Origin of the sequence: Fibrobacter sp. (assembly GCA_024398965.1) — a bacterium.
Classification (GTDB): domain Bacteria; phylum Fibrobacterota; class Fibrobacteria; order Fibrobacterales; family Fibrobacteraceae; genus Fibrobacter.
On the sequence record JAKSIF010000011.1, the window covers coordinates 1 to 57,251 of the forward strand.

At 50.9% G+C, this 57,251-nt stretch carries 58 protein-coding genes (1 of these 58 running past the window's edge); 24 read left to right on the plus strand and 34 right to left on the minus strand.

Going from position 1 to position 57,251, the window contains the following annotated elements:
• The coding region (locus MJZ26_06300; protein MCQ2105384.1) for a hypothetical protein at positions 1-1,735 on the plus strand (1,735 nt) is incomplete at its 5' end.
• A 179-nt stretch (positions 1,736-1,914) separates the two neighbouring features.
• Here MJZ26_06300 and MJZ26_06305 read toward each other — a convergent pair.
• Complete coding sequence (locus MJZ26_06305) at positions 1,915-2,601, minus strand: hypothetical protein (GenBank protein ID MCQ2105385.1); 687 nt, start codon at positions 2,599-2,601, stop codon at positions 1,915-1,917.
• A 364-nt stretch (positions 2,602-2,965) separates the two neighbouring features.
• On the opposite strand from MJZ26_06305, the gene MJZ26_06310 reads away from it, so the two are divergent.
• The 5 genes from MJZ26_06310 to MJZ26_06330 all read left to right on the plus strand — a co-directional run bounded on the left by MJZ26_06310 (position 2,966) and on the right by MJZ26_06330 (position 5,266).
• Positions 2,966-3,646, plus strand: a complete 681-nt coding sequence (locus tag MJZ26_06310) for a PDDEXK nuclease domain-containing protein (protein ID MCQ2105386.1) — start codon at positions 2,966-2,968, stop codon at positions 3,644-3,646.
• 101 nt (positions 3,647-3,747) lie between these two features.
• Positions 3,748-3,936, plus strand: coding sequence for a hypothetical protein (locus MJZ26_06315; GenBank protein MCQ2105387.1), 189 nt, complete (start codon positions 3,748-3,750; stop codon positions 3,934-3,936).
• A 373-nt stretch (positions 3,937-4,309) separates the two neighbouring features.
• On the plus strand, positions 4,310-4,696 hold the full coding sequence (locus tag MJZ26_06320) for a type II toxin-antitoxin system RelE/ParE family toxin (protein MCQ2105388.1): 387 nt from the start codon (positions 4,310-4,312) through the stop codon (positions 4,694-4,696).
• Complete coding sequence (locus tag MJZ26_06325) at positions 4,683-4,982, plus strand: helix-turn-helix transcriptional regulator (protein MCQ2105389.1); 300 nt, start codon at positions 4,683-4,685, stop codon at positions 4,980-4,982. The genes MJZ26_06320 and MJZ26_06325 overlap by 14 nt, the downstream gene beginning before the upstream one ends.
• The gene (locus MJZ26_06330) at positions 4,979-5,266 is read left to right on the plus strand and encodes a hypothetical protein (GenBank protein ID MCQ2105390.1); all 288 of its coding nucleotides are present in this window, start codon (positions 4,979-4,981) and stop codon (positions 5,264-5,266) included. Before MJZ26_06325 ends, MJZ26_06330 begins: the two co-directional genes overlap by 4 nt.
• A 14-nt stretch (positions 5,267-5,280) precedes the next feature.
• On the opposite strand, the gene MJZ26_06335 is transcribed toward MJZ26_06330, so the two are convergent.
• From MJZ26_06335 to MJZ26_06375, 9 genes are all read right to left on the minus strand, one after another.
• Positions 5,281-5,460, minus strand: coding sequence for a hypothetical protein (locus tag MJZ26_06335; GenBank protein ID MCQ2105391.1), 180 nt, complete (start codon positions 5,458-5,460; stop codon positions 5,281-5,283).
• Between the two features lie 419 nt (positions 5,461-5,879).
• A complete protein-coding gene (carB, locus tag MJZ26_06340; GenBank protein ID MCQ2105392.1) occupies positions 5,880-9,098 on the minus strand; it encodes a carbamoyl-phosphate synthase large subunit in 3,219 nt (1,072 codons plus the stop codon).
• 18 nt (positions 9,099-9,116) lie between these two features.
• Positions 9,117-9,365 carry a hypothetical protein gene (locus MJZ26_06345; protein ID MCQ2105393.1) on the minus strand — a complete coding sequence of 83 codons (249 nt, stop codon included), beginning with the start codon at positions 9,363-9,365 and terminating at the stop codon, positions 9,117-9,119.
• Between the two features lie 111 nt (positions 9,366-9,476).
• Positions 9,477-9,644, minus strand: coding sequence for a hypothetical protein (locus tag MJZ26_06350; GenBank protein ID MCQ2105394.1), 168 nt, complete (start codon positions 9,642-9,644; stop codon positions 9,477-9,479).
• A gap of 155 nt (positions 9,645-9,799) precedes the next feature.
• Entirely contained in the window at positions 9,800-10,108 is a 309-nt protein-coding gene (locus MJZ26_06355; protein ID MCQ2105395.1) for an HU family DNA-binding protein, read from the minus strand.
• A 107-nt stretch (positions 10,109-10,215) separates the two neighbouring features.
• Complete coding sequence (locus tag MJZ26_06360) at positions 10,216-11,343, minus strand: AI-2E family transporter (GenBank protein ID MCQ2105396.1); 1,128 nt, start codon at positions 11,341-11,343, stop codon at positions 10,216-10,218.
• Positions 11,340-12,266, minus strand: a complete 927-nt coding sequence (locus MJZ26_06365) for a helix-turn-helix domain-containing protein (protein MCQ2105397.1) — start codon at positions 12,264-12,266, stop codon at positions 11,340-11,342. Before MJZ26_06365 ends, MJZ26_06360 begins: the two co-directional genes overlap by 4 nt.
• Positions 12,267-13,004: a hypothetical protein gene (locus MJZ26_06370; protein MCQ2105398.1), complete on the minus strand. Its 738-nt coding sequence runs from the start codon at positions 13,002-13,004 to the stop codon at positions 12,267-12,269.
• On the minus strand, positions 12,997-13,401 hold the full coding sequence (locus tag MJZ26_06375; GenBank protein MCQ2105399.1) for a hypothetical protein: 405 nt from the start codon (positions 13,399-13,401) through the stop codon (positions 12,997-12,999). Before MJZ26_06375 ends, MJZ26_06370 begins: the two co-directional genes overlap by 8 nt.
• Before the next feature lie 152 nt (positions 13,402-13,553).
• Here MJZ26_06375 and MJZ26_06380 point away from each other — a divergent pair, with 152 nt between their 5' ends.
• Entirely contained in the window at positions 13,554-14,378 is an 825-nt protein-coding gene (locus MJZ26_06380; GenBank protein MCQ2105400.1) for a tetratricopeptide repeat protein, read from the plus strand.
• 15 nt (positions 14,379-14,393) lie between these two features.
• Here MJZ26_06380 and MJZ26_06385 read toward each other — a convergent pair whose 3' ends face one another.
• Positions 14,394-15,050: a hypothetical protein gene (locus tag MJZ26_06385; GenBank protein MCQ2105401.1), complete on the minus strand. Its 657-nt coding sequence runs from the start codon at positions 15,048-15,050 to the stop codon at positions 14,394-14,396.
• 52 nt (positions 15,051-15,102) lie between these two features.
• Here MJZ26_06385 and dusA point away from each other — a divergent pair, with 52 nt between their 5' ends.
• A complete protein-coding gene (dusA, locus tag MJZ26_06390; protein MCQ2105402.1) occupies positions 15,103-16,125 on the plus strand; it encodes a tRNA dihydrouridine(20/20a) synthase DusA in 1,023 nt (340 codons plus the stop codon).
• A gap of 42 nt (positions 16,126-16,167) precedes the next feature.
• On the opposite strand, the gene MJZ26_06395 is transcribed toward dusA, so the two are convergent.
• Positions 16,168-17,127, minus strand: coding sequence for an Rpn family recombination-promoting nuclease/putative transposase (locus MJZ26_06395; GenBank protein MCQ2105403.1), 960 nt, complete (start codon positions 17,125-17,127; stop codon positions 16,168-16,170).
• A gap of 723 nt (positions 17,128-17,850) precedes the next feature.
• Here MJZ26_06395 and argF point away from each other — a divergent pair.
• From argF to MJZ26_06465, 14 genes are all read left to right on the plus strand, one after another.
• Positions 17,851-18,804 (plus strand): ornithine carbamoyltransferase, encoded by a 954-nt coding sequence (gene argF, locus MJZ26_06400; GenBank protein MCQ2105404.1) that lies wholly within the window; start codon positions 17,851-17,853, stop codon positions 18,802-18,804.
• A 610-nt stretch (positions 18,805-19,414) separates the two neighbouring features.
• A complete protein-coding gene (locus tag MJZ26_06405; GenBank protein MCQ2105405.1) occupies positions 19,415-20,116 on the plus strand; it encodes a type 1 glutamine amidotransferase in 702 nt (233 codons plus the stop codon).
• Positions 20,117-20,137: 21 nt separating this feature from the next.
• Complete coding sequence (locus MJZ26_06410; GenBank protein MCQ2105406.1) at positions 20,138-20,656, plus strand: PaaI family thioesterase; 519 nt, start codon at positions 20,138-20,140, stop codon at positions 20,654-20,656.
• A 177-nt stretch (positions 20,657-20,833) separates the two neighbouring features.
• Positions 20,834-21,811 (plus strand): biotin synthase BioB, encoded by a 978-nt coding sequence (gene bioB / locus MJZ26_06415; GenBank protein ID MCQ2105407.1) that lies wholly within the window; start codon positions 20,834-20,836, stop codon positions 21,809-21,811.
• 30 nt (positions 21,812-21,841) lie between these two features.
• Complete coding sequence (gene bioA / locus MJZ26_06420) at positions 21,842-23,203, plus strand: adenosylmethionine--8-amino-7-oxononanoate transaminase (protein MCQ2105408.1); 1,362 nt, start codon at positions 21,842-21,844, stop codon at positions 23,201-23,203.
• Positions 23,204-23,243: 40 nt separating this feature from the next.
• A complete protein-coding gene (locus MJZ26_06425) occupies positions 23,244-23,603 on the plus strand; it encodes a histidine triad nucleotide-binding protein (GenBank protein MCQ2105409.1) in 360 nt (119 codons plus the stop codon).
• Between the two features lie 18 nt (positions 23,604-23,621).
• Positions 23,622-24,395, plus strand: a complete 774-nt coding sequence (recO, locus tag MJZ26_06430) for a DNA repair protein RecO (GenBank protein MCQ2105410.1) — start codon at positions 23,622-23,624, stop codon at positions 24,393-24,395.
• A complete protein-coding gene (gene panB / locus MJZ26_06435; protein MCQ2105411.1) occupies positions 24,374-25,117 on the plus strand; it encodes a 3-methyl-2-oxobutanoate hydroxymethyltransferase in 744 nt (247 codons plus the stop codon). Before recO ends, panB begins: the two co-directional genes overlap by 22 nt.
• Before the next feature lie 108 nt (positions 25,118-25,225).
• Positions 25,226-25,978 carry a PorT family protein gene (locus MJZ26_06440; protein ID MCQ2105412.1) on the plus strand — a complete coding sequence of 251 codons (753 nt, stop codon included), beginning with the start codon at positions 25,226-25,228 and terminating at the stop codon, positions 25,976-25,978.
• A gap of 200 nt (positions 25,979-26,178) precedes the next feature.
• Positions 26,179-26,583 carry a hypothetical protein gene (locus MJZ26_06445; GenBank protein ID MCQ2105413.1) on the plus strand — a complete coding sequence of 135 codons (405 nt, stop codon included), beginning with the start codon at positions 26,179-26,181 and terminating at the stop codon, positions 26,581-26,583.
• Positions 26,584-26,674: 91 nt separating this feature from the next.
• Positions 26,675-27,043, plus strand: coding sequence for a hypothetical protein (locus MJZ26_06450; GenBank protein ID MCQ2105414.1), 369 nt, complete (start codon positions 26,675-26,677; stop codon positions 27,041-27,043).
• 1 nt (position 27,044) lies between these two features.
• Positions 27,045-28,052 carry a phosphatase gene (locus MJZ26_06455; protein MCQ2105415.1) on the plus strand — a complete coding sequence of 336 codons (1,008 nt, stop codon included), beginning with the start codon at positions 27,045-27,047 and terminating at the stop codon, positions 28,050-28,052.
• A gap of 106 nt (positions 28,053-28,158) precedes the next feature.
• The gene (locus MJZ26_06460) at positions 28,159-28,878 is read left to right on the plus strand and encodes an rRNA pseudouridine synthase (protein MCQ2105416.1); all 720 of its coding nucleotides are present in this window, start codon (positions 28,159-28,161) and stop codon (positions 28,876-28,878) included.
• On the plus strand, positions 28,875-29,717 hold the full coding sequence (locus MJZ26_06465; GenBank protein ID MCQ2105417.1) for a metallophosphoesterase: 843 nt from the start codon (positions 28,875-28,877) through the stop codon (positions 29,715-29,717). Before MJZ26_06460 ends, MJZ26_06465 begins: the two co-directional genes overlap by 4 nt.
• Positions 29,718-29,733: 16 nt before the next feature.
• Here MJZ26_06465 and MJZ26_06470 read toward each other — a convergent pair whose 3' ends face one another.
• Complete coding sequence (locus MJZ26_06470) at positions 29,734-30,273, minus strand: toxin-antitoxin system YwqK family antitoxin (protein MCQ2105418.1); 540 nt, start codon at positions 30,271-30,273, stop codon at positions 29,734-29,736.
• A gap of 144 nt (positions 30,274-30,417) precedes the next feature.
• On the opposite strand from MJZ26_06470, the gene MJZ26_06475 reads away from it, so the two are divergent.
• Positions 30,418-31,926: a B12-binding domain-containing radical SAM protein gene (locus MJZ26_06475; GenBank protein MCQ2105419.1), complete on the plus strand. Its 1,509-nt coding sequence runs from the start codon at positions 30,418-30,420 to the stop codon at positions 31,924-31,926.
• 111 nt (positions 31,927-32,037) lie between these two features.
• On the opposite strand, the gene MJZ26_06480 is transcribed toward MJZ26_06475, so the two are convergent.
• A complete protein-coding gene (locus MJZ26_06480) occupies positions 32,038-33,231 on the minus strand; it encodes an acetylornithine/succinylornithine family transaminase (protein ID MCQ2105420.1) in 1,194 nt (397 codons plus the stop codon).
• A 131-nt stretch (positions 33,232-33,362) separates the two neighbouring features.
• Positions 33,363-34,154, minus strand: a complete 792-nt coding sequence (gene argB, locus MJZ26_06485; GenBank protein MCQ2105421.1) for an acetylglutamate kinase — start codon at positions 34,152-34,154, stop codon at positions 33,363-33,365.
• Positions 34,155-34,310: 156 nt separating this feature from the next.
• Between argB and MJZ26_06490 the strand changes: the two genes are divergently transcribed.
• Positions 34,311-34,508 carry a ferredoxin gene (locus MJZ26_06490; GenBank protein MCQ2105422.1) on the plus strand — a complete coding sequence of 66 codons (198 nt, stop codon included), beginning with the start codon at positions 34,311-34,313 and terminating at the stop codon, positions 34,506-34,508.
• Positions 34,509-34,625: 117 nt separating this feature from the next.
• Here the strand turns inward: MJZ26_06490 and MJZ26_06495 are convergent, their stop codons facing one another.
• The 19 genes from MJZ26_06495 to MJZ26_06585 all read right to left on the minus strand — a co-directional run.
• The gene (locus tag MJZ26_06495) at positions 34,626-36,014 is read right to left on the minus strand and encodes a LamG domain-containing protein (GenBank protein ID MCQ2105423.1); all 1,389 of its coding nucleotides are present in this window, start codon (positions 36,012-36,014) and stop codon (positions 34,626-34,628) included.
• Positions 36,007-36,900, minus strand: coding sequence for a TIGR02147 family protein (locus tag MJZ26_06500; protein ID MCQ2105424.1), 894 nt, complete (start codon positions 36,898-36,900; stop codon positions 36,007-36,009). Before MJZ26_06500 ends, MJZ26_06495 begins: the two co-directional genes overlap by 8 nt.
• A gap of 206 nt (positions 36,901-37,106) precedes the next feature.
• On the minus strand, positions 37,107-39,506 hold the full coding sequence (locus tag MJZ26_06505; protein MCQ2105425.1) for an RNA-binding transcriptional accessory protein: 2,400 nt from the start codon (positions 39,504-39,506) through the stop codon (positions 37,107-37,109).
• Between the two features lie 336 nt (positions 39,507-39,842).
• Positions 39,843-40,406 (minus strand): dTDP-4-dehydrorhamnose 3,5-epimerase, encoded by a 564-nt coding sequence (rfbC, locus tag MJZ26_06510; protein ID MCQ2105426.1) that lies wholly within the window; start codon positions 40,404-40,406, stop codon positions 39,843-39,845.
• A 2-nt stretch (positions 40,407-40,408) separates the two neighbouring features.
• Complete coding sequence (locus MJZ26_06515; GenBank protein MCQ2105427.1) at positions 40,409-41,545, minus strand: dTDP-glucose 4,6-dehydratase; 1,137 nt, start codon at positions 41,543-41,545, stop codon at positions 40,409-40,411.
• Between the two features lie 8 nt (positions 41,546-41,553).
• On the minus strand, positions 41,554-42,441 hold the full coding sequence (gene rfbA / locus MJZ26_06520) for a glucose-1-phosphate thymidylyltransferase RfbA (GenBank protein MCQ2105428.1): 888 nt from the start codon (positions 42,439-42,441) through the stop codon (positions 41,554-41,556).
• 14 nt (positions 42,442-42,455) lie between these two features.
• Positions 42,456-44,174: a Na/Pi cotransporter family protein gene (locus MJZ26_06525; GenBank protein ID MCQ2105429.1), complete on the minus strand. Its 1,719-nt coding sequence runs from the start codon at positions 44,172-44,174 to the stop codon at positions 42,456-42,458.
• A gap of 388 nt (positions 44,175-44,562) precedes the next feature.
• Complete coding sequence (gene ispF, locus MJZ26_06530; protein MCQ2105430.1) at positions 44,563-45,039, minus strand: 2-C-methyl-D-erythritol 2,4-cyclodiphosphate synthase; 477 nt, start codon at positions 45,037-45,039, stop codon at positions 44,563-44,565.
• A 41-nt stretch (positions 45,040-45,080) separates the two neighbouring features.
• Complete coding sequence (locus MJZ26_06535; GenBank protein MCQ2105431.1) at positions 45,081-46,235, minus strand: hypothetical protein; 1,155 nt, start codon at positions 46,233-46,235, stop codon at positions 45,081-45,083.
• A 79-nt stretch (positions 46,236-46,314) separates the two neighbouring features.
• On the minus strand, positions 46,315-47,787 hold the full coding sequence (locus MJZ26_06540; GenBank protein ID MCQ2105432.1) for an NADH-quinone oxidoreductase subunit N: 1,473 nt from the start codon (positions 47,785-47,787) through the stop codon (positions 46,315-46,317).
• 2 nt (positions 47,788-47,789) lie between these two features.
• Positions 47,790-49,514 carry an NADH-quinone oxidoreductase subunit M gene (locus MJZ26_06545; protein ID MCQ2105433.1) on the minus strand — a complete coding sequence of 575 codons (1,725 nt, stop codon included), beginning with the start codon at positions 49,512-49,514 and terminating at the stop codon, positions 47,790-47,792.
• Positions 49,514-51,454 carry an NADH-quinone oxidoreductase subunit L gene (nuoL, locus tag MJZ26_06550; protein ID MCQ2105434.1) on the minus strand — a complete coding sequence of 647 codons (1,941 nt, stop codon included), beginning with the start codon at positions 51,452-51,454 and terminating at the stop codon, positions 49,514-49,516. Before nuoL ends, MJZ26_06545 begins: the two co-directional genes overlap by 1 nt.
• A gap of 3 nt (positions 51,455-51,457) precedes the next feature.
• Positions 51,458-51,772, minus strand: a complete 315-nt coding sequence (gene nuoK / locus MJZ26_06555; GenBank protein MCQ2105435.1) for an NADH-quinone oxidoreductase subunit NuoK — start codon at positions 51,770-51,772, stop codon at positions 51,458-51,460.
• Positions 51,772-52,299: an NADH-quinone oxidoreductase subunit J gene (locus MJZ26_06560; GenBank protein MCQ2105436.1), complete on the minus strand. Its 528-nt coding sequence runs from the start codon at positions 52,297-52,299 to the stop codon at positions 51,772-51,774. Before MJZ26_06560 ends, nuoK begins: the two co-directional genes overlap by 1 nt.
• On the minus strand, positions 52,299-52,868 hold the full coding sequence (locus MJZ26_06565) for an NADH-quinone oxidoreductase subunit I (protein ID MCQ2105437.1): 570 nt from the start codon (positions 52,866-52,868) through the stop codon (positions 52,299-52,301). The genes MJZ26_06560 and MJZ26_06565 overlap by 1 nt, the downstream gene beginning before the upstream one ends.
• Positions 52,868-54,223, minus strand: coding sequence for an NADH-quinone oxidoreductase subunit H (locus MJZ26_06570; protein ID MCQ2105438.1), 1,356 nt, complete (start codon positions 54,221-54,223; stop codon positions 52,868-52,870). The genes MJZ26_06565 and MJZ26_06570 overlap by 1 nt, the downstream gene beginning before the upstream one ends.
• Positions 54,223-55,833: a 2Fe-2S iron-sulfur cluster-binding protein gene (locus tag MJZ26_06575; GenBank protein MCQ2105439.1), complete on the minus strand. Its 1,611-nt coding sequence runs from the start codon at positions 55,831-55,833 to the stop codon at positions 54,223-54,225. The genes MJZ26_06570 and MJZ26_06575 overlap by 1 nt, the downstream gene beginning before the upstream one ends.
• 5 nt (positions 55,834-55,838) lie before the next feature.
• Positions 55,839-57,146, minus strand: coding sequence for an NADH-quinone oxidoreductase subunit NuoF (nuoF, locus tag MJZ26_06580; GenBank protein MCQ2105440.1), 1,308 nt, complete (start codon positions 57,144-57,146; stop codon positions 55,839-55,841).
• A 2-nt stretch (positions 57,147-57,148) separates the two neighbouring features.
• On the minus strand, positions 57,149-57,251 hold the end of the coding sequence (locus MJZ26_06585; GenBank protein ID MCQ2105441.1) for an NAD(P)H-dependent oxidoreductase subunit E. It continues 962 nt past the right edge of the window; only the last 103 of its 1,065 coding nucleotides appear in the window; its start codon lies off the right edge, out of view; it ends in the stop codon at positions 57,149-57,151.

Here is a 57,251-nt window from a genome sequence, read left to right on the forward strand (position 1 = left end):
GAAAGTCAACAAAAAAGGGTGGCGAAGCCACCCACACATGTTGATGAAGAGCCAAGAAAATACGAAGGGGCTAAATCTTTATGGATTTTCTGTTCTTCCCTCTATTTTGCAAAATATACATGGAGGTAACAGTTTTGACCAAGCTGCTTTTTGGACCTCGGGAACAGAAAGATCTTGTGGTGCAAACTATCATTATGAGTTCAATGGAGATGATTCTGCCGCAACCAAAGTTCTTTCTGGGCTAGTTTTAAATTACAGAAACGCCATGCCTGTACGTTGCCTTCGTGACGAACCTTATGACGGCACCCTTGTAAGCGACCCCGTTTCAACCACAACCCACAAAACACCGACTATAGAGTTTTATTTGAATCCCAATAAAACTTATGGTGAATTTACGGATGAACGCGATGGTCATGTCTATAAGACGATTGAAATAGATGGTCAAACTTGGATGGCCCAGAATCTGAATTATGAAACGCCAGACGGAACGAGTCTCTGTTTTAAAGACGATGAAAAAATTTGTGAATCTTTTGGACGACAGTACCGTTGGCCAGTCGCCATTGATTCCGCAAAAATCGGCATTAGAAGTGGTGACCATATTCCTGCGGATTCCGTTGTGCAGGGAATATGCCCTACAGGTTGGCACGTTCCCTCTGTCAATGAGTGGGGAACACTGTTGATGGCCGCCGCCTCGGATTCTATTCACTCGTCAAACGACATCTATTTTAAAGATGCCATCGATAAACTTTCGTCAAAAAAATTATGGCTACAAGGGGCAAATCATAGCGATGATTATGGATTATCCTTACTTCCCGCTTTTAACAGAATAAAAGGCATCTATCTTACCACATTTGGATTTTATGATAGTTTTGGCTCCCTAAGCACTTATACAGTTACTTTGGAAAATGAATGGGATGGTAGGCTTACTTTAAAGTACCAACGGTCTAGTAGTAATTTGATGGCAATGCTACGTTGTATTAAGGACGGTAGTGAAGTCCGTTATCCGGCAAAGGCTGAAAAGGCGGATTCATGTAATGTAAATGGTGTAGACAACTGCGAATACGGAACCCTTACCGACAAACGAGATGGCAGTACTTACAAGACCATAAAGATTGGTAAGCAGGAATGGATGGCCGAAAATTTACGGTATGCCGATAGCGTAAAGACTCCGAGCCTGAAAAACCGAATTCGATGCATAGAAGGCCAGGAGGCAAACTGCGAGAAATACGGAAGACTTTATTCTTGGTTTGCCGCTATGGATTCTGCACGTTATTACACCTCGCCAAAGGATTCTTTGTGCAGCTGTAAAAACATTTGTGCGGTGGAGCGGAATCACCAGGGAATTTGCCCTGATGGGTGGCGCCTGCCCAATCGAATCGACTTCGAAATTTTAAACAAATCGACAGACGCCCGTCGATATGATGCTGGAGGCGGAGTCCCCCTTGCCAGTGCCGGAGAATGGAACGAACTGCTGCTCAGATCCGACTCGTTAGAGGCTAACGTCTATGGCTTTAGCGTTCTTCCTACTATTTGGGATAATGAACCCTTGGAAAAAACAGCAAGAACAAGAATATGGACGAGTACTGTTCGCTATCACAGTTCTAACAATCCCATTGTGTTCGTCCAATTTTTGTATGGCAATGGTCGAAACAACACCACAGCGCCTCTCCGATGGGATTTGTATGAAGATGGCGGGTGTCGAGATTACATGAGCATTCGATGCATCAAGGAATGATTTTTTTTTCAAACTTGACTAGACGCTAAGTTCGACGCAAAGATCGAGACCCCAGAGGAATTCAACGAAGAAACTTCCGTACTTGGCTTTTGAATAGCAAAAGAGCCCGCTTAAGTCTATGCCGGCTTTTTTTGCAATGGAATAATCCTTACGAAGGATTTATATAAAGCCGGATCACGTTAGTCTTTTATGCAACGGATGGACATTTTGGGGTGAGCATTGGTTCTTCCAATCGTGTCACCAAAGATAATCGCGTAAGCTGCATCTTCGGTAAACATTGTTGATGTCCAAAAATATGCGTAGCGATACATATATTCAATTTTTCGACCAGAGTGTCCTCCTGCCGGTATTGCACTAAATCCACAGTCGTCACTTCCATTTCCGCCACTAGCCTCCTCTGTCCAAAGTTGGGTTGATTTCAATCTTTTTGCTGTGGCATCATCCTGATATTTACCCACTAGATTTATTAGTTTATCCCATTCATCACTAGATGGCACATGCCATCCAGTCGGGCAAATAGAATCAACCATTGCATAATTCATTGGTGCTTCATTCTTTCCGTTTTCTAACAAAGAGTAAAAACGCCCCCAAAAATCGCAGTTTAATTCATCATTGTCATAGCAGGCGCTGTAATCTGCGACATGGTTCAAGTTCTCTGCCATCCAGACCTGGTCACCGATGGTCGTGTATTTATACACCTGGCCATCGCGTTCATCCACGAACGTTCCGCGATTCGGCATGCCGTAGCCGTTCGTTCCTTCTGCAGGGCAAACTGATGATGCGTCAAAACCTTCGTCTGCGTCGGTAGCGCAGGCATTCAAAAACAACAAAACGAAAGGAACAACAAGCAGCAAGGATTTTTTCATTCTACACCCTATTTTTACCGTAATCTAGCCACGTTAGGAAATATAAAAATTCGAAACAATGGCATCAAAAATTTTCTATATTCTTTTGCAGTTCAACATAACACCGTCCGACGTGTGGTGAGGAAAGGCATTGCCTTAATGCCTATTCCATAGGTCCCGGGGCGGAAAAGACATAACCTCGCATTAGCGGATAAGAAAGTGACTAGGCCAAATTTCTGGCAGATGTCACAGGCACTTCAGGTGCCCAGCAGGATGAGGGTCAGTGAGTAGCGCGGCTGACCAGGGGAGAGAGCCTCCGCCTGCGAAATGCGAGGTACAATGGTCGATTCCTCGCAAAATATGGAACGGCCAGAAAATCTAAGCAATGAAAAATTCAATCATCGACTCTCATTTTGTCGACGATATTTGTCGCATCATCAATGAGGGGCAAGCAGGAGCATCGAAGGCTGTAGTCTCCGTTGCAATCACAACCTATTGGAACATTGGCAAGCGCATTGTTGAAGAAGAACAGTGCGGCGCTATGCGAGCTCAATACGGAAAAAGAATAGTATCGGAACTTGCAGAAAAATTGAAAACTTTATATGGAGCAGGCTATGGCAAGCGCAACTTAGCTTACTATAGAAGGTTTTATTTGGTTTTCCCTAACTACGAGATTTTGCACACGTGTGTGCAAAATTTAAGCTGGTCTCACATTCGCCTGTTAATCCATATTGAAAACGAGGAGGAAAGGCAATGGTATTTGACCGAGACAATTTCTGGTACATGGAGTGTTCGTACTTTGGAACGTAATATTGCATCACAATATTATGGTCGAAGACTTTTAGTACAGCGAACAGATCAGTCCTCGGCAAAAACGAAGGAAGATGTGAGAAAATCTCCTGAAAATTTTATAAAGAATCCTCTTATAGCAGACTTTTTGCAGTTTCATCAAAACTCAAGATATACAGAAACTCAGCTAGAACAAGCCTTGATTGACAATCTCCAGCAATTTATTCTGGAGTTAGGCAAAGGATATGACATATATGCCGTCAGAAGAGGAACTTAAAAATGTGATAGAATCGCAGAAAAGGTTTTTTCAGGAACAAACTGAAAAGGTTGAAATCTTCAATTTCTCGAAATAATAGCACACAATATAAGGAGTTTAAAATGGATTTTATTGGTGAAAAAGAGCTATCTTCAAATGGAATGGTAGAAGTATCATTTTTGCCCGACGAAGATGACATGCGAAAGTTCAAGGAAAAAGCCCTGGCCGCAGGAATCCCGTACCAGACGCTTTTGAATTCTCTAGTGCATTGCTACGTGACCGGCCAGATTATCATCCCTGATCCTGTATAAAAGCATTCAAGCAAGGATTTTTTCATTCTATACCTTAACGAGTTTTATGCAGGCCGTAAAGCCGTTATACGTGCAAATATAGAAACCTGGATAACATCACAAAAAAAATCTGTGCCCCATTGCTCTTTTTAATAAAATTAGTTATATTTTGTTCACTAGCACATTTGTGCATTTTGTTTGTGTTTTTTCAGCCTGTAACACAAAGGAGAAAGAATGAGTAGAGAGAACGTCATAAATACTGACGAAACTGCCTTCCAAAAGATATGTGACAATTCTCATTTTAATTATATAGCAAACTCGCCACAATTAAAAATTATCAAATAAGTATCATTTTTTAGATAAGCCTTGACACTGTATCAAAAAGGAGATACATTTGGAAGAGATTATTGCATACGAGGGAGTGTCGTTTACTATTGAATGGTTTTATGATGAACAAGGAAAAAGCGACGCCTTAGATTTTTTCAATGGACTTGATGATGTTAACAAAAGAAAGGTAATGATGCTTTTCAAACGAATGGGAGATTTTGGCCGAATTTCAGACATTACCAAATTTCGTAATGAGGGGGATAAAATTTACGCCTTCAAACCCCAGCCAAATAGATTTTTGTCATTTTTCTATACCGGTCAAAAAATTATTGTAACAAATGCCTTTTGTAAAAAATGTCAAAAGCTCCCTGAGGAAGAAAAACAAAAAGCTTTAAATAGAAAGGAAAATTACGAACAACGAGTTTTCGGTGGGACATATTATGCCAAAGTCTAAATCAACTTTTGAAAAAATGATGGAAGATCCAAAGCAAAAAGAAGCTTTCGACAAGGAATATGCCAACTTTCTTTTGTCGGAGTTGCTTTTAGATGCTATGGCCCAAGAAAAAATTAGCGTTCGTAAGTTATCGAATCTTTCTGGAATTTCAACATCGGTCATACAGAATTTACGAGCAATGCAACCCGTCAATATAACACTAAAGACATTAACTGCGCTCCTTGCACCTTTAGGGTACGAACTTACAGCTCGTAAAGGCAAAAAAATCGTAAAACTTTCCGCTTGACCATTGAATTAAAAAGTTCAAAGCGTTCAAGCAAGACAATGCCGCAAATGAAAGATGTTAATAAAAAACAGATCTCTCAAGATCAAGCCTTTGACGCTCTAGAAAGAATCATCAAGGTAGCTCCAGAACTTGACGACGAAAAGGAGCTGGCGTCGTGGCGCGTCGACAGGTACGCCCAAAATACACTAAAAGAAATTCAAGCGCTCTTTGAGACTGATAAAGGATGGAATTCCGAGGAAGAAATGATTGTCGACATAGCTAAATTTAGGCGGCCCAATCACTGAGTTTGCATTGCAAATTAAAACCTCTTTGCGGCGATGACTTCTTCTTGCTTCTGCTGCAAAATTAAATCACACACCAACGCAAAGAAACGGGCTTCTTCTTCGGAACGAGCCTTTTCAAGAATGTCAGAAGTTTCGTCAAAATTAATCTTCTTGCATTCGTCGTACAGTTCTTGCAATTTTTCAATTTGACACATGTTAAAACTCCTTTGACAACAATATAGATATTTCTATCGCAAAAACAAATAGATGCAAAAAAGAGCCCCGCCTCCAATGAGACGGGGTTCTTTTAGTTTCTTGAACAACCGACCTTGACTTTCGTCAGGGTGACAGTTGCGCGGGACTCACGCCACCGAAGAATTAAACTTCTTCGATGCTTGCGTGGTATTGACGCCTACTCCACAAAGTGGATAACTCAACTAAGCCTCTAAAGAGGCTAGTTTCGTATAGGCGTCAGCTGCTTCGCCTCAGCCATGCCAGAGAGCAAGCTCTCTGTCGCGGCATTGACGCTTACGCGTCATGCTGGCGGCTCAGCAATAATTACGCAAGCATAATTACTGCATTCGCCTTTGGGCATACTCGGCTTGCACGCTACTCCTGCAGGCTCTTCACTACGTTAAATCTCTTCAATGGAGGAATGATATTCCTGGAGAGATTTAACTTCGCCCTTGCCTGCCTTAGCAGCGGCAATACCCTTGACTGTGTCGAGAGCGGCGGCGAGAGTGGTGATGTAAGGAGTCTTGTACTTGATGGCAGCCTTACGGATGGCGGATTCATCGGCAACAGCGTCGCGGCGAGCCCACGGGGTGTTGATGATGAGGTTCACCTGCTTGTTCAGGATAACATCCAGAACGTTGGGGCGGCCTTCGGCGATCTTGTTCACCACTTCGCACTTGACGCCAGCCTTTTCGTAGAACTTGGCGGTGCCTTCGGTTGCGTAGATCTTGAAGCCAAGTTCCTGGAAACGCTGACCCACTTCGATTGCCTGGTCGCAGAGGTTGGTCTTGTCAGACAAGCTGATAAGAACTGCACCGCTGGAAGGCAAGATGGAGCCTGCGGCTTCCTGGCTCTTGTAGTAAGCCAGGGCGAAGTCTTCGGAGAGACCAAGCACTTCACCGGTGGAACGCATTTCAGGGCCGAGAACCGGGTCAACCTTGGGGAACTTGTCAAACGGGAACACAGCTTCCTTGGCACCGTGGTGCTTGAACTTCTTGTCCTTCAGCTTCAAATCTTCCAGCTTTTCACCCATCATGAGGCGGGTTGCAAGGCGGGCCATCTGAGTGTTACAAACCTTGGAGACCAGAGGCACGGTACGGGATGCGCGGGGGTTGGCTTCGAGAACGAAAACCTTGCCGTCTTCGATGGCGTACTGCATGTTCATGAGACCGCAAACGTGGAGGGATTCTGCAATCTTACGAGTGTAATCCTTGATGGTCTTCAGGTTTGCTTCGGTAATGGTTACCGGCGGAATAATGCAGGCGGAGTCACCGGAGTGGACACCTGCAAGTTCCACGTGTTCCATCACGGACGGAATGTAAACGTGTTCGCCATCAGAGAGGGCGTCGGCTTCGCATTCCAGAGCGTTGTGGAGGAAACGGTCGATGAGGAGCGGGCGATCCGGGGTAACGCCAACAGCCTTGGCAACGTATTCGCGGAGCATGTTTTCGTCGTAGATGACTTCCATGCCGCGGCCGCCAAGCACGAAGCTGGGGCGGATCATCACAGGGTAGCCACCGATCTGCTTGACGCAAGCGAGGGCTTCGTCGATGTTCGTTGCCATGCCACTTTCGGGCATGGGGATTTCCAGCTGGTCCATCATCTTGCGGAACAGGTCGCGGTCTTCAGCGATATCGATGGAATCGATGCTGGTACCGAGAATCTTCACGCCTTCGTCGCTGAGTGCGCGGGCGATGTTCAGCGGAGTCTGGCCACCGAACTGCACGATAACGCCGGCGGGCTGTTCCTTCTTGTAAATCTGGAGAACGTCTTCGAGGGTCACCGGTTCGAAGTACAGCTTGTCGCTGGTATCGTAGTCGGTAGAAACGGTTTCCGGGTTGCAGTTCACCATGATGGTTTCGTAACCCATTTCGCGGAGAGCCATTGCAGCGTGGCAGCAGCAATAGTCGAATTCAATACCTTGGCCGATACGGTTCGGGCCACCGCCGAGGATCATGATCTTCTTCGGGTTGTTGGTGGCGGTAGATTCGTCCTTGCAGTTGTAGGTAGAATAGTAGTAGTACTGGTCCTTCACGCCGCTAACAGGCACTGCGCACCAGCCTTCAACCATGCCGAGTTCGATACGCTTTGCACGAACGTCCTTTTCACGGATGCCGAGGATCTTTGCGATGTACTTATCGCCGAAGCCGTCCTTCTTGGCCTGGATCAGGAGTTCGTCAGAAGGCATGCGACCCGGAGTCTTAAGCATCTTTTCTTCAAGTTCAACCAGTTCGCGCATCTGCTGCACGAAGTAAGCCTTTTCGTAAGTAGCTGCGAAAACTTCTTCGTCGGTTGCGCCCTTACGGATGGCTTCGTACATCTGGAAGTGACGTTCAGAAGAAGCGGTCTTCATCATGTCGAGAAGTTCTTCCTTGGTCTTCTTGTTAAAGTCCTTAGCAAAGCCAAGGCCTGCACGGCCGTTTTCAAGACCGCGGATTGCCTTCTGGAGGGTTTCCTTATAGGTCTTTCCGATAGCCATGACTTCGCCCACAGCCTTCATCTGGGTGCCCAGGCAGTCATCAACGCCGCGGAACTTTTCGAATGCCCAGCGAGCAAACTTCAGCACAACGTAGTCACCGCTCGGAGTATACTTTTCGAGGGTGCCGTCGCGCCAGTAGTCCATCTGGTCCAGAGTCATGCCAGCAGCGAGCTTTGCAGAAACGAGAGCGATGGGGAAACCGGTTGCCTTGGAAGCAAGAGCAGAGGAGCGAGAGGTACGGGGGTTGATTTCGATAATCACCACGCGGCCAGACTTGGGGTCGTGTGCGAACTGAACGTTGGTACCGCCGATCACGCCGATAGCTTCAACAATCTTGAAAGCGTCGGTCTTCAGCTTTTCTTCAAGCTTCTTGTCGATGGTGAGGAACGGGGCGGCACAGAAGGAGTCGCCAGTATGAACGCCCACCGGGTCAATGTTTTCGATGAAGCAAATAGCGATCATCTGGTTCTTGGAGTCGCGAACCACTTCGACTTCCAGTTCTTCCCAACCGAGAATGGATTCTTCGATGAGGCACTGGTGAGTCATGGAAAGTTCAAGGCCGTTACCGCAAATGGTACGGAGTTCTTCGACGTTGTAGCAGAAGCCGCCACCTGCACCACCCATGGTGTATGCCGGACGAACCACCACAGGGTAGCCGATTTCAGCAACGATCTTTTCGGCTTCTTCAACAGAGTGGCAAATGCCGGAGCGCGGGGTGTCGATGCCCAGCTGCTGCATGGTAGCCTTGAAGATTTCACGGTCTTCGCCGCGTTCGATAGCGTCCAGGTTCACGCCAATGACCTTCACGCCGTACTTGTCCAGAATGCCAGCCTTGTTCAGGGCAGAAGACAGGTTCAAGCCAGTCTGACCGCCGAGGTTCGGGAGCAATGCCTGGGGACGTTCCTTGGCAATGATCTGTTCCAAGCGTTCGAGATTCAGCGGTTCGATGTAAGTGGCGTCGGCCATGACCGGGTCGGTCATGATGGTTGCCGGGTTAGAGTTCACCAGCACGATCTTGTAACCCTGTTCGCGCAGAGCCTTACAGGCCTGGGTGCCAGAGTAGTCGAATTCGCAAGCCTGGCCAATGACAATAGGACCAGAGCCGATGATGAGAACCTTATCGATACCTTCGATCTTCATTTTTTATCTCCATTTGATTTAACTAATAAATGTGCAATTGGCCCCTATCGGCTTCGCCTCCAGGGTGACTGTAATATCAACGTCATTCTGGAGCCCCGCCGGGGCGATAGAATCCATAAAAAGAAAGGCCGAACCAATAGGCTCGGCACTCATAAAATCAACAATCTTGGAAATGGAAATAGAAGAACAAACAGAAGAAACAACCATTGCGGCCGGAGCACCATGGGCGCCAGTTCGCTTAGCCATTTTCTTGTTCAATGCGTTCATCACTTCCAACTAAATTTCACAAGGTTTAAACTTGTGCAAATATAGTTAGAAATGTAAAAACCTTCAATATTTGTAAAAACAGAATGTGAAAATTTTCTGTTTTTTTTGAAGTTACTCGGCAGCAGGTTCATCAACCGGTTCGTCGACGACACATCCCGGAGCCATGGGATCCTTGGTGCAGATATCATCCTCATCGTCGCTGGAGGTGCTGGAACCACTGCATGCAACCAACGCTACAACAGAGAGAAGGAAAAACATACCCAGGATTTTGCGTTTCATAATTCCGTCCTTTTTTTCAAAAACTTGTTGACAGACAACAAGTTACATTATACAAAATCACCAGTTCATTGGCAACAGGAGAAACAAAAAAAACACCCACCCCAAGGGCAGGTGTCTTAAAAGCTTTTTAAGCAATACAAGCAAAGCAATTAAAATTACTTGCTCTTCTTAGCAGCCTTCTTAGCAGCAGCGGTAGCCTTGAGAGCAGCGCCAACCTTGAAGGAAACAGTCTTGGAAGCCTTGATCTTGATGGTAGCGCCAGTCTGCGGATTGCGACCGGTACGTGCAGCACGTTCCTTAACCTGGAAAGTACCGAAACCGATCAACTGAACGAGACCATCCTTCTTGATACCAGCGGAGATACCGTCGAGCACAGCGTCAACAGCGCGGCCAGCAGCAGCCTTGGATTCGATGCCAGCTTCCTTGTTGGCGAGGATTGCTTCAATGAGATCTTGCTTATTCATTATTAACTCCTTTGAGTTGGGTTTAAGAATTTTATGGGTATATTATACTTTTTTTTAAAGGTTGTAGGTAATTTATTTTGAAAAAAATCTGAAAAAAGTCAATAAAATCAAGCCTTGGGGGCCGGTTCGTCCTCGCTAGCCGTTAAACTATCAGCTTTCCGCTGGATCTTCTTCAAGTACACAAGGCAAAGACAGGTAAAGGGAATCGCCACAACCAGGCCAAGAAAACCAAGAAGTTTGCCCCAGATTGAAAGGGAAAGAAGAATTCCCACAGGAGGCAAGTCCATAGAAGACCCTACAATCTTAGGCACCAGGACCATGTCCTGCAAAACCTGGACAATGGCATAGACAGCAAGCACAATCAGGGCAACTTCCCAGAAAGGCATACCAGATTCCAAGGCGTAAACAACCGCAAGCAACAGCGCTACGGGAATAGTCGTCAGCTGCAAGTAGGGAACCATGTTCAACGCGCCGGAGAATAAACCGAAGGCAACCCCCATAGGCAGTCCGATAATGCTGAAGCCAATGGAATAAAGAATTCCAACGCTTAATGCAACCAGGGACTGCGCACGGAAATAGTTGCCCATAAAGCGATCCATTTCCTTGCCGAACTCAGAGGAACTTTTCTTGTACCTGTTGGGAATCAGGTCTAGCATGCCGCGACGAAGCTTGGGCATGTCCAGCATGATGAAGATGAGATACATGAAGATAATCGCCGCACCGGACAGCCAGGCCAGCACACTGGAAGTCTTAGAAAGAATTCCCCAGGCACTAGGAAGAACCTTGCCGGCAACAGACTGCACGGAGTCCCAGAAATCAAGGCTTCGCATAGCCACCGCAATCTTATCCCAGGAAACCACAGATTTTACGGACTGCCAAATATCCTTAGGAACAAAGGAAGAAATTCTTTCAACCCAGACAGAATCGCTGAACAAGCGCGGAATCAGTTCACCCAGGTGTCGCACTTCGGAAACCACCATAGGAACAAACAAAGCAAGAGCACCACCGACCACAAGAATCATGGCAAGCAAGACAAGCAACACAGCAACAATGCGATGTTTCACCTTGCCCTGCAACTTGCATACCAGCGGGTCCATAATGTAGGCCACAAGGAATGCTGCAAAGAACGGAAACAAAACACCGCTCAGGTAGTTCAGCGCCCACAGTACAGCGCCAATACCAAGCACCACGATGATGTACCGCATAATGCGGTCCATGGTCCATATTCTACTCATTTGCGGCTCCTGTATTCCAAGGGTTTAACACCGAACACCTTTGCAAACTTTTTCTCAAACTGGCTAGAACTCTTTTCACCAACGGCAAGCGCGATTTCCGCCACGGAACGGTCCGAATTCAAAAGCATTTCTGCCGCGGGAGCCATCTGTTTTTCAAGCTGCGCAAGAGACTCTTTCTTGTGAGCGATCCGCTTAGGATTCGTCCGGTAAAAATAGGCGATGGCCACCACAAAGACAATCACCATCAAGGCAAGAACAACGATCATCAAATTCACGAAGTTCCGATTTATACCAAACAACTTAATGGAGCGAAGTTCAATCTGGTCCGGAATTCCGCGCAGGGTTCCTTCCCCATTGAACACCTCAAGGATAACGCCGCGATCCATGTACCTTAGGCCGTCGTCGTTTTCAAGGCCTTGAGCAGACAGCCACCATTCAGGAACCTTGAAATCAAGCAGGCCAAGCTTCGTCGGTTTACTGAACGTGCCCACCGCAGTAGACGCAACCAGCGGTCGATAGCTCAGGTACGTATTCGCCTTACTGTACACCGGGTCGTTGTTCAAGAGACGAACAGAAATATTCCGCATTCTCCCCGTCTCTACCTCAATTACTAGCGAATCAAATCGGGCAAAGTCGTAGAAATTTACCGCGGGTCGATTATTCACCGACATCAGGTTGAAACCAACGCCAGCATACGGATACGCCATGCCAGAACGGATGTTGATATCCGCCGTAATGGAGGAATCCGTCCGAGATAGTTCACAGGTGGAAAATCCGCCGGCGGAGTTATCCGTGAGGGCATAGACTTCAAAGGCACCCGCCGGAAAAAGGACCTGCTCGTTGTAGCGATACCTGCAAAGGATAAAGCTCCATGTAGCAAGCAACAGTAAGAAAACAATCGTTACAACAGCAATCTTTTTCACTTAGTTACCGTTTTCGTTCTTGTGAAGCGAATGTCTGCGTCCAATGGCAATGATCATGAGAACCACCATAATGAACAGAACTATTCCGAAGAAAAGATTGCTCACTCCGATAGCGGATACAGAATAGATCTTTAAACCAAATTTCTTTCCCTTAGGCTGATTCCAACCCGGAGCAATTTCTACGCGGGCAACGGTCTCCTGGTGTCTGCGATTAAGAGTCGTATCTACCTTGGCATCCTTGTACCAGAAATCCGGAGTGTAGAACTGCTCCATAGGCAGAGCCACACGCTGACGCCCCGAAGTCAAGGGAAGTTCCTTCATCAACAAGCGAAACGTCTTTGCAACCTTGGGGTCAGTCACATCCGGGTCAAAAGTCCAAATCTTGACAAGGACCTCGCCAGTTCCGTAGGATTCCATATCAAAGACCACGGAATCAACAAAAGTCCAATTGCGGTAGAGGGCTTCTTCGCCACCGGCCTTATTCAAGTCAAACAGCAAGCCACACCAGGCTGCCTTTGCGGAATTGCCACCCAAGATGCAGGAAAAATCCAGCAGGGAATCCTGCAGGTTAAATTCAACGGAAGACGAACCACCATCCGTCAAATCGTCATATGCGATAACAGAAGATTCCGCTGCAAGGGGGAATACACTTTCGCTAAAATAACGATTCGGCAGAACGTTATAAACACCCAGTACAACCGCTGCAATCAGAGCAAGGACTGCGTACGTCTTATTCATTTTCGGGCTCAATCACCTTTTTCATGTGAAGATTATACTGTAGCAAATCCATAGGGTCTTCATCCGGCATCTTTTCGCCAAGAAGCTTGGTAACGAGAGCGTCAAACCAGCGAATAAAGAAGAAATGGTGCTTGCCTTCTTTTTGCGGGACCTGGAAAGGATGTTCCAGGGTACGTTTCAGAAGCTGAATCGTCAAAGACGGAGTCAGGTGATACATCTTGCAGCAGGTTGTCACCTTGCCGTCAAAACCGTAGTCGGGAAGTTTTCCGTCTACCAAGGGTTCGCCGTGATCGATGCACTTGGGATTTTCGCAAACAGGGTCTTGGAGATTCTTGGCAAGCAGCGCCTTGAGCCACAGCTCGCGGGACTTGTCAATTAGTTCCCCGCGAAAGGCCATGGTCTGGTCGCAAGGGAAAAAAGTCGAAAAACACTTGGGACAAATCCTAAGGTCAAGATGATGGAGATTGATCTTAACAACCTCGGTTCCACAAAAAGAACAATTACTCATGCCGTTCAATATATAAAAAAAGGAATTACTATATTTGGGACATGGCAAAAGTAGTTCAGATTAACGCAGAAAATTTTGAAACCGAAGTGGTGCAGGCCTCCCAGGACCGCGCCGTTGCAGTCCTCTTCTCCTCGGCAGAATATCCCGATTGTGCCCCATACTCCCAGCTGGTGGGCCAGTTCAGCACAAGTCTGGATTTCACCCTGGGCGTTGTCAGTTGCGATGACCGCGAAAACATGCAGCTGATCCAGGCCTTCCGCGTACGTTCCGTTCCCGAAATCCACATGGTGGACAAGGGCCAGATTGCAGACGTTATCGCAGGCGTTCTACCCGAAAGCGAACTGAAGAAGCGCCTGGAAAAGTTCTACGTCAGTGACGAAGCCAAGATGGCTAACGCCCTGGAAGAAGCCATCGCAAGCAAGAACTACGACGAGGCCCTGCCCATGCTCAACGAAGCCTTGCAGAAGACTCCCGACGACAAGAAGCTTTTGCTCCTGTGGGCCAAGGCAAGTCTCGGCATGGGCGATACCGAAAAGGCAAAAGAAATTCTCAAGAAGTTCAACGAAGCCGACGACCAGTATAAGGAAGCCAAGTCCCTGCTGGAACTTCTGGATTTCCATGCCGAAGCCGCCAAGAAGGACGTTCAGGGCAAGGAAGCCATCGTATTCCACGAAGCCTGCTGCATGGCCGCCGCCGAAGATTTCGAAAGTGCCCTCCAGGCCTTCCTTAATTTGTACGTAGAAGCTCCGGAATGGAACGACAGTGCAGCAAAGAAGGCTATGCTCACGCTATTCGGCGTTCTGGGTCCCAAGCACGAACTGACTTGGAAGTACCGAGCCAAGCTGAACACGATCATGTTCATCTAGCTTAATATTTTCAGCTTAATGTTTAAAGCAAAGATGGGATTCTAGGAATTCCGTCTTTTCTTTTTCGGTGAGATTACCCCTGCAAACTCTAACTCCGTCTGTAGAGTTAATTCCCATGCCAACCAGGCCAGCGGTTCCACCAACAACTGTACCAACAGAGGCTCCAACGGCAAAACCCACTGGCGTCATAACAAGCATCAAAGATCCAATTACAGGATTCGAGCCCATCGTCGCCTTGGCGGCCTCAAAGAAGAATTCTCCCCCAAAATAGAATCCCTTTTGAGCTCCTCCGGACACATGATCAAGAAAGACCCTTCCATTGCTCTTGGGAGTCCAAAGTTCTGAGCCACCGTCACAAATCTGGATTTTTTCTACCGGTAAGGAAACAACGCTTTTCGAATCATTCGTTACAAACTTCAGAGCGTCTTCTCCATTGCTGTAACAATATCTGCTGGCTTCAAAAAAAGTAACCTGCGAGCCATATTCATACCGGAACGTCATTTCATCACCGTGCTGAACAGCAGACTGGAACGCATTCAAATCGCTTTCATCTATGGGCTCTGCTTCCGACAACTTTTCTGAATTTTCGCTTATTGAACCAACCTTTGATGAGCCGGAACAGCCCAACACACAAAAGACCGTACAAACAAGAAACAGACCCAAGTTCTTCATAGCCAACTCTCCTAACAATTATAAATCTACAATTTTTTCTACATTTCGACTTATGAATATTGATTTCAACCGCAGATTGTCTATCGCCCCGATGCTGGATTGCACCGACCGCCACGAACGCTATTTTCTGCGTTTGATTTCCAAGCATACCTTGCTGTACAGCGAAATGGTGGTGACCCATGCGTTGCTCCACGCTAATCCCGAAATGTTCTTGGGTCACGAGGAATTTGAATATCCTGCCGTGCTGCAGCTGGGAGGAAGCAACCCTGCCGACTTGGCAAAGTGCAGCAAGATGGTGGAAGCCGCAGGTTTCCAGGAAGTGAACCTGAATTGCGGCTGCCCCTCGGACCGCGTGCAGAGCGGAAGTTTCGGCGCCTGCCTCATGAAGGACAAGAACCTGGTGGCCGACTGCTTCAAGGCCATGCAGGATGCCGTAAGCATTCCCGTTTCCATCAAGTGCCGCATCGGCGTAGACGAGTTCGACAGCTGGGAGTTTTTCCGCGATTTTGTACAAACTATCGCTGACGCCGGCTGCAAGTACTTTATTATTCACGCCCGCAAGGCCTGGCTGAAAGGTTTAAGCCCCAAGGAGAACCGCGAAGTTCCTCCCCTGCATTATGAATTTGTTCATAAGCTGAAGGCTGAAATGCCCCAGCTGAATATTGCCATCAACGGCGGCATCCGCAGTATGGACCAGATGCTCGCCCACTTAAACGGCGACCCCACTTCTGCTGGAACGGGTGTGGCGCTGGACGGCGTGATGGTGGGCCGCGAAGCCTACGAAAATCCCTGGTTCCTGCACGACGCCGACGAACGAGTTTTCGGAGATGCCGCAGAGCCCCGTTACAGGAGTCGCAAGGAAGTTTTGGAAGCCTACCTCCCCTACGTAGAAAAGCAATATGCAGAAGGCTGCCCCGCCACCATCCTGGTGCGTCACCTGTATGGCCTTTTCGCAGGCATGCCCGGCGCCCGCAAGTACCGCCAGATGCTCAGCGAAGGCGCACCCCGCGCCCGCGAATACGGCGGCCCCGCAGAACTGATCCGCAAGGCTATGGAATTGGTGGTGGAAGAATAAGCAAAAACTCCGGGGTTCAGCCTCGGAGTTTTCTTATCAACTTTATGCTTTTTCAGCGGCAATCTTATCCGCTAGTTCCTGAACCTTTTCAAGAGGCAACTTGAGGACTCGAGAGACTCGTTCCACAGGGTCATTATCTCGTAGAAGCGCTTCTGCGTCACTGAATTTGGTTTCTTCACAGCCTTCTTTGTGTCCTTCTTCACGGCCCTCGCGGCGGGCGGTTCCGATGCGTGTACTGATTTCAGCTTCTGTGACCATACCTGTTGCAATCTCCGTGATAAAGTTCTTCTCGAGGGCGTTCACCGCCAGACGGCTGTAAACATCCGCTATGACGGGATCCTTCGTTTTGGGGGCATCCTTCGCAGAGGCCATCTTGGTGAAAAGCTCCAGCCATTCCGTCTCGGCAGTGTTCAGGTTCAAGACCTTCGCATCCACCTTACTCAAGTCGATTACAATATACCTTTTTTTATCATATACAGGCAAGGCGCCGGGATCACCGATGCTAGAAAAGCGGAAGAGGCCCAGTTCCTCGCGGTAGCTTTTGCAAAAGCTAACCGGGAAGTTGCAAATCCACACGCTGTAGGTTGTAGGCATCAGATAGGGATGGTCTTCCTTCTCGGTCTCGGTGCGCTGGCTGTCAAAGTGAATCTTCGACTCAATGGAAAGCTGGTCCGCATAAAGTTCCACGCGGTCCGTAAAATCCTCGTGAGACGCCCGCTGCATCTCCAGATCCACGTATTCTTCATTGTTGAGTTTCGCGTGTACGTCAAAGCGGACCTCCTCCACATCGATTGCGGAAGTCAACGTCGACGCAGGCTTCTTGCGCTCGATACTCACGATCTTACGTTCCTCAGGCTGATGCAGCATTGCGTTTAAAAAGTGAATCAGCGTAACGTCCTTCGAAAAGATTTCCTTGAAGACCTTGTCCCGGGTCGGGTCCAGGAACGCATGCTGTTTAATGATCTCGACTTGTCTTTCGACTTTTTCTTCAAAAGTTGCCATTATAATTCCAAAACGGGAACGCCCCCGCAATAGCGCAAGGCGGATTCGCCCTACATACTATAACACGTTTTGAACGAGGAAATGTTGCGCGATTTTACGTAAAATAATTGTAAAACGGGAAATCCTTAATGATATCCGCAGCGGGCCGAGAGGGGGTGGCGGAAGACTTTTAGCCGGGGCGGTTGACCAGGGGGAGCCGTCGGGCGGTACCAAAAACAGCCGCGAGCGGACAACCTGCGGCAGTCCGACTACGCCTTGATGTTATTTTTTTGCGTTTTTGGATGTTCTAGGCTGTTTTTAGCGATGCCACGGCGTAAAAAAAGGCTGCAGCCAGGGGGAAACTTCCCCCCTATCCCTTGACAAACGACTTGTTTTTTTCTCTATTTGGAGGCACAATTTTAAGTTTCACCTTTAACGGAGATACAATATGCCTTGCGGAAAGAAAAGAAAGCGCAGGAAGATTGCGACTCACAAGCGTAAGAAGCGCCGTCGTCGTGACCGTCATAAGAAGAAAATTCGCTAATTTCCGTTAGCATTCTCTTGTGATTTTCCTGTTAAGGAATTGAAAGACGGAGTGACAAGCTCCGTTTTTCGTTTTTTTTGTTTTTAGGATTTTCTTAAAACTTATCGAAATTTTACACATTCTGTAAATATTTGATGTATATTAAGGCTTTCCAGTTTCAACCGAGCAGTTCCTGAGCTCACCAAAATAAGGAATAGAAAATGATTGATCGCAGCAAGCACTTCCTCCGCCTCGCCGACTGGAGCGAAGAAAGAATTCTCGAAACCGTAGCCATCGCTTCCCGCCTGAAAAAGGAAGTCCATGCAGGCCAGGTCTCCGACCGTCTTCACGGCCAGAACATCGGTATGTTCTTCGAAAAGCCGTCTCTGCGAACCATCACTACTTTCCAGGTGGGCATGAACCAGCTGGGTGGCCACGCCGTGCTGCTCTCCCCGGACTCCATCGGTCTTGGCAAGCGCGAATCCATCAAGGATGTGGCCCGCTGCCTTTCCCGCTGGGTGAACGCTCTCGTTGTCCGCTGCTTCAAGCAGGACCTGGTGGAACAGCTGGCTGAATACGGTTCCATTCCCGTTGTGAACGCCCTGACCGACGACTACCACCCCTGCCAGGCTATCGCCTTCGCCCAGATGATTGAAGAAAATCTCGGCGGTATGAAGGGCAAGACTGTGGCCTTCATCGGCGACGGCAACAACGTTGCAAACTCTTTCCTCGCCCTCTGCTCCAAGGTGGGCATGAACTTTACTTTGGCTTGCCCCAAGGGTTTTGAACAGCCGGCTCACGTGATCGAAGAAGCTCAGGCCGACTTCAAGCGCCACGGCTGCCAGTACCGCGTATTTAACGACCCGAAGGAAGCTGTCAAGGACGCCGACATCCTTTATAGCGACGTGTGGGTTTCCATGGGTCAGGAAGGTCAGAAGGAATCCAAGCAGAATCACTTCCTGCCGTTCCGCATCGACGCAGACCTTTTGAAGTACGCTCCGTCTCACGTGAAGGTTTCCCACTGCCTGCCCGCTCACCGCGGCGACGAAATCACCGACGAAGTGATGGACAACCTTGACCTGAACATGAGCTACGAAGAAGCCGAAAATCGCCTCCACGCCCACAAGGCCGTGCTGTGGCAGGTCATGACCGCTACTAGCGAACTCGGCAAGTAATTGCTAGGTTCCCGGTCAAGCCGGGAATGACGCGCACGACGTTCACTTAGGACGACATGCGTGACGCATGCACAAGAATTCGGCCCGCGAGAGATCGCGGGTCTTTTTTTTGCAGTCAACGGACTTGCGGCGTTTATGCTGCGTATGACAACGCCTCCTCAACAGGAGACATTTCTGTTTGCCAGCTGAAACCTCCAAACAGAATAAGCCCCGTCTTGCAGATGCACTTATTTCGTTGCGCACGTTGCAAATTAGGACTAATCCCGCAGATTCGGTATATTAGTCCTAGCCAGCCCATCACAAACTAGGACTATTCCCGCAGATTCGGCAAATTAGTCCTAGCCAGCCCATCACAAACTAGGACTATTCCCGCAGATTCGGTAAATTGGTCCTAGCCGGCTCATCACAAGCTAGGACTATTCCTGCAGATTCGGTAAATTGGTCCTAGCCAGCCCATCACAAACTAGGACTATTCCCGCAGATTCAATAAATTAGTCCTAGCCAGCCCGATATAGCAGTCAAGCCTCTTACACCTGCGATACATTCGGCATGATGATCGTCAACGCCATTCGCTTTATTATATTTCAACCCATCGAAAAAGAGTCTTTCTATGGAAACTTACATTTTTCAGCATGTAGAATACGAAGGCCCGGGAGCAATCCTCCCCTACCTGGAAGCCAAGGGCCACAAGGTTCACCTGATTCGCCTTTACGCAGGCGACAAGATTCCCCACGAAGATGAAATTGAGTTCGCCATTTTGATGGGCGGCCCCATGAGTGTCCTGGACGAAACTGAACATCCCTATTTCGTACGCGAAAAGGAACTCTGCCGCGACATGGTGCAACTGGGCAAGCCTCTTCTCGGCATTTGCCTGGGAGCCCAGATGATTGCAAGCGCATTTGGCGCCGCCATCAAGAAAAATCCCGAAAAGGAGATTGGCTGGTTTCCTGTAAGTTTTGACGCTAGCGTCGAAGGCGGCAACAAGGTTTTGGACCTGCCCAAGAAACTGCAGGCTTTCCATTGGCACGGCGAAACCTTCGACATCCCCGAAGCGGCAACATCTTTCGCCAGCAGTGAAGCCTGCAAGAATCAGGCATTCAAGCTGGGCAGTGCCATCGCCTTGCAGTTCCATGTTGAAGTCACCGATGATTCCATGGAAAGCATGTTGAAGAACGGTGCCGAAGAAATTGAAGCCTGCGCAGGTTGCAAGTTTGTACAGAACGCAGCTGAAATCAAAAAGGCCAGCGCAGCAAACATGGACAAGGCAAACAAGGCCTTGGTCAAGATTCTTGATTTTGTGTTAAAGAAGTAGCGAGTTCCCCACGGAGGATTCATGAGCGAAATCTTCAAGGTAGTGAGCAAGCTGCGCAACAGCAAGATGTGCATGATCTGCGGTCTTGACAACGAATACGGTGTTCGAGCACCCTTCTACAACATGGAAGACGGCAGCGTCATGACATTGTTCCAGTATCGCGAGCAGCACCAGAGCTACCCCGGTCGCGTTCACGGCGGACTCATTACCGCCATGCTGGACGAAATGGGACTCCGCGCCGTGTGGGCCAAGGAAGGTGGCAACGAGGATATCTGGGGTGTTACCATGTCCCTGGAAACCAAGTACCGCAAGCCTGTTCCCTACAACACACCCATTATCGGCAAGGGCGTTATCACCAAGTTCAGTTCCCGATTCTTTGTGACCCACGCCAGCATTCTTGATTTGGATGGAAACGTCCTAGCCGATGGCGACATCAACTACCTGCACCTGGACCCTAAGGTAATTGCCAGCGGTGCCGTGATGCACGAAGAAATGCCTTACCTCATCGAAGACGGTGTAAAAGAGATTTCCATCGGGTAAGACATTCCTCCAAATCAGCAGGCTAGCATAGATAACGACAATGGCCTGTTATTATTAAAAAGTATAAGCGGGCAAGCCCCGCTTTTTTTATATTAGGGGTCGAAAAAACGTTTTAATACCGCGTCGCTAGAAACAATTCAAGCCGTTTAGATTAAGCCCGCGGGCCAAGGAGTTTTTATGTCTTTCGTACAAGAATTGAAGAGCAAGATTCTTAATGAAGATTACGTTACCACCCGCGAAGACGCAATCAAGTTGCTGGACGCTGATTTGGACGAACTGACCAGTGCAGCAAACGAAATTCGCGAAAAACTCCACGGAAAGAATTTTGATTTTTGTTCCATCATCAACGGCCGCAGTGGTCGCTGCTCCGAAAACTGCAAATACTGCGCGCAGTCCAGCTACTACCACACCGGCGCTCCGGAATACAAGCTACTGAGCGTCGAGGAAATCTTGGCAGATGCCAAGAAGCGTGAAGCTGCAGGCATTCCCCGCTACTCCATCGTAACTTCTGGCCGTACCTTGACCAAGAATGATGTGGAACAGATTTCTGAAACCATTCGCCGCATCAAGAAGGAAACCAAGCTTTCCGTCTGCTTGAGTAGCGGACTTTTGAATCGAGAACAGTTTGACCAGCTAAAGGCTGCGGGTCTTACCCGTTTCCACAATAACCTGGAAACCTACCGCCGTCACTTCCCCGACGTTTGCACCACCCACACTTACGACGACAAGATCGGAGTCTTGCAGAACGCACTGGCCGCAGGTCTTGAAATTTGCAGCGGCGGCATTATGGGCCTTGGCGAAACTATGGAAGACCGCATCGACATGTGCCTCGACCTTCGCGAACTTGGCGTAAAGTCCACCCCCATCAACGTATTGAACGCCATTCCGGGAACTCCCTTCGAAAATCTGCCTAAGGTGACCAACGATGAATTCTGCCGTATCGTTGCCATCTACCGCTTTATCAATCCCAAGGCATACCTGCGTTTGGCAGGTGGCCGCGGCGTTCTGGGTGACGACGGCGAACGCGCATTCAAGAGCGGTGCAAACGCAACCATTACCGACGACATGCTGACCACCTCCGGCGTCAAGAGCGCCAAGGACTTTGAACTGGTCCGCAAGCTGGGCTTTGAACCCCACGGCTTTATTGAAGACTAATTTTTTGGAGCTGTTTTTAGGAGTCGCGATATGTCCAGCAAAAGTCTCGCCGAAAATTTGGCATTTGATGCAGAACATCTGTGGCACCCTTACGCAGCGTTAAAGAATACGCCTGCACGTTTTTTGGCAAAATCTGCACAAGGCACCCGCATTGAAACCGCAGATGGATTGAATCTGATTGATGCTGTTTCCAGCTGGTGGTGCGTAGCACACGGTCACAACTGCCCAGAAATTACAGAAGCCATCCGCAAGCAAAGCGAAAAGCTGAGCCACGTGATGTTCGGCGGATTCACTCACGAACCCGCCATTGAACTGGGCGAAAAGTTGGTGAAATTCCTACCCAAGGGTTTGAACAAGATTTTCTATGCAGACTCCGGAAGCATTGCCGTGGAATGCGCAGCCAAGATGGCGGTGCAGTACCAATATGCGTTGGGAAAGCCCGAGCGCTGCAAGCTGGTCGCTTTAAAGGGCGGCTACCATGGTGACACCGCAGGTGCAATGGCCCTAAGCGACCCCGACGGAATGCACACACTGTTCCGCGGAATCATGCCCCACCACTACTTTGCGGAACGCCCCAACTGTCGCGCCGACGAACCTTGGAATGACGCAGACTTCGCCTCCATGGAAGCAGTGGTCAATGAACACGAAAAGGAAATTGCAGCTGTCATTTGCGAACCCGTCTTTCAGGGCGGCAACGGCATGTGGCTTTACAATGCCGGCTACCTAAAGAGGCTGCGCAAGCTGTGCGACGAAAAAGGCATTCTGCTGATCTTCGATGAAATCGCCACAGGCTTTTACCGCACCGGCCCCCGCTTCGGGATGGAACACGCCTGGTCCGCAGGCAGTTCCACCAACGCCTATGGAGACTGCGCCGACGTCCTGCCGGACATCATGACCATCGGCAAGGCTCTTACCGGCGGCCACATCACCATGGCGGCCTGCGTCGCATCAGAAATGGTGGCAGACACAATTACCAACAGCAAGATTTCCGCCTTCATGCACGGTCCCACCTACATGGCAAACCCGCTGGCCTGTGCCGCAGGCATCGCAAGCCTGAACCTATTTGAAAGCCGAGACTACCAAGCCCGCGTAAAGCAAATCGAAAACCGCCTCCGCGCAAACCTGGAACCTCTCCGCAATCTGGAAAACGCCGCAGACGTCCGCGTGCTGGGCGCCATCGGCTGCCTAGAACTGAAGGCTATCCCCACTAGCGACGACATTCTCCGTGTGATTCGCGAAACCGGCGTGTGGCTCCGTCCCTTCTGCAACTACGTCTATACTATGCCGCCCCTCATTACAAGCGACAATGAAATTGACCAAATTTGCGAAGCCATCAAGATGATAGGCCAGTGCGAACCAGGCCCCGTCAGCGATGACGAATTCCACGAATAAATAGACCCGTTACATCAATAATTACTACCTTATTAGCATTATGAGTGACAACTGCCTTTTCTGTAAAATTGCCAAGGGAGAAATCCCTTCCAAGAAAATCTACGAAGACGATGATGTCTTCGCATTCTATGACATTGCCCCCCAGGCTCCGGTTCACTTCCTGGTGATCCCGAAGAAGCACATCTCCAGCCTCATGGAAATGCAGGCCGAAGACTGCGAACTGGTCGGTAAGCTTTTGTTCCACGCCCAGCGCATTGCAAAGGAACTGGGCCTCGAAGAATCTGGTGCCCGTTTCGTTTTCAACGCCAAGGAAGACGCAGGCCAGACCGTATTCCACATCCACCTTCATGTGGTTGGCGGCCAGAAACTGGGCTGGCCTCCGTTCCCTCCCACAAAGTAGGCCGATTCCAGGCAACCCATGATAAAGTCACGAGCCATTGTTCTGCACAGATTCCCGTATAGCGATTCCAGCTGGATCGTCAAGACGCTGACAGAAGAAACCGGCATCGAGTCTTTTATCCTCAAGGGAGCCAAGCGTAAGGAATCCCCCTTCAGGGGAGCCTTGGATCCGCTGTCCCTCAGCGAAGTGGTCTTCAGGCAGAATCCGCAAAAGGCCGATGGAAACGGACTTCAGTTTGTCAAGGAGGCAACCCTCGTCAGCTGGCGTGGAAACCTCCGGAACAACCTCATGAGTCAAGCCATCGCACAGGTCATGACCGAGATCATCATGCGATACGCCCCCCAGGGCGTTCCCCTGCAAGATGAGTTCAACCTGCTGAACAACGCCCTGGAGGAACTGGATACACCAACCGCAGGCGGCGAGCCCCTCCCGGATATATTCGCCAGGTTCCTGCTGGATATAAGCGACCTGTGGGGCTATCATCTTGACTTGGGAACCTGCAGCCGATGCGAGCGGGAACTTACCGAACCCGCCGGGGACTTCCATCCGGAAACTATGGGCCTGATATGCAAGGGTTGTCTCGGGTGCGACACGCCTCGCGCAAAGCCACAGACTCTGGCCGGCCTCTGGATGCTCCATCATCGTCAGGGTGCAGCCCTAACAGACCAGCGGCAATTTGTGGAGAACGCCCTCCTGGCCTACCTCAGGAACCACATGGGCTTTTTAAAAGAACTTAATTCGTTGCAATGGCTACAGGAGATAAGAAAGCTATGCTCACCGCAAATGACATAAAGCAAAAAAAGATCCGGGGCGAAAAGGTATCCATGATTACCGCCTATGATTTCGCCTTTGCCCAAATGGCAGAAGCCGCCGGTGTAGACCAGATTCTCGTAGGAGACAGCCTGGCCAACACCATGCTTGGATACAAGAGCACTCGCGAAGTCGGCATGAACGAAATGCTCATCTTTACTGCAGCTGTATGTCGCGGTGCCCCTAATACCCACGTGGTGGCCGACATGCCCTACCAAAGCTACGACACCCCCGCCCAGGCTCTGGAAAACGCAAAGCGATTCCTTGACGTAGGCGCCACTTCCGTCAAGCTGGAAGGCATCATCCCAGGCGTATACGAAATCCTCCGCGAAAACGGCATCGAGATTTGCGCCCATCACGGACTTCTGCCCCAGACCGCAGAAAACTTCAAGCAAAAAGGTCAGACCGACAAAGAAGCCAAAGCCATTCTGGAAGCAAGTCTTCTGGCCGACAAGGCCGGCTGCTTTGAAATCGTGCTGGAACATATCCCCGAAGCCCTTGGAACTTCCATTACCCAGCAGGTAAAGGCGGTCACCATCGGAATTGGCGGAGGCAAGTTCACCGATGGCCAGGTTCTTGTGATGCACGACGCCCTAGGCATGCATAACCGTAAGATTCCGCCTTTTGCAACCAAGTTTGCCGACCTGTACAGCGCCGGCGTAGAAGGCATGCGCCAATACGTCAACCACGTCAATGGGAAATAGCCCGAAGTAGTACAAACTATCCAAACCATCTTCTCGTAAGCTACTTTACAAAACACTCCTTTTTTATTACATATTCCTTAACATCATAAACGTGTTAAGGATTTTTTTATGAAAATCGGAATGTACGGGATAAAGTTGGTTTCCGCAGGACTTCTTTCGCTCCTGTTTTGCACAAACGCCCTGGCAGAAAGCAAGAATACGGGCATTCGAGTCGGTGGACACGCCGCCATTGGCTACAACACTGTATGGGGTGTAGACGAACAGCTTTCCATATCCAAGCTGGAGCAAACCGAAGTTACAACCAAGACTGTAACCAGCACCTACCTGGACGGCATCAACAATTTGTCGGACATCGGTTTCAATGCAGGCCTTGCAGTGCTGTTCCCCTTCACCGAATCTATCGGTCTCAGCGCTGATTTGCTTTTCGCCTACCGTAGCTACTCTGCCGACCTGACCCTGGTTTCTTCCAAGAAGACCTTCATGAGGGATCTGGTAAACGACAAGTGGAATAAGATGGACCTTGTTGAAGACAGACAGCCTCTTGGTGAAGCCTCCATTACCCAGATTAACATCGATGTTCCCCTGATGTGCCGCTACACCTTGCCCGAAAACGGCTTTGCTGAAATCGGACCGCAGCTGACCTTTAACGTAAGTACCTCAACAGACGGATCTCTCAACGAAGAAGCCAACGGTTTTGTGATGGGGCTCACCATCGGTGGCGGTTATCCTATTGAACTTGGTTCCGGAACCTTGGAAATTGACGTTCATGTTCTGTTCGGCTTCATGGCAATCCAGAGCAACAACGACTTTGAACCCCGTAACATGAGCTTCAATGTAGGCGCCACCTACTGGTTCATCTAGAACAGCACGAACAAAAATTCCTGTTGCAGAAGCTTGTTACAGATAAACTAAACAAATACACATAAACGTCTTCTTAAAAGTTTGTATGCTAAATACAAACTTTTTTTATTTTTTTTGAAAAAAGGTGTTGATTATTTGTGAAATAAAGGTTATTTTTATGTACATCTAATTCACAATCAATCACCATAAGGAAGAATAAAATGGCTGAAAAGAAAGTTGCTAAGAAGACTGCCGCTAAGCCGGCTGCTAAGAAGGTTGTAGCTAAGGCTGCTGCTAAGCCCGCTGCAAAGAAGGCTGCCCCCAAGGCTGCTGCTAAGAAGGCTGCTCCGAAGGCTGCTGCTAAGCCCGCTGCAAAGAAGGCCGCCCCCAAGGCTGCTGCTAAGCCGGTTGCTAAGAAGGCTGCTCCGAAGGCTGCTGCTAAGCCGGTCGCTAAGAAGGCTGCTCCGAAGGCTGCTGCTAAGCCGGTTGCTAAGAAGGCTGCTCCGAAGGCTGCTGCTAAGAAGGCCGCTCCGAAGGCTGCCGCCAAGCCGGTTGCTAAGAAGGCTGCTCCGAAGGCTGCTGCCAAGAAGGCTCCCGCTAAGAAGGCTCCTGCTAAGAAGAAGTAATTCTCTCTCTCAACAAAAAAGCTTAACCAACGCTTACTCCTTTGTTGGGCAGAGTCCGCACCTGCGGACTCTGTTTTTTTATCTTTAGGTCATGATTTCCGAAAAAGATCTTGCAGAACTTGAAAACGTTCCCTTTGAAGAACGTATTACCCGCGTCGAAAAACTCCTGGAAGGAAAGTCAGAGCCCCGCGCCTTTGAGCTGGGACTGCTTTTGGCACTCAAGATGGGGCAGGAACTCCGCGAGGGTAAGGAACTGGGCAGCACCTCCGGCGACCTGGTGGCCAGCTGGGTTGGTAGATACCCCGACTCCATCGTCGAAGAAGCCATCGTTTCCGCCAAGGAATTCCTAACCAATCCCGCCAAGCTCGCCGAAAAGATCAAGGCAGGCGTCATCAAGAAGGCCGCCGAAGCCAAGGTCGCCGAGAAGTCCGAAGAAAACAAGGAAGACAGCGAGGCCTAACATGGAAAACAAGCTCCAGGCCACCGTTGATATCGGAAGCCACAGCTGCATCCTGCTGATTGCCGCCTTCGAAGACGCCCCCGCAGTCGAAACCGCCGGGGAGCAACAAGAACAAGCGGTTCCCCGCAAGGTTCTAGTCCCCAAGCTCCAGAAGGTAGAAGTCTGCCGTCTGGGAGAGGACATCTACGAGACAGGCGCCATCAGTGAAGCCCGCATTCAGGAACTGACCCGTATCATGACCAAGTTCCGCATGGACCTTCACGCCCTCGGCGCAGACCTTAAGGCCGCCGCCATGACAGAAGCCATGCGCAAGGCCAGCAATCCCGACGAAGTCATCGAGGCTGTGGAAAAGGCCCTCTGGGTCAAGCCCCGTGTTATCTCCGGCGAGGAAGAAGGCAAGCTTACCTTCCGCTCCGTACGCGAATGGCACGGCTCCGACATCGTTACAGTAGACATCGGTGGCGGTTCCACGGAACTATCCAATGGGGAAACCACATTCTCCATTCCCGTAGGCGCCCTCAAGATGTTCAAGGAAATGGGCCCCATTCCCGGCCCTGAATACAAGAAGTTTGTCAAGGAAACCTTCAAGGAAGTTAGCTTCAAGGGCATGACCAAGAAGCAGGTCTACCTGATTGGCGGTACAGCAACCGCTCTCGCCATGGTCTACCTGAACAAGGCCCAGTTCGACTACAAGGCCATCGAAGGCCTGGAACTGACCATCAACGACCTCGACGCCGTCACTACCCGAATTTCAAACCTGTCCAGGGAACTGCGAGCCATGCTTCCCGGCCTGGAAAACGGCCGACACGACGTCATCATCTGCGGTCTTTACTGGCTCAAGTCCCTACTTGAAAAACTCCGCGTCGAAAGTTTCAAGATCAGCACCGCCGGACTCAGATTCGGACTGCTGTACCCGCCCGAGGCAGAACCCGAACCCAAGCCAAAGGCCAAGCGCATTCCACCCTGGATGAAGAAAGCGGAAAGCGAAGAGGGAAAAGATGAAAAATGAAAAATGAAAGATGAAAAATGAAAGATGAAAAATCCTTCATTATTCATTGTTAATTATTCATTGTTAATTGATAAAGTTCCAGCTGTGAAGTTGCAAGGAAGATAAAATGAGAATCAATAAATTCATTTCTTTATGCGGTATCGCAAGCCGCCGTGGCGCAGACGCCCTGATTGAAGACGGACGAGTCATGGTCAATGGCGAAGTCATCAGCGACCTCGGTCACCAGGTTGACGAAGAAAAGGACCAGGTGGTCATTGACGGAAAGGCTGTACGCCTTCCTAGGAAGACTACTACCATCATGTTCCACAAGCCCGCCGGTTGCGTCTGCACCAAGGACGACCCCCAGGGCCGTCAGACCGTTTACGACTACCTTCCTCCGGGATATCACACCCTGAAGTACGTTGGACGACTGGACTTGCAGAGTCGCGGCCTGTTGCTTTTTACCGACGACGGCGAACTGCTTCACCGCCTAACCCACCCCAGCTTCGAGATCCCCCGCAGCTACTTCGTGTGGACGGACCGCCCCCTCAGTGAACATGCCGCACAGAAACTTGTAGATGGCGTAGACATCCGCGAAGAAGGCGCGTCCGAAGAAGAAATCGCCTTCGCTACAGACATCTATCTGGAAAACGGTTTTGCAGAACTGGTTCTCATCGAAGGCAAAAACCGCGAAATCCGCCGTATGATGCGTGCTGTCGGATACGAGATCCGCGACCTTAAGCGTGTGAGCTACTGCAGGCTCCAGCTGGGCGACCTTCCCGCCGGCGAATTCCGCGAACTGACCGCAGACGAAATGAACAAGCTTCGTCAGGCGGTTCACATATGACAAATAACGGAGCGCGAACCCTCTACATCGGGGACGTTCACGGCTGCGCCGATGAACTGGAACGTATCGTAGACGCCTTCGGTTTCGTCCGCGGTAAGGACACCCTTTACCAGACGGGAGACATCATCAATAAAGGTCCCGATATGATGCGGGCCCTTAAGTTCATCCAGGACAACGGCATCCTTACGGTACGAGGCAATCACGAAGAGCACCTGATCCGTATGATGGCAACCGACGAAAGCGAATGGACCGACAAGCAACGGGCCCGCTTCGCCCGCCTCCCTCTAGAAGCCTGGAAATACATTCTGGAAGAAGTCAAGACCTGGCCTCTCTGGCGCGATACGCCACATGCCCTGCTGGTTCACGCCGGCCTGGAGCCGGGCAAGACCCGCCTGGAGGACATGGATCCCAAGGTCATACTCTCCATCCGCTATTGGGAAGACAAACCCTGGTTCGATCAAGTCCAGTGGAACAAGACCGTAGTCTTCGGACACTGGGCCAAGATGGGTTTCGTCGATCGCAGGCCCCACTTCATCGGGCTTGACTCCGGCTGCGTCTACGGCAAGCGACTTACCGCATGGTGCCCCGAGGAAGACAAGTTCTACGAAGTCCCTGCCGCCAGGGAATACTCCCCCGTCAAGGACAAGGCAAAGACTGCCGTAGACGCCCCCTGCATGGTACCGGGAGACAAGCTTCCCGAGCAGCAGCAACCCAAGAGCTTTGCCGACATCAAGGCTGCCATCGCCAACGGCGACATTGGCGTTGCAGACGACAGCCCCGAAGCAGAGAAAATAAGAAAGGCCAGCCCCAGCATCGCTGCAGAATGGGCCGGCTATTAATTCCAAAAGTTTGCCGCTAGAAATCGCAGTTTTCTACACAGCGGTTTCTGTCAAACTTGGCCTCAAAGACCTTGAGGCCTTTGTTGTACTTACGGTAAGGTCCATGACGAAGCCCCTTGTCGAAGGTCATTTCTTCCTTTAGAAGGCCCGTCTGGTCATAAATCTTTGCAACGCCCTTCAGCAGGCCCCGTTCATAGGGCAGGCTGCGGAAAAGACTGCCATCGTCATAGTATTCCTCGGCAACTCCGTTCAGAATTCCCTGGGAATAGATTTCCTTCTTTTTCTTCTTGCCATTTTCAAAGTAGATGGTGGTAATACCTTCCTCAACATCTTCCTTGTACCCGATGGTCTGCCAGATCTTTCCGCTTTCGAAGTAGCTGCGGAAGACACCATCAAGCTTGCCGTTCTTGTAGGGAGCCTCCACCGCCACCTTTCCGTTGGGATGGTAACTGATAGCTACCCCTTCTCGGATTACGGTTCCCGCACGCACCGTATAGACTCGGGCTACAGAACCATCCGCAAAGGTCGTCCGGATCGTGTCAAGCGCGGGAGCCATACCTGTTTGGGCAAGGGAATCTCCCCCCTGGGCAAATCCAGCCACGGCAGCTAGGCAGCAACAAAGAATTAGGTGGCAAAAAATGGTTTTCATTTGCGTATAATGTAGCATAATTCCCTAGAATTATGTATTTTGCGAGAGATTATGCGTATTACTTTTTTAAACCCGCCCTTCCATCCGATGTTCAGTCGCGAGTCCCGCAGTCCATGCGTGACCAAGTCCAGTACTCTTTATTGGCCCATGTTCCTAAGCTATGCCGCCGGCACCGTTGAAGCAGACGGCAACGAAATTCAGCTTATCGACAGCCCCGCCATGGAACTGGATCTTGCACAGACCCTGGAAGGCATCAAGAAATTTGACCCCGCCCTGGTTATCTGCAGTACCAGTACTCCCAGTATTTTAAATGATCTTAAGGTTGTAAAGGCAATCAAGGAACAAATCGGCGTCAAGGTTGCCATCATGGGAACCCACGCAACCGCCGAACCCCTTGAATCCATGGAAATGGAACCGGCCCTGGACTACGTGATTATCGGCGAAGCAGACTACACCAGCCGTAACCTGGTTCGCGCCCTCCGTGGTGATGAAGGTGCCGCCCCCATCGGTCAGTTCCCGGGTCTTGCCTACCGTACTGCCGAAGGCAAGGTGGACTTCCAGCCCGAAGGCCCGAAGATCGAGAACCTGAACGAACTGCCCTGGGTAAGTAAGGTTTACCGCAAGCACCTTTACAGCTGCTACAAGAAGTATTTCTATGGCGCCAACCTGAATCCGCTGATTGTCATTCTGAGCGGTCGTGGTTGCCCCAACCACTGCAGCTACTGCGTCATTCCCCAGACCCTGAACGGTCACAAGTTCCGTATGCGCGACCCCAAGGACGTGGTGGACGAACTGCAGTACATCAAGGAAAATTTCGAGGACCTTGGCGAAGTCTTCTTCGAAGACGACACCTTTACCGCAAACCACGAACACGTTCGTGAAATCTGCAACCTGATCCTTGAACGCGGTCTCAAGATTACCTGGAGCTGCAACGCCCGTGCCGACGTTCCCCTGGAACTGCTGAAGCTGATGAAGAAGGCCGGCGGTCGCGAAATGTGCGTCGGCTTCGAAAGCGCTTCCCCCGAAGTTCTGCAGAACATCAAGAAGGGCATCAAGAATACCGACAAGGCAGTCGAGTTCACCAAGAACGCTCGCAAGGCAGGGCTCCTGGTTCACGGCTGCTTCATGGTGGGTAATCCCGGCGATACTCCCCAGACTCTCCGCATGACTCTGGACTACGCCAAGAAGCTGAACCCCAACACGGCTCAGTTCTACCCCATCATGGCCTATCCCGGCACCGAAGCTTACAAGGAGGCTCTTGAAAGCGGCGCCCTGCAGACCAAGGATTACAACCAGTGGTTGGACAAGGACGGCTTCCACCGTACTACCATCCAGCGTGGCGAACTGACCAGCCAGGCTCTGGTGGACTTCTGCGACAAGGCTCGCCGCGAGTTCTACCTGCGTCCCAGCTACATCTGGCGTCAGGGCATCATGGCCATCAAGAATCCCCGTGAACGCTACCGCGTGTTCCGTGGTTTCAATACCCTGGTCAAGCACCTGTTCCGCAAGCACGGCGAGTTGGCTCCTGTTGCAAGACAGGCCCCGACGATCAAGCCGTAGAGGAAAACCCACAGAATATAAGAAAGGGCTCGCGAAATGCGAGTCCTTTTCTTTTTAGCCCGCGATTGAAGTCGAGGGCTTTTTAATTATACAACTGCCGAGAGCTAGCTGCTACTTCGCAACAGAGGCGAAAGCCTTGGCGAGCTTGGCCATGGCTTCGTCCACTTCGGCAGCGCTGATGTTCAGCGGCGGAAGCATACGCAGCACGTTGCCCTTTGCGGAAAGCACCATGAGCTTTTCTGCGCGGGCTGCAGCCACAACGTTACCCACCGGAAGTGTATCATCCAGAGCGAGGCCAACGATAAGGCCTTCACCGCGGATTTCCTTGATGGCACTGTACTTGGCCTTGATGTCAGCCAAAGCGGTGCGAATCTGCGCGGAACGTTCTGCGACATTCTTCAGCAGGGCAGGTTCTGCAACCTGGTTCACCACAGCGAGACCTGCAGCGCAAGCGATGGGGTTACCACCGAAAGTAGTACCGTGGTCGCCGGCCTTCAGTTCATCGGCAATCTTCTGACGGAGCAGCACGCCACCCAGGGGGAGGCCGCCACCGATACCCTTGGCAAGAGTTACCAGGTCCGGCTTGAGGCCGTACTTTTCAAAGCCAAGGAAAGTTCCCAGACGGCCGCAACCAGCCTGAACTTCGTCGACGATCACCAGCACACCGAATTCCTTCTGGAGGCTGTTGATGGTTTCTACCATTTCTGCGGACAGAGTCATGACGCCGCCTTCAGCAGCCAGAGATTCCAACATGATGGCGCAGGTGTCCTTGTTGACTTCGGCCTTCAGGGCAGCGCAGTCATTCCAAGTCACATGAACGAAGTCGCCCGGCATGTTGCCGAAGCCCTGACGCAGAGCCGGCTGACCAGTTGCAGAAAGGGCGGCGAAAGTACGGCCATGGAAGCTGTTCACGAAGGTGATGATCTTCAGCCTGTTGGCTTCACCCTTGCGATCGAAGTACTTACGAGCAAACTTGATGGCACCTTCGTTAGCTTCGGTACCGGAGTTGCAGAAGAAAGCCTTGTCGAAACCAGTGATTTCCAAAAGCTTCTTGCCCAGTTCAACCTGGGGCATATTCACATAAAGGTTGGAGATGTGGTTGAAGCAATCCATCTGCTTCATCACAGCATCCTTGATAGCCTTGTTCTGATGGCCCAGGGCGTTCACGGCAATACCTGCAACGAAGTCCAGGTACTTGTCGCCCTTGGAGTCGATGAGGTAAGAGCCGACCCCCTTTACAATTTCAATGTCAGCCTTGCCATACAGCGGGGCAATGACGTTCTTATCCTGTTCTAAAAAACTCATAATAAAAACCTTCGGTTAATGAACGATGAAAAGTGAAAAATGAAAAATGCTACAATCACACCTTCGGCGTCTTCTTAAAAAGCGCGAAGCGCCACTATTATCATTGTTCATCGTTCATTGTTAATTTTTAATTATCCTAAAATCGTTCCGTAGTTCAGTTCGCCGTTGATCTGCTTCACGAAATGTTCAGCATCCTTCCAGCCCACGATGTGAATGGACTTGAGACCGCGATCGATAGACTTGAAGCTTTCGCGAACCTTGGGAATCATACCGCCGTTGATGACGCCAGTTTCAATCAGCTTTTCTGCGGCGTCATTAGTCAGTTCGGGAATGACTGTCTTGGTTTCGTCCATGACGCCCGGAACATCGCTCACCAGCACGAACTGGTCAGCCTGAAGTGCCACCGCCAGTTCGCTTGCAGCGGTGTCTGCGTTCACGTTCCAGCTGACGTTGTTGCCATTTTCGTCGGGACCAATGGAAATGGGGCTCACTACAGGAACCATACCTGCAGACCACAAGGCTTCAACAATCTTGGGATTAACCTTCTTGACTTCGCCTACCAGACCAAGATCAACCTTGCCCTGCTTCTTTTCAACTTCGAAGAGCTTTGCGTCGACACCAGAAATGCCTACTGCATCGCAGCCATTGCTTTCGAGCATGCGGACCAGTTTCTTGTTCACGTGGCCGGAGAGGGTCATCTCCACCATCTTCATAATGCCGGGTGTAGTTACTCGGAGGCCATCGATAAAAGTGGGCTGTTCTCGCAGCAGGGCGATATTTTCGTTAATGTCCTTGCCACCACCGTGTACAACGGCGACCTGGCAGCCCATAGCCGGAAGCTTGGAAACTGCTGCCACAAAATCGGCCAACTTGGCTTCGTCAATAGCCAGGCTGCCACCAATTTTTACAACCACTTTTTTCATTTTCTGTGATGTCCTCACTTGGTTATGCGAATCGCCCCTACCTAGGGCCAATCCGCTGTTATTCAGTACAAGAAAATTTAGCAAAACATTGTGCAGACTCAATGCTTTTTGTTATATTTAAAGAGTACTTTTAATTCAACCCCAAAGAGGTATACTATGGCAATTACTAAGGTTTGGCTCGACGAATCTTCCGACGAATGCGTATCCTGCGGCGCTTGCGAAGCTACTTGCGATGCAGTTTTCACCGTTCCCGAAAAGATGACTGTCAAGGAAGGCGTTGATTTCTCTGCTTACGAAAGCGAAATCAAGGACGCTGCAGACGGCTGCCCGGCAGGCGTGATCAAGTACGAGTAATCTTTTCTTGTACAGAATCTGTAAAAGATTTAAAAACCTCCCTTCATCGAAGGGAGGCTTTTTTATGCCTTGCAATGTACCTTACAAACAGCCACTCGCCCAAAAGGCTTACGCAAGCTAGCGTGCTGGATTCTTGTCCTTGGGGGGTCTGTTCATCATGCCGTAAATGGACTTGATCCACTCGGCACTTTGTGCGTAATTTTCAATATAGACTTCATCAATCAGACCGTTCCAGGTTTCGGTATCGATTTCGTTTCCACCGATACGGAAGGGTACAGGCCTATCCAATTTGTTGGGTTTGAACTCTACAGAATAAACAGTTTTTACGTCGTCGCTGTGTATCGCCACCGGCTCCCCATTTACGTACATGGTAACCATTCCTCCACGGGAAACCAGAGCCAGGAATGTCCACTGACCAACAGGAACTAAGGAAGAATCGCCAAAGTAGACTGCAGTCGGAGTCTTAGGAGAACTCTTCATCATCGCAAAGCTGCCAACCTCATTATCATAATGCCACTGGCACTTGGAAGTAGAATCACTCCAGTAGGCACGCTGGCTGAATAGAATCTGGTGCTGTCCATTGGGACCATTCCACTTCGTCCAAAGTGCAAAGGTATAATCACCGGCAGTAACGTCCATGTCGCCCATGCCAATGAATTGGCCCGGCTTCAAGGAAATCGCCTTGCCGAACAAACCTTCCACATAGTCCACATTCCAAGAGGGGGTGGAGTCATTATCAAAAACGAACTCACCACCTTCCATGCTGATAATCATGGACATGGAATCATGATGTTCCACCGGATGATCAAAATCAACACCGTACACGCCGTTGGAGAAATCCGGACTTGTCAAGAAGTCGCCGTTATCGCGGTTATGCTCCATGGGAGGAAGCTTGATGGAATGGCGGTCATCTACGGTCTTGAAATCCAGACGTGCCTGGGGCTTGTCATCCTTCACATAAACAAGGGAGATTTCGCCAGGGGGAACAGAATCGAAAGAGAAAGATCCATCGGAATCAATGGCAGCCACCTGGTCCATACCAACGATGCGCATGTAACCTGAAGAAACCCCTTCCACACGGCTTTCGAGGCGCTTGCGGGAGCCAACCTTCAGTTCATTGTTTTCCGACCAGGATGCCTTGGAAAGGCCGCAGTCTCCATTATGTTCCGCAAACAAGACCAGGTTCTGCGTACTGTCTACCATCATGGTGAATTCACCATTGTCGTTAGAGTAGGCCTCTACGGAATCCTTGGCGGAAGTTTGGTCCCAGGCATCATAGTAGGCAACCACACGGGCACTAGGAACAATGGCGCCATCAAAGCTGGTCACGACACCTGCGATTTCGGTTGTTGCCACGGAATTACCGATGTCGGTTACACCACCCGCCACATTGCCATCGGATCCGGAGTCACCGCAGCCGCACAAAACCAAAGCAAACAAGCCACTTACCGCAAATGCAAAGGAGCGCTTGCGAGCCTTCTTCAAACATGAAATCTTGTTACTCATGGTGCACCTCCGGTTCCATCTTCTTGCTCATGGGGAAAGCAACCAGCATCATCTCGTATACACGTTCCACATTCATATCATTTGCCGCCTTGGAAATAATCTTTCGGCGTGCTTCTTCAAGAATTTCCACAGCATAATTATAGGAACTCTCGCTCATGGCTAGAGTAGTAAAGGCTGCAAAACGTTCATTTTTGGGCTTAGATTCCACAGAGCCTATGGCATGCTGCATGTATTCGCGTCTAATCTGACGCAGTGCCATGGGAGGAATCTGGGTTGCGTCCAGCATCTGCGCGGTAGCCTCAAAGCGTGGACGTGCCGTACCAGGGCCCTTGCCATCCCCGGAAAGCTCTTCTGCAGGAACCTCACGAATCAAGCCCCACTCCAGCAGGTTCTTCACTGCATCGCGAGCCTCCTCAGTGGTAATCTGAGGTTCCACGGTACGGGCAAGCGTCATGTAGTCTCCGTTCCAGGAAGGGTTTACCACCAGTTCTCGAATAATCGGATAATACCACTTGCTAAAGTAAGCCTGCTCACGATGTGTCACGTGGGTAAATTCAATACGCTTGCGGATATTGACAATCTGTTCCCAGGCGCTTTCGCGTTCATCCACCTGGTGCGCCTGATTGTACTGCACCAGAGCCTCAAAGTAGGCTCGCTGAAGCGGTTCAAAGTCCATTGCCTTGGAAAGTTTTTCAATAGACTTGGGAGTCAAATTGAAACGGCCACGAATTACGTTCAGGCAGTAAGAAGAACTGCTGAAGCCGGCCTTGGCGGCGAAAAAACGATGAGAGAAGACCGCGCGCATTTTCTTCTGTTCCTCGAAATAATCCTGCAGGAACTTGCGGAAGTCGTCATAATCGTACAAGTTGTCAAGCGCTATACACATGCCTTTAAAATAAATAATTTTTACACATTTAGCAAGCATTAGCACTCATTTTATCGATACAGCTTTAAATTTTACACATAATTTTTACACATTCAGGCGTTTTTACACAAAAAAGTCCCTGGCTTGTTGCCAGGGACTTTTCATTACCTTAGAGGTCTGTTTCGTAAGGAATTTTTGCGCAGGCCACCGTAGGATTGCGTCAGGAATTAGCGCATCTTCTTGGCCAGGCCCTTAAGAAGGGCGTTCATCTTGGCCGGCTGAGCTGCGGCAGGCTTCTGCTGCTGGCTAGGTGCGCCCTTGCCTGCAATCTTTGCCTTCAGGTCGGCGATGGTCGCATGACCCTGGATAGCACCGCGATTCGGTTGGTCGTTACGGCCGCCGAAGCCACGATTACCCTGACCGCGGGGGCCACCGGCACGCTGACCACGAGGACCGTTAGCACCTGCGCCAGCAACACCATCCACCTGTTCCGTCTTCATGGAAAGGCTAATGCGCTTCTGGCCCACGTCAACGGCAACAACGCGAACCTTCACGATATCGCCCACGGTAAGAACAGTCTTTGCGTCTTCCACGAACTTGTCGCTGATTTCAGACACATGAACAAGGCCATCCTGATGAACGCCGATATCGACGAAAGCACCGAAGTTAGCCACATTGGTAACCACACCTTCCATCCAGCTACCGGTAATGAGGTCGTTGATGGTCTGGATCTTGTCGTCAAACTTTGCGTAACGGAATTCCTTACGGGGGTCGCGGCTAGGCTTCTGCAATTCGCGGAGAATATCCTGCAGAGTTTCCTTACCCACTTCCTCGCTCAGGAATTCATCAAGCTTGATGCCCTGGACTGCAGATGCATTGCCCACCATTTCCTTTACAGGTACGCCAACCTTCTCGGCCATCTTTTCGACGAGAGCATAGTTTTCGGGATGGACTGCGGAATCATCCAGCGGATTTTCTGCACCCGGAATGCGCATAAAGCCTGCGGCCTGTTCAAAGGCCTTGGGGCCGAAGCCCTTCACCTTCTTCAAGTCTTCGCGGCTACCGTAGGCGCCATTTTCTTCGCGGTACTTGACAATAGCTTCGGACAGAGTGTTGCTGAGGCCAGCCACATGGGACAGCAACGGAGCAGAAGCGCTATTCACATCCACGCCCACCTTGTTCACGCAACTTTCCACCACTTCGTCCAGACGCTTCTTCAGTTCACGCTGGTTCACATCGTGCTGGTACTGGCCCACGCCAATGGACTGGGGGTCAACCTTCACAAGTTCTGCCAGCGGGTCCTGGAGACGACGGCCGATGGAAATTGCTCCACGGGTGGTAACATCTTCTTTCGGGAATTCCTGGATGGCAATCATGCTTGCGCTGTAAACAGATGCGCCTGCTTCGGAAACGATAACGCGGGGCGGAACCTTACCCTTGAACTTGGCAGCCATCTCGGAGCAGAAGGCGTCGGTTTCGCGGCTAGCGGTACCATTACCGATTGCAATGAGGTCAATCTTATACTTGTCGATAAGACCCATGAGGTAGACTGCAGAAGCAGCCTTGTCGTTCCAGGGTTCATGGGGCTTGATAATGCCGTGGTCCATAAACTTGCCGTTTTCATCAAGCACAGCAACCTTACAACCAGTACGGAAACCCGGGTCAAGAGCAAGCACAGCCTTGTGGCCTGCAGGTGCAGCCAGCAAGACATCCTGAAGGTTCTTGCTGAACACCTTGAAGGCTTCTTCTTCGGCAGCATCCTTCAAAATCAAACGGACTTCGCTTTCCATGCTGGGAGCAAGCAGGCGATCCCAAGCGTCCTGGCACATGGCTTCAAGATAAGGAGTCCAAGTAGTCTGGCCCTTGATGACCTGAGCCTTGAGGTAACCCACCAGCTGTTCTGCGGGGACCTCAATCGACAAGCGAAGGACCTTTTCCTTTTCGCCACGGCGGAGAGCCAGCATACGATGGCTGGGAATCTTGCCCACCGGTTCGCTGAAGTCGTAGTAATCCTTGAACTTGGTTTCCTGCTTTTCAAATTCCTTGCGGACCTTGGAAATCATAACGCCCTGCTTTTCGACCTGGGCGCGGAGGTACTGACGGAATTCGGTATTGTCGGCCACTTCTTCGGCCAGGATATCGCAAGCGCCCTTAAGTGCAGCCTTGGGATCGGCCAGGCCCTTTTCTTCGGACAGGTAAATAAGAGCAATCTGTTCTGCTGTGTTTCCGGTTTCTTCCTGAGCCCACATAAGACGAGCCAAGGGTTCAAGACCAAGTTCCTTGGCAATGGTTGCGCGAGTGCGCTTCTTGGGCTTGTAGGGAGCGTAAATATCTTCAAGCAGGGTCTTATCCTTACAGGCTTCGATTTGAGCCTTCAGCTCGGGGGTAAGCTTGCCCTGTTCCTCGATGCTCTTGAGGATGGTTTCCTTACGGTCTACCAGTTCCTGCAGGTAGTCGCGGCGATGACTGATATCGCGAAGTTCAATTTCATTAAGAGTGCCGGTCTGGTCCTTACGGTAACGAGCGATAAAGGGGATGGTACCACCCTGGTCCATCAATTCCAGCGCCTTGCTAACACGCCATACTTCAAGATTCAGTTCTTCGGCAATAATTGCAGAAAAGTCCATAATTCTAATTCCAATTTTTGTTTCACCGAACAAGCCTATAGGCAGGCCCGGTTTTCAAGTTTTAGGGTCCTACAACAAGGTTGCGGCCCTGATTGACAACACACGCTACAGCCGGCAAAAATGCCACCGAGCGCACCCCACCCAAGGGTGGGTACTGAGGGAATATAACAAAATAAGATGTCACTAAAGTGTCAAAATTAAGGCTTCAAAATGAACTTTTTAGCCCGGCACACAACCCCCAAAAAGGCAAAACCCGTTAACTATTTGACAGTCAACGGATTAAGCACGAAATCGCATTTTCTGGGAAAATTATAACTCGGCGCCCTTGATGCAAGACTATAGTTCAAAGGCAAATCCAAGATCCTTCAAGAGAGGATTCTTGGTGTCCTTTTCGCTGAGGAGGGGCTCAAAGCCATTACCCACAGGCCATTCAATGCCGATTGCCGGGTCGTTCCAGAACAGGCCGCCTTCATCTGTGGGGTCGTACAGACGAGTGCACTTGTAGACGAAGGTTGCCGTTTCGCTGAGAACAACGAAGCCGTGTGCAAAGCCTTCGGGAATGTAGAACTGGCGCTTGTTTTCAGCAGAGAGCACAACGCCCTCGTACTTACCGAAGGTGGGGCTACCCTTGCGCAGGTCAACGGCTACGTCGTAGACTTCGCCTTCCAACACGCGCACCAGCTTGCCCTGGGGATTCTTCTTCTGGAAATGAAGACCGCGGAGAACGCCCTTCTTGGACTTGGATTCATTATCCTGAACAAAGACCATGTCGAGGCCTGCAGCATCGAATTCGGCCTTGTTGTAGGTTTCCATGAAGTAGCCACGATGGTCACCGTAAACGGTGGGCTCCACGATGGTTACACCTTCGATGGATGTCTTGATAAAATTGAACTTACCCATGACTACACCTTACCCTTATACATGTTCTCGTAGTACTTTTCGTAATCGCCGCTGGTGATGTTGTCCAGCCATTCCTGATTGTCCAGGTACCACTTGACGGTCTTCTCGATACCTTCTTCGAATTGCAAAGACGGTTCCCAGCCAAGTTCCTTCTGCAGCTTGGTGCTGTCGATGGCGTAGCGGGCGTCGTGGCCCAGGCGGTCGGTGACGTAGGTGATCAGGTCAAGGTCTTCGCCCTCGGCGCGGCCAAGAAGCTTATCTACAGTCTTGATCACCACCTTGATGATGTCGATGTTCTTCCATTCGTTGAAGCCGCCGATGTTGTAGGTTTCGGCAATCTTTCCGTTGTGGAAAATGACATCGATAGCGCGGGCGTGATCTTCGACGAAGAGCCAGTCACGAACGTTCTCGCCCTTGCCGTAAACCGGCAGCGGCTTCTTGTGACGGATGTTGTTGATGAACAGCGGGATCAACTTTTCCGGGAACTGGTACGGGCCGTAATTGTTACTGCAGTTGGTCACAATCGTCGGCATGCCGTAAGTATCATGGAAGGCGCGAACGAAATGGTCGGAGCCAGCCTTGGAAGCAGAGTACGGGCTATGCGGAGTGTACTTAGTAGTCTCGTAGAAGAAGTCGTCGCCATAAGCCAGGTGATGCTCGGAGCTGGAAGCGGTCGTCGTAAACGGCGGCTCGATGCCTTCGGGATGGTTCATCTTCAATGCGCCATAAACTTCGTCGGTAGAAATATGGTAAAAGCGCTTGCCTTCGTACTTTTCGGGCAAAGATTCCCAGTAGAGTTTTGCGGCTTGAAGCAGAGCCAGAGTGCCCATGACGTTGGTACGGGCGAAGGTGAACGGATCCTTGATGGAACGGTCCACATGGCTTTCGGCAGCCAGATGGATGATACCATCGATCTTTTCGTCCTGCATCAGCTTGTAGAAAGCGTCGAAGTCGCAGATGTCCATCTTCACGAACTTGTAGTTGGGCTTGCCCTCGATATCCTTGAGGTTGGCCAAGTTGCCAGCGTAGGTCAGCTTGTCCAGGTTGATGATGTTGTATTCAGGATACTTGTTCACGAACAGGCGCACAACGTGGCTTCCGATAAAGCCTGCACCACCAGTAATGACGATATTCTTCATAAAGACTCCTAGTACCTAATCTTTCCTTCGGCGACCTTGCGCAGGTGCTGACCGTAAGGGCTCTTGCCATACTTGGCGGCACTTTCCAAAAGTTTTTCCTTGCTGATCCAGCCGTTGATAAAGGCGATTTCTTCAACAGCGGAAATCTGGATACCCTGACGATTCTCCACCATCTTCACGAACTCACCCGCTTCAATCAGACTGTCCATGGTACCGGTGTCGAGCCAGGCAAAACCGCGACCCAGCAACTTCACATCAAGTTCGCCCATGTCCAGATAGGTCTTGTTCAGGTCGGTAATTTCGAGTTCGCCGCGGGCGCTAGGCTTCTGTTCCTTGGCAAACTTGCAAACGCGATTGTCGTAAAAATAGAGGCCGGTAATGGCGTAGTTGCTCTTGGGTTCCTTAGGCTTTTCTTCCACAGAAATCACCTTGCCAGCATTATCGAATTCCACAACGCCAAAACGTTCCGGATCTTCTACATAATAGCCAAACACACTGGCTCTTCCATTTTCTTCGGCATTCTTGACGGCTGCCTTAAGCAGAGGGCTAAAACCGTTGCCATAGAAAATGTTGTCGCCAAGAACCATGGCGCAGCAATCGTCACCGATGAATTCCTCGCCCAGAATGAAAGCCTGTGCCAAGCCATCGGGGCTAGGCTGCACCTTGTAGCTAAGGTTCAGGCCCATAGCGGAACCATCACCCAGCAAGCGTTCAAAGTTGGGCAAATCCGTGGGTGTGGAGATAATCAAGATGTCGCGGATACCAGCCAGCATCAAGGTGCTCAGCGGGTAGTAGATCATAGGCTTGTCGTAAACAGGCAGAAGCTGCTTACTGGTAACCATGGTCAACGGATAAAGGCGGGTGCCAGAACCACCGGCAAGTACGATACCTTTCACTTTCTGCTCCTTAATTACGTAGTCAACTTCTTGTTCACGTGAGCTTCAACCACGTTAATGACGTAGTCGCCCAAGTGTTCGCAAGCATTCACCACATCCATGTAATGCACAGACATCTGGTAGTCGTACTTCTTGTCGTTGATGTCTGCAACGTTACGTTCCTTGAGGCTCTTACGGTAGTTGTTAATTTCGTTTTCGATATTGCGAGAACGGTTATAGTCTGCACCGGGTTTGCCTTCTTCTACATCGATCATGTAGTCAAGGGCCGTATTGCACAGTTCCACCATGTGGTTGATGTGCTTGTACTGTTCCTCGGTAAAGTCATCCTTGCTGCGGAACTTGTGATTGATGGCGCGGGCCATGTTGTAGCAGGCATCGCCGATACTTTCCATTTCAGAAATTTCACGAAGCATAGACTGGATCTGGATCTTACTTTCGTTAGAAAGACGTCCTTCGCTGACCTGGTTCAGGTACTTTGCGATTTCCACTTCCATGTTATCGCTGATGCCTTCGTACTTTTCGATACGACTGAAGATCTTATTGAATTCATCTTCATCCTTGGTCGTCAAAAGATCAGGCACCATGTTGAACATCTTCTTGCAACGTTCACCAAAAAGAATGATTTCTTTGCGAGCTTCAAAAAGGGAAAGTTCTGCAGTACTAAGAATACCGCCACTAATGAACTTCAAACGGAATTCGTCATCGTCGGCCTTGTCCTTGATAATCTTGCAAATCAAGGTCTCCATGGGCTTGATGAACCAGATGAGAATCAGCACGTTGCAGACATTGAACATGGTATGGAAGCCGGCCACAGCGTAGGTAACGCCATCCTGGGCAGCCTTGACATCTTCGGGAGTGGAAGGCTTAAGGGCGGGGTCAAAGCCCACCAGGCTGCAGACCATATTGATAAAGGGATGGAACACACAAAGGACCCACACCACACCGAACATGTTGAACAGCAGGTGAGCCAGAGCTGCACGGCGTGCCTGGGTAGAAGCACTGAGTGCCACCACGTTACTGGTAACAGTGGTACCGATGTTCTCGCCCATCACAAGGGCAATGCCCTGGTAGATTTCAAGGGCGCCGCTGGAACAAAGAATCAAGGTAATAGCCATGACCGCAGCAGAGGACTGCACGCACATGGTCATGATGCCGCCAATCAAGAGGAACAGTAAAGTGCTGCCAAAGCCCCACTGACCGCAGGCCTGCACAAAGTTCTGCACCGCAGGGATATCACCCAAGTGCATGGAAGCACCGGTGGTTCGCAGCGTAGTAATAGCGAACAGCATGAATGCCAAGCCGAACAGAAATTCACTGAAGCTCTTGGTACCGTTCTTCTTGGAGTAGCTCATGATGATACCCAGTACAAAGCAAGGGTACACCAGGTAGAGCATGTCGAACTTGAAACCCAACACCATAATCCAACCGGATATGGTGGTACCGATGTTGGCACCCATAATAACAGAAATAGCCTGCTTCAAAGTAAGCAGGCCAGCATTAACGAAGCTCACGGTGAGCACGGTAGTTGCAGTAGAAGACTGGATGGTCGCAGTAACAGCCGTACCGGTGGCCACACCCATTACGCGGTGTTTAGTCATGGTACCAAGCATTACGCGAAGGCCGTTACCGGTAAGTTTTTGAAGACCTTCGGACATGGTCTTCATACCAAACATCAAAAGTGCAAGACACCCAAGAAGGGTGAGCACAGCAAGTTTCATGTCCACAGCGGGCATAGTATTTCCTTTTTCTGGCAAAACATGCGCGACATCTTATGAATTGGAGAGTTGTCGCGTCGGCCAGCGTTTGCGCCGCTATCGGATCATCATCACTGCTTTTCAGCTAGTCCGAGCTCACGGCGTAGTTGTTAATCGATCAATGTACCGCCAAATATAGAAAAAGGCGAATAAAGCACAAGAGCTTGCTCTTGTATTTTTGAGCCGCACTATATGCGCTTGAAAAGCGCCATATAGAAATTGGGTAAAAACTCCGTAAAGGGGGAAGTAAAGAATGAGAAACAAAAGTGACCCGCCTAGCGGGTAGTTTTCTTTAGATCAAAAAATCCCGGCCGTGCCCGGTCGGGAATATCGAAGGTCTTATACGACCTCTTGGATTCTGAAACGCCTACTTGCTTCGGACCATGGCCACTGCTTGGGAGGCAATGCCTTCGCCGCGTCCGGTAAAGCCCAGCTTTTCGGTGGTGGTGCCCTTGATGCCGATCTGCTTTACATCAAGGCCAAGGACGCGGGCGATGTTAGCCTTCATCTGATCCTTGTGGGGATTCACCTTGGGGCGTTCGCACATGACGATGGCATCGATGTTGATGATTTCGTAGCCGGCCTTTGCCACTTCCTCCCCTACCTTGCGCAGGAGTTCCAGGCTGTCGGCCCCCTTGAAAGCCGGGTCCGTATCCGGGAAGTAGGTCCCGATGTCGCCCAGGCCGGCGGCACCCAGCAGGGCGTCGCTAATGGCATGGAGCAGCACGTCGGCGTCACTGTGGCCCAGCAGGCCCTTTTCGTAGGGAATATCCACGCCGCCGATAATGCACTTGCGGCCTTCAACCAACTTGTGTACGTCAAAACCTATACCAGAACGATAAATCTTATCCATAGTAAACCTCTTTTTTCTGCAATATAACTTTTCTACTCAGCAATTTGTGCCGGTTCCACCATTCTCTTAAAAATTTCATCGGCAATCAATCGCATTCCAAAGTCATTGGGGTGTTTCCGAATAAAATCGGATTCTACTTCATAGGGAATTCCATTTTCATCATACAATGTATCTCCTACCTGGGGCATCACCAGATTCCCATACATTGGATAAATCCAGCTAATATCCACGTACTTAATGCCATGTCTTCTTGCGGCCCTAATACAAGCAGATTCCTTCTTTGCATTAGTCCAATACAGCCCTGAGGTGATTACGTAATCTGCATGGCGCTTACAATATGCGAATAAGGAATCAAATCCGGCTTCTAAGACAAGGCTATCCTCATCCTCAGGCATATTTTCTCCGACGCGAACAACAATCACATCAACGCCTTCAAGTTTGTCTTCTACAACAGAATCTAGACTAATAGAAAAATCCTTTTCCCAATTTTTTATAGTCACAGCAATCGCCTCCGAAGAGGTATTGTACTTTTTCAGCAGATAATCCATCTGATGAACATAGTCAAGTTCCAACTTAGACGCGGCCATTCCCTGCATTGAATTCCAACCAATATCATTAAATGGTTCATGGATGGTTATGCTATTCCCCAAGCATGCAACCTTGTGCCGTTCCAAAACATTCAACGCAGGAAGGGAATCCATCCAAGAAAACATATCCCGGATCTGCTGATACTCCGTTTCAACAGCTATGAGAGAGTCTATTGATTTCTGCGCATTAGACAAAACATCCAACAGGGAATCCTTTGTCAAATCATTTTGCTTTGCGTACTCTTTTATGGAATCTATTATGCAGGAATCAGCCTGTGAAATGGAGTCATAATAAGTTTGGATAGAATCAATTATAAAAGCATCCCGCAGTGATACAGAATCATGGAATGCCAAGATGGAATCTATCGTCAATGAATCTTTTTCTAGATGATATATGGTATCTCTTTCATGATAGTATACGGTATCCCTTTCGTGATAATACACAGTATCCTTTTCATGAAAATACACGGTGTCCTTTTCATGATAATCCACGACGATTTTCTCTGGCAAAGCATCTTCCAAGGAAGTGACATTTTCTTCTGAACAACTTGAAAGGAGAAAAACAACGCCCAGCAGCAAAAACATTTTCAACAAATTCATAACATACAAAATAAGAAAAACTCTGGAAAAATCCGGAGCTTTTCTTATTCTAGAAACCGAATATTCTGGTTTCTGCCGATTACACAATCAGGGCGAACTTGGGCAGAACGCCAAGAACCAGCAGGATGATTGCTGCAACGGCAACACCGAACTTCAGCAGATAGCTGAAGGGAGCGCTCTTGGAGCAAACGCACTTGCATTCTGCATCAGCCGGCAGCGGCATGAACAGGGCGTAGGCGATGCGCAGGTAGAACACAGCAGCCACCAGAGAAAGTGCAAAGGCGAATGCTGCGAGCCAGCCGAGGTCACCAGCCCATGCCTGAGAGAACAGGCTGAACTTGGCCAGGAAACCTGCTGCAGGCGGAAGGCCAGCGAGACTTGCCAAGCAGACGGTAACACCCAGTGCCACGAAGGGACGCTTGCGGCCACGACCCTGGATAGCTTCCAAAGTTTCGTTGCGGTCGTCGCGACCAGCCAGGTAAGCAACGCCTGCGAGAGCGCCTGCGGAACCGATGGCGTAAGTCACCAGGAAGTAGAACATGGCACCCATCTGGACGGTACCGTTAGCGGCGTAGTTGGGAAGCAACAGGCCGATTACGATAAAGCCAGCGTTCATCACGGCGGAGTAAGCCAAGATGCGGCGGATAGACTTCTGTGCCAGGCCACCGAATGCACCGTAGGTAATGGAGAGCACGGCAACGATCACCACCACAAGGTACAGGGCCTTGGACTGGGAACCAATGGTCACCGGTTCAGCAAGGTTCCAGGCGGCAGCGGTGCCAGCCTTGGTAACCAAGATGCCAAGCCACACGGAAGCGAGAGCGGCAAGAGCGCCAACCTTGACAACAGCGGCCATAAAGCCGGTCACAGCCACAGAGGCACCGGTGTAGACATCGGCCACCCAGAAGTGGACCGGAGCGGCACCAGCCTTAAAGAGCAGGCCAATGACAGCAAGGAAGGAACCCAGCACGAACAGGGCTTCACGACCCGGAAGGATGGTTCCGAAGAAGTGGGTGGTACCAGTTGCGCCGTAGACCAGAGCCACGCCGTAGAGGAAGATTGCGCTGAAGATGGAACCGGAAACGAAGTACTTGAAGGCACCTTCGCTTGCGTTTTCGTTCTTGCGGCGGAGACCAACCAGAGCGTAGATCGGGAAGCTAGCTAGTTCCATACCCAGGAACAAGGCCAGGAAGTCGATAGCCTGAGTCATGAGCAAGGCACCGACGGTTGCCAACAGCATAAGGCCGTAGGCTTCGCCACCCTTGAACTTTTCGTGACCCAAGGTCCACTGCATGCCGGCAACACCGAGGAAGCCGCAAAGGACGACTGCGGCACCGAGCAGGCGGCGGACAGGATCCATGGCATACAGGTTAAAGAATGTATCGGAACCTACCAGAGTGTAGGCACCAGCGGCAAGGGCGAGGAACAGGGTTGCAACCCAGGGAAGCACCTTCTGCTTGTTATCGTCCTTGACAAAGGGTTCTGCAGCCAGGCAGACGAGAGCGCCTGCGGCAACCAGAATGACCGGCAAGAGATTGATGATATTAGCCATTGTTAGTTACCTCCTTCTTGAGCGGCAGCCTCAGGAGCGGCTTCAGCATCGGCAGTTTCCATAGCCTTGAGCTGAGCGATCAGGTTTGCGCGTTCCTCATCGCTAAAGCCGTTTGCCTTCAGGTTTTCGTCCAGCTGCTTGAAGTCTTCTTCAGACATGGGCTGGGCAACTTCGGCAATGTTTTCTTCAGTTTCGTCGGCTGCGGCAGGAGCCTGAGCAGCAGCTTCCTGAGCGGCAGCGGAAGCCTTGGCTGCTTCCATGCTGGCGTTTGCAGTGGGGCTCATCTTGGCCATGCTTTCGATAGCCTGTTCATCGAACAAGTGGAGAGCATTGGTGATGAATGCCGGATGCATACCGAACACCAGGAGCAGAACGCCCATGATGCCGATGGAGGAACCTTCCAGGGCAGTCATGCGGGTGCCGGTAACTTCGCACTTCTGTTCACCGAAGATAACCTTCTGAACAAAGCGGAGCATGTAGGCGGCAGACAGGATGATGCAAAGACCAGCAACCAGAGCGGGCAGCGGACCCATGTCCCAGAGAGACATAAGAACGGTGAATTCACCAACGAAGCCTGCAGTACCCGGAATGGCAAGAGCAAGTACGGCCATGAAGCCGAACAGGGAGCCGAACACCGGAGTAACACGGGCAAGGCCACCAAGCTTTTCGAGGTCGCGAGTGCCGGTCATGCGTTCGCCGATACCCATGAGCAAGAACTGGGCGCCAGCGGAAATACCGTGAGCAACCAGGAGCACGAGAACAGCGGGAAGCATTGCTTCGGAGAGGCTGAACACGCCAGCCACAGCGAGACCAAGGTGACCCATGGAGCTGAAGGCCAAAAGCTTCTTGGCATCCTTAGCACGGAGAGCCATGAGAGCGCCGTAAACAGCAGTCACGAGACCCAGCCACATCATGGTACCAACGATATCCATGGAGAGCGGGAAAATCGGGAGAACCCAGGCGATAAAGCCGAACACACCAGCCTTACTCATTGCACCGGTAAGGATTGCAGAGAGAGGAGCGGGAGCTTCGGAGTAAGAAATTGCCTGCCAGCCGTGGAACGGGAAGATCGGAGTTTTTACCATGAATGCCAGGAGGAAGCTAACGAGAACGGCCTTCTGGGCAGCGGGATCCATGCTCTGGAGAGCAACGGCCATGGAAAGGAGCAAGGAGTTGTCAGCCTTGGTCAGCATGTACCAAAGAGCCACCATCATGGGAGCGGAGCCCACCAGGGTGTAGATGGCAAAGGTCATTGCGGCCTTGGACTTTTCCTTGCCGCCAAAACCGGCAATCAGCACGGCAGCGGGAATCACCATGGCTTCGAAGAAGAAGAAGAACAGCACAGCATCGGCAGCCAGGAAGGTACCGTTCATGGCACCCATCAAGGCGAAAATACCGATAGCGAAGTTGCGGTAGTTCTTGCAGGTGGTGTTACGGGCGGTAATCAAGGCTACCAGAGAAAGACCGGTAGAGAGGAGAACCATCCAGGCTCCAAGACCATGGCTATAGAGATAGTAGTAAACCGGACCCTTTGCACCAGGAACCTTGAACCATTCCATAGGTTCGGTAGCCTGGTTGCCGCCGGCGATAAGAGCAACGGACATGCCAAGGAAGGCAAGGCCGAAGAGGAAGGCCAGTCGAGAAGCGGACTTGGGATCTTCCTTGGAAGTTGCCACCATGAGGATAGCGGCAACGAACGGTGCTAAGACGAGGAGATGCAGAAGCATTAGATCAAACCTCCAGTCAGAAGAACAACAAGCACAAGGGCTACCACACCTGCGAGGCTAAGAGCAATCTGCAGGCGGACCTTGCGGACCTGGAATGCGGCAGCGCCATCGCCCAGGATAGAGGCGATACTTGCAACCAACCACTGGACAAACTGAACCAGGTTGTCCACGATATTTTCAACAATCCAGGCAACAATGTTTGTAAGGGTAATGAACCAACCGTGGATGATATCGAACAGGAAGGTCCAAGTAGCCTTGTAGCCTTCGGGACGAGTGCTATTGGTAGCAGCCGGAATGCGCTTGCCAAAGACTGCGAAGGCGATGATGATACCGAGAACAGCTGCGGCAGTGCCAAGACCGGCAAAGACCATGGGGTTCACGTGAGCTGCGCTGTGGAGCACAGAAGCCTGTGCAGCACCCACAACCGGTTCGAGAGCCTGTTCGAAGGTAGTGATACCCAGGGATTCGGCCCAGAAGTAACCGGAGAAGATTGCGCCAACTGCAAGCACCACCATGGGGAAGAGCATGCAGGCCGGAGCTTCGTGAATATGGTGTTCGCTTTCTTCGGAACCACGATACTTTCCAAAGAAGGTCATGATGATGAGGCGGCTCATGTAGACTGCGGTAATCACAGCGGTCAGGAGGCCTACACCATAGAAGAAGGGACCCATGGGGCCGCTCACATAGAGCTTTTCGAGAATCAGGTCCTTAGACCAGAAACCTGCAAAACCCGGGACACCAATAATAGCAAGGAAGGCAAAGATCATGACGCATGCGGTAACCGGAGTCTTCTTGAGAAGACCGCCCATCTTGCGCATATCCTGTTCACCAGCCAGGGAGTGAATCACTGCACCTGCACCCAGGAAGAGGGCGGCCTTGAAGAAGGCGTGGGTAAACACGTGGAAGATGGAGGCATCGAAGGCGGCAACGCCAGCGGCCATGAACATATAGCCCAACTGAGAAATGGTAGAGTAAGCAAGAACCTTCTTGATGTCGTTCTGGAAGAGGCCAGCCACAGCTGCCCAGAAGGCAGTGAGCATACCCACCACGGTAATGATGTCAAGGACAACCGGGAGAGCGGCGAACATGGTAGAAAGACGAGCAAGCAGGTAGACGCCAGAGGTCACCATGGTTGCAGCATGGATAAGTGCAGAAACCGGGGTCGGACCAGCCATTGCATCGGGCAACCAGGTCAGAAGAGGAATCTGAGCAGACTTACCGGTGCAGCCGATGAAGAACAGGATACCGGCAAGGCTCAGAATCGGAAGAACGATTTCGGCCTGGCCTGCACCGAGGATCATCTGCATGAAGCCACGGAGAGCGTCGTAGTTAAGAATGTTAGAGCCACCCAGGGTAACGAGCACCAGCATGCCAAGGAGGAAGCCGATGTCACCCACGCGGTTCACAATGAAGGCCTTATTTGCAGCCTTGCAGTTGTTGACGTCGTGGTTCCAGAAACCGATGAGCAGGTAGGAGCAGAGACCCACACCTTCCCAACCGAGGAAGGTCAGGAGCAAGCTGTCGGAAAGAACCAGGGTGATCATGCTGAACATGAACAGGTTGATGTAGGCGAAGAAGCGGGCAAAGCCGCGGTCACCGTGCATGTAACCAATGGAGTACAGCGCAATCAGGGAACCGATACCTGTGATGAACAGGAGCATGATGCGGGTAAGACCATCGAACAGGAAGCCGATGTCCACCTTGAACATGGGAATATCGATCCAGTTGCAAAGGGTGGAGCGAATGCCTTCCTGGGGCATGCCGACGGAGAGGAGCACGACACTTGCAAAGGCAAGAACCGGGAACATCACAGCCAGAGCGCCAACGAAGCCTTCGGACGGGCCCTTCTTGCTACCGGAAGATGCAACGGCGATAGTGCCGAGCAGGATAGTTCCGATAAGCGGGAACAGAGGAATGAACCAAAGCGGTAAATTTGTCATGTCTTACCCCTTCAAGTTTGTGTATGTGTCAGCGTCAACGCTTTCACGGTTACGGAAAATCATGATCACCATGGCGAGGCCGACGCAAGCTTCTGCTGCAGCGACTGCGATAGTGAACAGCGGAACGATCTGACCAGTAACACTGGCTGCAGCAGGCAGAGTCTTTGCAAAGCCTACGAAAGCCAGGTTCACTGCGTTCAGGGCCAGTTCAACGCCCATGAGCACAAAGAAGATGTTGCGGCGAGAAATTGCCACGATCAAGCCGATGGCGAAAATCACCAGAGCCAGGATCTGAACGTAAATAGCTTGGAGTTCCATTATTTAGCCTCCTCGTCGGTACCGAGACGCTTCTTGGCCATGAGAACGGCGGAAGCCATTGCAGACAGCAGAAGAAGGCCGATAACTTCGAACAGAATGAAGTAACCCGGACCAGTCTGAGCCACGTTGAACAGAGTTTCGGAGGTGAGCTTCACGGAGCCGCGAACAGTGGTAGCGTCAAAGGCGATACCAGAGCGGATCAGAACGAAACCCACGAGGCCGGTCAGCACGAACACCGCCGGAACCACGAACAGGGAAACCTTGTCGAACATGGGAGTCTTGTTGTCCTTGCCTGCATTGAGCACCATGATCACGAAAGTGAGTAGCATGATGATTGCACCGGCATAAACCATGATCTGAACAACACCAATGAAGGGGCTACCCAGAAGGCCATAGATGCCTGCAAGAGACAGCATGGAAAGAATCAGGGAAAGGGCACCGTAAAGAGGGTGCTTGGAAAGGAGAACGCAGAGAGCGGAACCCACGGCGATAACTCCCAGGATGATGAAGTAAATCAATGCGAGCATTACTTAACCTCCATGCCCCAGACCTTGCGGGCTTCGGCATTCTTGGTACCGCCCGGAGCCATCTGGCTCTGAGCATCTTCGGGGTAGTCCTTGGGATCCCAGTTGGTGAGATCTTCGAGATGAGCCACGAAATCTTCGCGCTTACGATGTTCGAAGACAATCTGCTTGGTATCCATGCGGAGAGCATCTACCGGGCAGGCTTCTGCGCAAAGGCCGCAGAACACGCAGACCAGGTGGTCGATGTCAAAGCGCATGACGCGCTTTTCGATACGAGGATCATCGGACTGAGTTGCTTCGATGAAAATACAGTGTGCAGGGCAAGCTGCAGCGCACATGCCGCAAGCCACGCAACGGGGAGTACCATCGGGGCGAAGCATCAAACGATGCTTGGCACGGTAGGTGTTGCGAACTTCGGGCTGGCCTTCCGGATAGGAAATGGTGGGCAGCTCTTCGTAACGGAACAAGCCGCGGGCAGCATGCTTAAGGGTAGTGAACAAGCCACGGAAACATTCGTAAATGTAGAGGCGTTCTACCCAAGTCATGGGTTTCTGTTTAATAACGCGAGCCATTAGTTACCTCCCAAAAGCTTTGCGACAACGGCGGTCACAATGAGGTTCAGGATAGCGATGTTAAGGATAATCTTCCAGCCCAGGTGCATCACGTGGTCATAACGGAAGCGCGGAAGAGTCCAGCGGACCCAAATCCATACCCAGCAGAAGAACACGCTCTTAATCACAAGCACCAGCAGGTGGATGGCTGCAGTACCGAGGGCAGCACCCAAGGTATTGACCAACTGGCCGTCGATGACGGACTGTGCCGGGCTGTAGAACATCCAGGAGCAAACGCCAGCAGCGATGAACACGAGAGCGGCAACCCAGGCAACCAGCTTGTACAGCTTGTATTCCTGAAGGATAACCATCTTGTTGCTCTGCTTGGAAGCGGCGAGCTTTCTGGAGTAGCGGTAAATCATGTGGAGGAAGGCGAGAGCGAAGAATGCAAGCACCCAGCAGAGGATGGCCAGAGAGCCGCCCATGTGAGCCTGCATGGTCTCGGTGGTAACGAACGGAACAGAGTAGCCACCCAGGAAGAGGGTTGCCACCAGGAGGGAGCTAATGCAGATGTGGGAGTATTCACCCATGTAGAAGAGACCGAACTGCATAGCACCATATTCGGTATGGTAACCAGCAACCAGTTCCGGTTCGCCTTCGGCAACGTCAAACGGTGCACGACCAGTTTCTGCGATAGTTGCAATGAGGAAGCAGAAGAATGCCACCGGCTGGGCAACGATACCCCAGACGTGGTGTTCCTGCCAGCTCACGATGTCGGTGAGGCTGAAGGAGCCTGCGAGCACCAGAAGGCCCATCATGGAAAGACCCTGGCAGACTTCGTAGCTGATGGTCATTGCTGTGGTACGGAGAGAGCCCAGGTAGCTGTACTTGGACTTGGAAGCCCAACCAGCGAGGACTGCACCGTAGGCAGACAGGGAGGAGAAACCGAAGAGAAGCAGGATACCCACTTCGGAATCCAGAATGGAACCGGAGATGTTCACGGCCTTGCCACCCCATTCAAATGCCAGAGGACCAAACCACGGAATGACACACGGGGAAAGGAACACGATGGCGAACGGAATTGCGGGAGCCACGTAATAAAGGAACTTGCTTGCGCCCTTGGGAGCGAACATTTCCTTGAAGAACAGCTTGGCACCATCGCACATGTTCTGTACATAACCCAGCAAACGGATACGACCGAAATACGGGATCTTGATGTAAGAACGGTTCGGGCCCTGACGGTCCTGCATGAAGCCGGCGCCGCGGCGTTCCATGGGAATCAACAGGAGGATGTAAAGGACCGGCACGAAGCAGAAGGCGAACTTCGCAATCGTGATCAGCCATTCAACCCAGGATTTGGATTCGATGATATCCATTATGCGTTACCTCCTTCAAGATGCAGACCAGTGCTCTTGATGGTGTCGTATGCAAGGCCAGCCAATGCCGGTGCGTATTCGGCAGCCTTCTTGAAGGCGTCCATTGCGCAGGTGAAAGGCGTTCCGGCGAGTTCAGAAAGAACTTCGTAGGCCGGGCGGAGTTCAGCGCTGGGGCAGGTCGGAGCTGCGTTCAACTTCTGGAGGATACCCAGGCAGTTGACCATGGAGCCCTGGACTTCACTCCAGTGCTTGATACCGTAAGCGAGAGTAGCTTCGCCAGCGGTGTCGTTATTGAAAGCGGAAAGAGCAATGCGGGTGGGGATCTTGGAAAGAGCGTCCACAGAGCCATTGCCTTCGCCGAAGAGGTCGTTGTTCACAGTCACGAGGACAGAGAACTGACTTGCATTCTGCACGAGTTCATTCAGATTGTCATCCGGGAGACCAAGCAGCTTGAAGCCAGCGCGGTTTGCCATGGGGTCGCCGCTCTTTGCAATGCCATCGGGTTCGGCCTTCGGCTTGAGAGTGCCGCCAAATACCTGAGCCTTGTCGCCAAGGGATTCCTTCAACATGCGGAGTGCAGCCAAGTCTTCGATGGTGCATTCGCCGCCAGCAACCAAGGCAATCTTGCCGGATGCAGAAGCGAGGGATTCCTTAATGACGTTCAGACCCATTGCCGGGAGACGATTTTCACCGAAGGTCTGGAAAGCGAGACGGCTAGTATTGGAAAGCCAGCTACGGTTCACTTCCGGATTGCAACGCGGCATCATACGGTAGATCTTGCCATCGGCGTGATCCAGCCAGATGTTTGCACCCAGGGAGTCATCCATGGAGATGGTCGGGGTGTGGCTCAAGAGCCATACGCGCTTCTGGAAACGGAAGTACTTAGCAGTCATGGCGCCAGTGGGGCACACGTCGGTGACGCAGAGGTCGTATTCGTGGTCCAGCTTTTCGCCAGGGAAAGTAGAGATGTAGGTGTGGTCGGCACGGCCAGCCAGCTGGAGCTGTTCGTCTTTAGCGATGGTGCGCATAAAGCGTACGCAGCGATCGCACTGAACGCAACGTTCTTCGTCGAGCCAAATGCGGGGGCCGATGTCCACATGCTTACCACCGCGAACCTGACCCTTGTTGTCAATGAACTGGTGAGCCGGATTACCATGGTAGTTCTTACCGTATTCCGGACGCATGCGGCCTTCGTTCTGGCCAGCTTCCATGTAGTTTTCCTGCAGGGTGCATTCGCCAGCCTTGTCGCAGATGGGGCAATCCAGCGGATGATTCACCAGCATGAATTCCTGGGTAGCCTTGCGGGCGTTCTTTACGCGAGCAGAGGATGCAGGAGTATAGATCTTCATGCCAGGGGCAACAGGAGTATAGCAGGCGATCACCAGCATACGGCCGCGGGGGCCTTCCTGTTCGACCAGGCACTGACGGCAGTTACCGGAAACCGGAAGATACGGATGGTAACAGACGTGAGGAGTTTCAATCCCGACAGCCTTGAGGGCTTCGAGGAGGTTTGTATCGCCGGGAACCATGACGGCCTTATCATCCACGAAGATTTCCACCTTCGGGCTGTTTTCGGTCGGAAGTTTCGGCATGTTATAGAAGTTACTCATAATGATTACCAGAAGATTCCAGGACGATAAGTTTCTTGTACACGGGGCTTTGCGTGATCCGGATTCTTTGCGATGTATTCGTCAAAGTCGGCGCGGAACTTGGTGCTGTAGGAAGCAACAGGACCGCCCAGGGAGACGGACAGCGGGCAGATGGTCACGCCACCAAAGCCACCAGTAAGGCTCTGCATCAGTTCAACGTCGCCATCGTGGCCCTTGCCATCGACGATGAGGTTGAGGATACGGTGCAGAAGACCGGTACCTTCGCGGCAGGGAGTGCACTGGCCGCAAGATTCGTGGCTGTAGAAGTTACCAAGCACGTTCAGCAGGTCCACCATGTTGTGGGTGTCGTTGATGACGATCATTGCACCGGAACCGAACATGGTCTTCATGGAGGCCAGGCATTCGTAGTCCATGGTGGCAACGGCTGCTTCTTCTGCGGTAAGAGGTGCGCAAGAGGAACCACCGGGGAGCACAGCCTTCAGCTTGCCGCCCACAACGCCACCGGCGTATTCGTTGATCATGGTCATCATGGGAGTACCGAGAGGAGCTTCGTACACGCCCGGGTTCTTCACGTCGCCGGAAATGCAGAACACCTTGGTACCGCCTGCACGGGGAGTACCCATCTTAGCGTATTCGCTAGGATCGTGCTTCAGGATCCAGGGGAGAGCCATGATAGTTTCCACGTTGTTCACGCAAGTAGGAGACTTCCATGCACCGCTAACTGCCGGGAAAGGCGGCTTAAGGCGGGGCTGACCCTTCTGGCCTTCGAGAGAGTTAATGAGAGCGGTTTCTTCACCGCAAATGTAGGCGCCAGCGCCACGGTGCACGAAGATATCGAAGCAGAACTTGGTTCCGCAGATATTTTCGCCAAGGTAGCCGGCTGCATATGCCTGGTTCAGAGCCTTGTTGAGGGACTCAATGCAAGGGAGGAATTCGCCACGGCAGTAGATGTATGCTGCGCGGGAACCCAGAGCCCAAGCGGCGATGATGAGGCCTTCGATCAAGCGGTGGGGATCTTCCAGCATGAGGAAGTGGTCCTTGAAGGTACCGCCTTCACCTTCGTCAGCGTTCACCACGATGTACACGGGCTTGCCAGTTCCACGAGGCACGAAGCTCCACTTCATACCGGTGGGGAAGCCAGCACCGCCACGGCCACGCAGGTTAGAGCGCTGCACGTAGTCGATGAGCTCGAACTGGCTCATGTTGAACAGGCGTTCGGAAATGTTTTCGTAGCCGCCCAGCTTCTTGTAGACTTCAATGTCCTGGGCGCCCTTGCCGAAGTTTTCAGTACAAACTTTTACGCATTCTGCCATAATTATACCTTCTTCTCTTCAACCGGAGCCGGCTTTTGAGTGGTAACAGCAACAGCGGAAGGCTTGGCCACGCGTTCGCCGGAGGTAGCGATCATGCGATATTCA

Excerpts from the sequence above, each read along its gene's own strand:
- MJZ26_06305 (MCQ2105385.1), bottom strand. The coding sequence starts at position 2,601 with ATGAAAAAATCCTTGCTGCTTGTTGTTCCTTTCGTTTTGTTGTTTTTG.
- MJZ26_06310 (MCQ2105386.1), top strand. The coding sequence starts at position 2,966 with ATGAAAAATTCAATCATCGACTCTCATTTTGTCGACGATATTTGTCGC.
- MJZ26_06315 (MCQ2105387.1), top strand. The coding sequence starts at position 3,748 with ATGGATTTTATTGGTGAAAAAGAGCTATCTTCAAATGGAATGGTAGAA.
- MJZ26_06325 (MCQ2105389.1), top strand. The coding sequence starts at position 4,683 with ATGCCAAAGTCTAAATCAACTTTTGAAAAAATGATGGAAGATCCAAAG.
- MJZ26_06335 (MCQ2105391.1), bottom strand. The coding sequence starts at position 5,460 with ATGTGTCAAATTGAAAAATTGCAAGAACTGTACGACGAATGCAAGAAG.
- carB (MCQ2105392.1), bottom strand. The coding sequence starts at position 9,098 with ATGAAGATCGAAGGTATCGATAAGGTTCTCATCATCGGCTCTGGTCCT.
- MJZ26_06345 (MCQ2105393.1), bottom strand. The coding sequence starts at position 9,365 with ATGAACGCATTGAACAAGAAAATGGCTAAGCGAACTGGCGCCCATGGT.
- MJZ26_06350 (MCQ2105394.1), bottom strand. The coding sequence starts at position 9,644 with ATGAAACGCAAAATCCTGGGTATGTTTTTCCTTCTCTCTGTTGTAGCG.
- MJZ26_06355 (MCQ2105395.1), bottom strand. The coding sequence starts at position 10,108 with ATGAATAAGCAAGATCTCATTGAAGCAATCCTCGCCAACAAGGAAGCT.
- MJZ26_06360 (MCQ2105396.1), bottom strand. The coding sequence starts at position 11,343 with ATGAGTAGAATATGGACCATGGACCGCATTATGCGGTACATCATCGTG.
- MJZ26_06370 (MCQ2105398.1), bottom strand. The coding sequence starts at position 13,004 with ATGAATAAGACGTACGCAGTCCTTGCTCTGATTGCAGCGGTTGTACTG.
- MJZ26_06375 (MCQ2105399.1), bottom strand. The coding sequence starts at position 13,401 with ATGGCCTTTCGCGGGGAACTAATTGACAAGTCCCGCGAGCTGTGGCTC.
- MJZ26_06380 (MCQ2105400.1), top strand. The coding sequence starts at position 13,554 with ATGGCAAAAGTAGTTCAGATTAACGCAGAAAATTTTGAAACCGAAGTG.
- MJZ26_06385 (MCQ2105401.1), bottom strand. The coding sequence starts at position 15,050 with ATGAAGAACTTGGGTCTGTTTCTTGTTTGTACGGTCTTTTGTGTGTTG.
- dusA (MCQ2105402.1), top strand. The coding sequence starts at position 15,103 with ATGAATATTGATTTCAACCGCAGATTGTCTATCGCCCCGATGCTGGAT.
- MJZ26_06395 (MCQ2105403.1), bottom strand. The coding sequence starts at position 17,127 with ATGGCAACTTTTGAAGAAAAAGTCGAAAGACAAGTCGAGATCATTAAA.
- argF (MCQ2105404.1), top strand. The coding sequence starts at position 17,851 with ATGATTGATCGCAGCAAGCACTTCCTCCGCCTCGCCGACTGGAGCGAA.
- MJZ26_06405 (MCQ2105405.1), top strand. The coding sequence starts at position 19,415 with ATGGAAACTTACATTTTTCAGCATGTAGAATACGAAGGCCCGGGAGCA.
- MJZ26_06410 (MCQ2105406.1), top strand. The coding sequence starts at position 20,138 with ATGAGCGAAATCTTCAAGGTAGTGAGCAAGCTGCGCAACAGCAAGATG.
- bioB (MCQ2105407.1), top strand. The coding sequence starts at position 20,834 with ATGTCTTTCGTACAAGAATTGAAGAGCAAGATTCTTAATGAAGATTAC.
- bioA (MCQ2105408.1), top strand. The coding sequence starts at position 21,842 with ATGTCCAGCAAAAGTCTCGCCGAAAATTTGGCATTTGATGCAGAACAT.
- MJZ26_06425 (MCQ2105409.1), top strand. The coding sequence starts at position 23,244 with ATGAGTGACAACTGCCTTTTCTGTAAAATTGCCAAGGGAGAAATCCCT.
- recO (MCQ2105410.1), top strand. The coding sequence starts at position 23,622 with ATGATAAAGTCACGAGCCATTGTTCTGCACAGATTCCCGTATAGCGAT.
- panB (MCQ2105411.1), top strand. The coding sequence starts at position 24,374 with ATGCTCACCGCAAATGACATAAAGCAAAAAAAGATCCGGGGCGAAAAG.
- MJZ26_06440 (MCQ2105412.1), top strand. The coding sequence starts at position 25,226 with ATGAAAATCGGAATGTACGGGATAAAGTTGGTTTCCGCAGGACTTCTT.
- MJZ26_06445 (MCQ2105413.1), top strand. The coding sequence starts at position 26,179 with ATGGCTGAAAAGAAAGTTGCTAAGAAGACTGCCGCTAAGCCGGCTGCT.
- MJZ26_06450 (MCQ2105414.1), top strand. The coding sequence starts at position 26,675 with ATGATTTCCGAAAAAGATCTTGCAGAACTTGAAAACGTTCCCTTTGAA.
- MJZ26_06455 (MCQ2105415.1), top strand. The coding sequence starts at position 27,045 with ATGGAAAACAAGCTCCAGGCCACCGTTGATATCGGAAGCCACAGCTGC.
- MJZ26_06460 (MCQ2105416.1), top strand. The coding sequence starts at position 28,159 with ATGAGAATCAATAAATTCATTTCTTTATGCGGTATCGCAAGCCGCCGT.
- MJZ26_06465 (MCQ2105417.1), top strand. The coding sequence starts at position 28,875 with ATGACAAATAACGGAGCGCGAACCCTCTACATCGGGGACGTTCACGGC.
- MJZ26_06470 (MCQ2105418.1), bottom strand. The coding sequence starts at position 30,273 with ATGGCTCCCGCGCTTGACACGATCCGGACGACCTTTGCGGATGGTTCT.
- MJZ26_06475 (MCQ2105419.1), top strand. The coding sequence starts at position 30,418 with ATGCGTATTACTTTTTTAAACCCGCCCTTCCATCCGATGTTCAGTCGC.
- MJZ26_06480 (MCQ2105420.1), bottom strand. The coding sequence starts at position 33,231 with ATGAGTTTTTTAGAACAGGATAAGAACGTCATTGCCCCGCTGTATGGC.
- argB (MCQ2105421.1), bottom strand. The coding sequence starts at position 34,154 with ATGAAAAAAGTGGTTGTAAAAATTGGTGGCAGCCTGGCTATTGACGAA.
- MJZ26_06490 (MCQ2105422.1), top strand. The coding sequence starts at position 34,311 with ATGGCAATTACTAAGGTTTGGCTCGACGAATCTTCCGACGAATGCGTA.
- MJZ26_06495 (MCQ2105423.1), bottom strand. The coding sequence starts at position 36,014 with ATGAGTAACAAGATTTCATGTTTGAAGAAGGCTCGCAAGCGCTCCTTT.
- MJZ26_06500 (MCQ2105424.1), bottom strand. The coding sequence starts at position 36,900 with ATGTGTATAGCGCTTGACAACTTGTACGATTATGACGACTTCCGCAAG.
- MJZ26_06505 (MCQ2105425.1), bottom strand. The coding sequence starts at position 39,506 with ATGGACTTTTCTGCAATTATTGCCGAAGAACTGAATCTTGAAGTATGG.
- rfbC (MCQ2105426.1), bottom strand. The coding sequence starts at position 40,406 with ATGGGTAAGTTCAATTTTATCAAGACATCCATCGAAGGTGTAACCATC.
- MJZ26_06515 (MCQ2105427.1), bottom strand. The coding sequence starts at position 41,545 with ATGAAGAATATCGTCATTACTGGTGGTGCAGGCTTTATCGGAAGCCAC.
- MJZ26_06525 (MCQ2105429.1), bottom strand. The coding sequence starts at position 44,174 with ATGCCCGCTGTGGACATGAAACTTGCTGTGCTCACCCTTCTTGGGTGT.
- MJZ26_06535 (MCQ2105431.1), bottom strand. The coding sequence starts at position 46,235 with ATGAATTTGTTGAAAATGTTTTTGCTGCTGGGCGTTGTTTTTCTCCTT.
- MJZ26_06540 (MCQ2105432.1), bottom strand. The coding sequence starts at position 47,787 with ATGGCTAATATCATCAATCTCTTGCCGGTCATTCTGGTTGCCGCAGGC.
- MJZ26_06545 (MCQ2105433.1), bottom strand. The coding sequence starts at position 49,514 with ATGCTTCTGCATCTCCTCGTCTTAGCACCGTTCGTTGCCGCTATCCTC.
- nuoL (MCQ2105434.1), bottom strand. The coding sequence starts at position 51,454 with ATGACAAATTTACCGCTTTGGTTCATTCCTCTGTTCCCGCTTATCGGA.
- nuoK (MCQ2105435.1), bottom strand. The coding sequence starts at position 51,772 with ATGGAACTCCAAGCTATTTACGTTCAGATCCTGGCTCTGGTGATTTTC.
- MJZ26_06560 (MCQ2105436.1), bottom strand. The coding sequence starts at position 52,299 with ATGCTCGCATTGATTTACTTCATCATCCTGGGAGTTATCGCCGTGGGT.
- MJZ26_06565 (MCQ2105437.1), bottom strand. The coding sequence starts at position 52,868 with ATGGCTCGCGTTATTAAACAGAAACCCATGACTTGGGTAGAACGCCTC.
- MJZ26_06570 (MCQ2105438.1), bottom strand. The coding sequence starts at position 54,223 with ATGGATATCATCGAATCCAAATCCTGGGTTGAATGGCTGATCACGATT.
- MJZ26_06575 (MCQ2105439.1), bottom strand. The coding sequence starts at position 55,833 with ATGAGTAACTTCTATAACATGCCGAAACTTCCGACCGAAAACAGCCCG.
- nuoF (MCQ2105440.1), bottom strand. The coding sequence starts at position 57,146 with ATGGCAGAATGCGTAAAAGTTTGTACTGAAAACTTCGGCAAGGGCGCC.